Source organism: Enterococcus sp. C50 (assembly GCF_040887505.1).
Classification (GTDB): domain Bacteria; phylum Bacillota; class Bacilli; order Lactobacillales; family Enterococcaceae; genus Enterococcus_B; species Enterococcus_B thailandicus.
In genome coordinates, this window is record NZ_JBFOFW010000010.1 from 1 (window position 1) to 57671 (window position 57671).

Genomic DNA, 57671 nt, shown 5'->3' on the forward strand with positions numbered 1-57671 from the left:
CGTTTGCCCGTCCTTTTTTCTTTATGCTTTTATAAAACTTTTGCCAAAGAAGCTAGTAAATTAAATTGGAAACTTTTATAATTAAGATAGAAAATAATTTTATCGAGGTGAAGAACGTGGCATTTGAAAAAACAGCGACAGTTCTTGGTGCAGAAACTAGTTATCGTTTAGCGCCAAGCGCAAAACGATATACACTGAGAGATAATGGCTTTATTGAAACAAATGGGGGAAATTACCAATTGATCCGCCCTTTAGATGCAACTCCACAAAGTAAAGAAGGTTTTAAGTTAAAGGTAACCGTATCAAAGGATATCCAAACAGTAAAAATGTCGATTACCACAGCTAACGGTCTGAAAGCCGTGAATATTTTTAAAGATCCTAAGCAAAAAATGAGTCAAGATAAGTTTTACTTCTTGATGGATGGAATGATCAGCCGAGGATTATTTGAAAAAGTTGAAGACTAAGCAAAAAATAACTAACCTCTCAATCAGTTGAAGGGTTAGTTATTTCTTTTTTATAACAAAGATATCTATAATTAGATTATTCTATACTATTTACAAAGCTTGGACATTCAATGTTTATTGAAAAAAATAATTTACGCATTTTTGGTAAAAAAACACCCCAGTTTTTTGTAGTTTTTATGTTTTTCTTGACTACTGGATACGCTATCAGTATCATAAGTGGCAGATAGAAACAGCCAAATAAAAAAGGCACCTCAGCAAATGGTGGCAGCCAAATGCTGAGGCCTTGAATCAGTCAACCAAACGGACCAATCAAGTTTGCCATAGTCAACGCAATGCATCAACCTCGTTCATTGTAACGAATCTGGAAGTATAAATCTAGTTTTTTAGAGAAATTTTCTAGAGGATGTATTCGGTTTATTTGCTATGCTGAAAGGTATTGGACAGATTGTGTTCGATACCTTTTCTTTTGTCTTAAAATACGCGTAAGAGACAAAAACTACTAAAAAGTGGCATCGTTTGTGCTACATAATTGTAGGAGCGAAGATTTTTTGTGATTTTATTGCCTTTTTTCATCGTTTGAAATAAAGTCCGCGTATTAATTTATGAAGGCACATTTCAATGTGGCTGTTTCTGTCATAAAAAGGAGGCATGCAGGTGCAAGTGATTTTGATATTGAATCATAATGCAGTCGTTGCAAGATCAAAGAAGGGAGAGTGGGTACTCATTCGACGAGGAATTGGATTTGGTAAGAAGGTCGGTGATCTCGTCGAACCAAAGAATGTGGAATGTATGTACCAAAAGATATCAATAGGATAACTAGGGGAGTTACTGTCTGGCAGGCTTGACCCATTCCAATGTTTGGAATGAGTCAGGTCTATTTTTTTTAGGAGGATGATTGGTTGGAAGCACTTGATATTCAGGAAATTATTCATAAAGACTTACTTGTTGTAGATTCGAAAGCAACGACCAAAGGCCAGATTCTGAAAGAACTAGCCGATTTATTAGAACGCAAAGGGTACGTAGCAAGCTCAGAAATATTTTTAACAGATGTCTATCAGCGAGAATCAGAAGGCGCAACTGGTATCGGACAGGGAATTGCGATACCGCATGGTAAGTCCACTACCGTGAATCAAACCGTAATTCTCATCGCTACTTTAGCACAACCAATTCCTTGGGAAACGCTCGATGATCAAGATGTCAAAGTTGTTCTTTTATTTGCAGTAAAAGCGGAAGATGCCAATCTTAAACATCTGCGGCTATTACAAAAAATTGCAACTTTGCTTGCAGATAATGAATTTATTCATGAATTAAAAGAAGTAGATACAGTTGAAGCTTTATATCAATTAATGATTAACCAATAAAAAAGGAGTGTCGATTAATATGTTAGTAACAGGAAAAGAAATTTTAGCAGTGGCAAAAGAAAAAGGGTTCGCAGTACCAGCATTCAATGCAGGTTCAGGTCAGTTATTGAATGCAGTGATGGAGGCGTGTGAGGAAGCAAAAGCGCCAGTTATGATTGCGATTCACCCAGAGGAACTACGTTTTTTAACAGATAGTTTTGTTTCACAAGTTAAATATTTAGCAGAAAAAGTAACGATTCCCGTTTGTATTCATTTAGACCATGGAGCAAATTTTGAGCAGGTTATTCACGCGATCCAATTAGGGTTTACGTCTGTAATGATTGATGCGTCTCATCATTCTTTTAAAGAAAATATCGCAATTTCTCAAAAAGTCGTAGAAGCAGCCCATGCAGTGGGCGTCTCGGTCGAAGCAGAGTTAGGAACGATTGGTGACACAGGGAACACAGTTGAAGGTGGCGTTAGCGAAATTATTTATACGGACCCAAAAGTTGCGCAGAAGTTTATTGAAGAAACGGGTGTCGATAGCTTAGCTGTGGCAATCGGAACAGCGCATGGGATTTATCCAAAAGATGTTGATCCAGAGTTGCGCTTAGATATTTTAGAAGAGATTGAATATCTGACTGATGTCCCATTGGTTTTGCATGGTGGCTCAAGCAATCCGGATGATGAAATTTCAAAAGCTGTAGTGATGGGTGTCAATAAAATCAATATTTCTAGCGATATCAAAATTGTTTTCGCAGAAAAACTACGTGAAGTCTTAAATGAAGGAAATCTGGAAATTCGTGAACCAAATGTGCTGTTCCCACCATGTATGGAAGCGACAAAAGAAGTTGCGTTACAAAAAATTCATTTATTTAAAGCTGACGATAAGGCAAAATACTACACTACATCGAAATAGGAGGAGATCAATCCATGAAGATTGTTGGAATTGCTGCATGTACAGCGGGAATTGCGCATACTTACATCGCCCAAGAAAAACTACTTCAAGCTGCTAAGGCACGCGGACATGAGATCCATGTGGAAACACAAGGCCTAGCTGGTACGCAAGATGCTTTATTATCCAGCGATATTCAAGCTGCTGATATGGTATTGATTGCTGCGGATATCAAAGTTAGCGGGCGTAGTCGATTTACGGGAAAACGTATCGTGGACGTGCCTACAAGCTTGGTTGTTAAATCACCAAATAAATTGATGGAAAAGCTAGAAGAAATGCTCAAATAAATTTCAGGAGGACAAAATGGATAAAATCAAGACTTTAGGCATCAAAAAACATTTGATGACTGCAATTTCATTCTTTTTACCAATCGTTGTTGCTTCAGGTTTTTTATTAGCAATTGGAAACATGTTAGATGGTGTTGCAATTGAGACTTTTTCTGAGGGATTCGCATTTGCAGATACGTTGACTTCAATGGGAAATTATGGATTAGGTTTGTTGCCAATGATTGTTTCTTGTGCGATTTCTTACTCCATTGCCGACAAGCCGGGGATTGCTCCTGGTTTAATTATTGGGATGGTTGCAAAAGGAATTGGCGCAGGGTTTCTAGGGGGAATGCTTGGTGGGTACGTTTCGGGGATCATCGTGGTTCTCTTAACAGCTGGAATCAAAGTACCTAAATGGATGGAAGGTTTGATGCCGACTCTGGTTTTACCGTTTCTTAGTTCATTGATTGCCGGGCTGGTCATGTACTATGTAATTGGGACGCCAATCAATTGGTTTACAAACTTGATTACGAACTATTTGACTGGATTGGATACTTCTTCACTCTTTTTATACGGTGCAGTAATTGGTGTGCTTTCTGCGATTGATTACGGGGGAGCAATCAATAAAGTTGTCTTTGCTTTTGTCTTTGCTTTATTCTCAGAGGGAATCTATGAACCGGTCACTGTACTGATTTTGGCATCAATGGTAACGCCTTTTGGTTTGACGATGGCATTTTTCCTAGGAAAGATCATTCAAAAAGAAATTTTTAATCGTCAAGAAATCGAAACGCTAAAAACTGCGTTTCCGATGGGCATTTGTCAAATCACCGAAGGCTGTTTTCCTATTGTATTGAATGACTTGGTCCGCAATGTTATTGCTACTGGTGTTGGCGGTGGAATTGGCGGCGGACTAAGTATGTTGTGGGGAGCAGACAGCCATATTCCTGCTTCAGGGATGTTTGCTGTTGCTACGATGACCAGACCTTGGGCATTCATAGGTGCATTAATGATTGGTTCGTTTGCAACGGCTGTAACGATTTTAGTTTTGAAGAAACGTGTAGATCCAAATGCAGAAGTTGTTGTGGTCGAAAAAGCAGAAGAAGAAATTTCTTGGGATGATCTAACAATCAATTGAGGAGAACAGTCATGGACTATCAAACAAAAGTAAAACAGCTATTTTTGGATTCAGGAATGATTTTTACAGATGAAGAACTAGAGACCATTGAATTTGTTGATTTTGGCTTAGGTGCTATCGAGGTCGAAGGACTGAACTTATTTGTATATGAAAACAATGAACGCTATTGTGGAAAAGAACTAGCTTTGCTACCCTATCAAACATGTCCTGAACATCGACACCCACCAAGAAAAAATGATCTTGGTAAAAGAGAAACGTTTCGGTGTCGAAAAGGAATCGTCTATTTGTATGTTGAAGGAGAGGAACCTGAAGTCCTATCATGCGAATTACCTGAAAATAATCAAGCAACTTATACAGTGAGGAAAGAGATTGTTTTACGACCAGGTGATCAGTATACGATTGAACCAAATATCAAACATTGGTTTCAAGCAGGGGAGACTGGCGCCGTGGTGACAGAATTTTCTTCTAGTAGTGATGATGCGAGTGATATTTTTACTAATCCGATGATCCAACGATAGTAAAAAGCAAAATAAAAATGGATTTGAAAAAAAAGAATGTGTAGTTCATTTTGCGAAGAAAAGATGAAAGAGGTCTGGAAAATTTTCCAACCTCTTTTTTGTGTTTCGCGAAACATTCTTACTTAGTGAAACATAACAAATAAAAAAATTTTTGGAAAAAATGAAGAAAATGTTTGAACCAAGTTGAAGAAGCGAATGAACAAACGGTTGAAAAAAATGTGTTATTCTTTCACATAAGATAATAAATAAGCCAATGGGAAAGAAAGTCATTTCAATTATTTAGGTATCTGTTATTTTTCTTGATTTTTCATGAAAAAATAAGAAATAAAAGTTTTAGGGGTAAATCACTATATATAGTGTTTTTTTATTGTATACCACTAAAAATGCACAAAATCTAGTCTTTTCTTTTAAAAAAACACGAGTAGAATGAAGATAGATTTTAAAGTGAGGAAGTGTTTTTTTGAAATTAACTGTTTTTTGCGGTTCCCGTTTTGGCGAAAAAGAAAGCTACAAATTTATTGCCCAAACGTTAGGAAAATATATAGCACAAGAAGAAATAGAGCTCGTTTATGGTGGTTCAAATGCTGGAATCATGGGGATCATCAGCCAAACTGTGCTCGAAAATGAAGGAAAAGTTACTGGAATCTATCCAACTGGTTTATTTGAAGCAGAAACGCCAGCTGAAGAAGTAACGACGTTCATTGCAACAGAAACAATTGATGAGCGTAAAGAATTATTATTTAGTGAAGGCGATGCTGTCTTAGTGTTTCCAGGAGGTTTGGGTACATTAGAAGAGTTTTCTCAGCTACTTTCATGGATTGCGATCGGATTAGTGCCAGAAAAACCAATTGGGATTCTGGATATTGGTGGGTATTATACAGGACTGGAGCAGTTGTTGAAGAATTTTGCCAAAGAAGGGTTTATGGATGAGAAATGGCTTGATCAAGTTGTTTTTTCAAATAACCCATTAAAATTAGTTGATTTATTAAAAGGGACGCATCAAGAAAATCGTCCTTTAGTGAAGGAGATTTATTGATGAGCCAAATTTATTTAGCAGGACCATTTTTTTCAGAGGAACAAGTTGAACGTATTCAACGAATCGAGCAAGCATTAGAAGACAATACTACCGTTTCGACTTTCTATTCGCCACGACATCACCAAGAGAGCGATTATGAAATGTTTAGCGCAGGCTGGGCACAAGAAGTGTATCAACGAGATATGACGGAAGTAACCGATGCGCAAGCTGTAGTAGCTATTTTGGATTTTGAAAATCAAACGATTGATCCTGGCACCGCATATGAGCTAGGTGTTGCGACAATGTTGAACAAACCAATAATTATTTTCCAAGAAGAGACAGTACCAGTGAATTTGATGGTTACAGAAAGTCTTCATGCTTATTTAAAAAATGATAGAGAAATTCAGCAATATGATTTTGAAAAAATGCCGAAACATGCATATATTGGTGAGTATTTATAGAAAAGGAAGGGTTGTATGTCAGTGATTTTAATTTCAGGAACGATTGGCGCAGGAAAGAGTAGCTTAACAGATATGCTTGCAACAGAGATCCGTTCAAAACCATTTTATGAAAGTGTAGAGGATAATGAAGTATTACCACTTTTTTATTCAAATCCAGAACAGTATGCATTTTTATTACAAATCTTCTTTTTGAACAAACGATTTTTAGCGATGAAAAACGCATTGATCAATGATGATAATGTTCTTGATCGTTCAATTTATGAAGATAGTTTATTGTTTCATCTAAATGCAGATCTTGGTCGTGTGACGGATATCGAAGTACAGCAGTATGATAATTTATTAGATACGATGTTAAATGAGTTAGATGATGTGGCGCCTAAAAAACGTCCTGATCTAATGGTTCATATCAAAGTTTCTTTAGACACGATGCTAAGCCGAATCAAAAAACGTGGTCGTGATTATGAACAATTAGAAAGCGATGAAACATTGTACAATTATTATCAACAATTGAATGAACGTTATGATCAATGGTATGAAAACTTTGATGTTTGTCCAAAAATCCAAATTGATGGGGATCAATTTGACTTTGTCGAAGAACCAGATCATGCGAAAGAAGTAATTGAACAAATTAAGCAAAAATTAGTTGAATTAGAAAAAGCGCCTGCTGGAAGTTATTACACAGATAACAACTTAGCAAAAGGGCAAGAATTAGGATAAATAAAAAAGGCGTCGTGAGAAAATCACGGCGCCTTTTAATGCAATTAATGTGGCTTACTGCTCACTGCTTGAATGTTATCTGTAACATAAGCATCAAAGGATTTAAACGAATCTTGAATCAGTTTATGGCAGTTATCACAAATGCTTAAACTTCCTTGATCGCTAAATTCCGTATGGATGTTTTTATTGCTGGTGCATGTACAATAGTCATGACTATCAAATATATTCATTTTTTTCTCCTTAGTAACCAATCTAACTTTCCCAATATAACAGAAAAAAAGAAAATAGGGAGAAAAATTAAGAGAATTTAACGTGTTCTGAGTCTTTTTGTTTATTACATAAAAAAAGGACTGGGGCAAAAGGAGCTTAAATAGAAAAAAAGCCTAAAATTCGTTTTTGAAAACGTTGATTTTAGGCTTTTTTAAATTGAAAAACGTGTGAAGAACGACTGGATTTTTCGTTTTGTCCTAGTCTCAAATCATGTACTGGATCACAATTGTTTAAATACTATAAACGTTACCATCTTCATCTTTTATCTGATAGTTACCAATTTTAGTAAAGACAACGGAAACTTCTTTTTTGTCTGTCATTCCAGTAATTGTATAACTGTCACCTTTTGTGTCAATTTTAATGGAAGTTAAGGTAATGTTCTCACTGGTCTCAGAAGAAGTCGTACTGTCTTCGTTATAGGTACGCAACCATTCCATCTTATCATCGGTAAACGTAATTTTCCCACTAACTAAATTCATGTTCTTACGCATTTTCAAAGAATAAACACTATTTGAAATATCAGTTTTTTCTGCTTTAAGCGTAGAAGATTCGGTGGTTTCGTTTGTTGATTGGTTTGATCCACCCAGCATATTACAGCCAGTTAAGGTAAAAAGTACCAGTCCTAGAGTAAATATAGCTAATAGTTTCTTCAAAATCCTGCCTCCGTCTAATAGGATAAAGAAATTATACCATTTGAATGAACAACAGGAAACTAAGGATTGTAAAAATCTTTTTAAGGAAAACGCTTAAAAAGTAGTTGCAACTTGGAAAAGTGTTTGTTATATTATTTTTGAACCGGTTCAAAAATCGGTGAGCAACTAAAGATACTTCACTAAAAAAAGAGGTGAACAAGTTGAGTTCAATTCGTGAAGTAGCCAAATTAGCGGGCGTTTCTACAGGTAGCGTCTCAAGTTACCTGAATGGTCAAACACTAAAAGTAGCCAATATGGAAAAAATCGCTACGGCAATCAATCAACTGAATTACAAAGAAAATATTATTGCTAAAGGGTTAAAGAATAATCGAAGCTTTTCAGTCGGACTGTTAATGAATAATTTGTCGAGTCGACTAAGTGCGGATATCGTAGCAAGTATTGAAGCATTGATGGAAGCAAACGGGTATAGTTTATTTTTAAGTTGTTTTAATGGTGAAGCGCAATTAGTTTCGCAAAAAATCGACTATCTACTTTCGCACTCAATTGATGGACTGATTCTTTTTGAAGCAGATGAAACTTGGCCAGGAATGGAAAAATTAGTAGAGCTAACGATTCCGATCATTTCTTTAAATACGCCTAATCGGTTGGAAAATGTCGATTCGATTTTGGTTAATGATCGCAAAAGTGTCCGCGAAACGATTGAGCAGATGATTGCGATGGGACATCAGTCAATTGGTGTTATCGCAGCGCCACAAACAGAATATGTGGCTAGAGAGCGATTAGCCGGGGCATTGGAAGCCAAGAAATACAGCGAAAAAGAAATAATTATTGACGTTTACACGGGTGATTACTCACGATTGAGTGGCTTTTATGGTGCGAAAGAATTATTAGCCAAAAACATAACAGCTTTATTTGTTTGTAACTATAACATGTCTATTGGAGCACTAGAATATTTTAACAAAAGTGATCAACAAATTGATCAAGAGATTTATTTTGCGCACTACGACTACTTAGATGAGTTACAGACGGTACTTCCTGAACGAATCATCATTCAACAACCCGCTGTGACAATTGGTGAATTGTGTGGGAAACGTTTGATTGAAAGAATGGAAAACCAGCATACAAGTGGTCAAACGATTCTTTTAGAAAATAAAATTTATGGAATGAAACAAAATAACTAAAAAAGAGGACGAGAAGATGACAAAGTATCAATTTCCTGAAAATTTCTGGTGGGGTTCAGCAGCAAGCGGCCCACAAACAGAAGGACGCGTAGCAAATGATGGCAAAGGTGATAATATTTTTGATTATTGGTATGCACAAGAGCCAGAAAAATTTTTTGATGAAGTAGGTCCAGGTAAAACATCACAAGTTTATACCAAGTACAAAGAAGATGTACAGTTAATGAAACAAACTGGACATAATTCTTTCCGTACATCGATTCAATGGAGTCGTTTGTTACCAGATGAATCTGGTGAAGTAAATCAAAAAGCGGTTGATTTTTATAATAGTTATTTTGACGAATTAATCGAAAATGGTATCGAACCGTTTGTAAATTTGTATCACTTTGACATGCCAATGTACCTTCAAGAAAAAGGTGGCTGGTTAAATCGTGAAACAGTTGAAGCTTATGAACGCTATGCAACGATTTGCTTTGAACTATTTGGACAAAAAATCAAAAAATGGTTTACTCATAACGAACCAATCGTTCCTGTTGAAGCTGGTTACTTGTATCGTTGGCACTATCCAGAAGAAGCAAATATGAAACATGCTGTTCAAGTTGGATATCACGAAGCTTTGTCGTCTGCGCTTGCAATCAAAGCATATCATTCTCTAGACTTATCTGGAAAAATTGGGATTATTTTGAATTTAACACCTAGTTATCCACGTGATGAAAATAACCCGGAAGATGTCAAGGCAGCAAAATTAGCAGATGCGTTCTTTAATCGCTCATTCCTTGATCCAGCAGTTAAGGGCGAGTTTCCGAAAGAACTGATTGAGGTATTAAAAGGCTTAGATTTGTTACCTGAAATCAAAGAGGGTGACAAGGAAATCATCAAAGAAAATACGGTTGATATTTTAGGAATCAATTATTACCAACCACGTCGAATCAAAGCAAAGGAAACACCAATTGACAAAGCTCTTTCGCCAATGCCTGAAGACTTCTTTGATAACTATGAAATGCCTGGCAGAAAGATGAATCCTTACCGTGGATGGGAAATCTATGAAAAAGGGATTTATGATATCTTGATCAACGTTCGTGACAATTACGGAAATATTGACTGTTTCATCTCTGAAAACGGAATGGGTGTTGAAGATGAAGCAAGATTTATTCAAGAAGATGGGATGATTCACGATGACTATCGAATTGAATTTGTAACAGATCACTTGAAATATGTGCATCAAGCAATTCAAGAAGGAGCCAATTGTTTAGGGTATCATATGTGGACATGCATGGATAACTGGTCTTGGACGAACGCTTATAAAAATCGTTATGGTTTTATTTCAGTTAATTTAGCTAAAGATGGTGAGCGTACAATTAAAAAATCAGGTCATTGGTTCAAGCAAGTTTCTGACCAAAATGGATTTGATGCGTAATTAGCGCGAGCAAAATTTTTTAAATTTTACTCAGATCATCAAAAATAAAATAAAAACTGTGTTTAAATCACGTAAAGATTTAAGCACAGTTTTTTTTCGCTAGAAAAAAGTGTTATTGATTACTATGAAATTTTATAGTCAAGTTGTCTTTTCAACGATAGTTTGTTTATTAAAAAAAGCAGCTAGTTATTTATTGTTTTTTTACAGGTTTTTTACCTTTAGATTTCATTTTTTGTATATAATAGAACAGGTAAATTCAAATAGGAGTGGAAGAAGGTATGAGAAAGAAGCGTCCTGTTCTTCTCTTTTGGTTAATTGGTTTTTTCCTTTTGCTTATTCTATCTGTAACGATTTCTGGACGAATCACAACAGAAATAGTTCATACAAAAACGGAAAAAATCGTTGCAAGCAAAGAATCAGTAGATAAATTTAGAAAAGAATTCTCAACTTATTGGTGGGAGGACTATAAATTTGAAGCCGACTATGATCAAGGCGAATTAGTGATTTATTTACCAAAAGGAAAAGAAGACAACCAGTTTACAAATATCGACGATGTTTTAAGTGCGATTTCCTTGAGACAATATCAATTTAAAGATAAACGACTGACCGTTTTACTGTTATCAAATTCGGGAGAGAAGCTAGCCCGATTAAAAAATGGAAAAGTAACAAAAGGGTACTCTGACAAAGTAGATAAAAAAGTCGTGGCCAGTCGCTTAGCGGAATGGAAAAAGACAAATACGCCAACGAAAACAAGTGATTCCAGTCATCCGAAAAAAACAACTGGCTCAACGACTGTACCACCGGCAACAAATTCGTCTGAAAGTTCATCCACAAGTAGTCATCTTTCTGGGACGAGCCAGTGATCAAAAAATAGTGAAAAGAAAAGTTGTGACAACTGTCACAGCTTTTTTTTGGAAAAGAGGGAGAAAATGATTTCTTATCGTGCAACGAAAAAACTAACACAACAGCAATTATTAGGGTTATATGAAGACGCTGGCTGGACAGCCTATACGAAAGATATCGAGCAACTACAGCAAGCCGTTCAACATTCCTTATCCGTTATCACTGCGTGGAAAGAGGACGAACTAGTTGGGTTGATTCGTGTTGTGGGCGATGGGCTAACGATTATTTATATTCAAGATATCTTAGTCAAAAAAGTAGTTCAAAATCAAGGAATCGGGTTTGAACTGATGCAGCAAATTTTGTTGAAATATCAAGCAGTTCGTCAAAAAGTATTACTGACGGAAGAGGCGCCAGCTATACGTCATTTTTATGAAAAATGTGGCTTTATTTCGGCAGATAAAGGTGATACAGTCGCTTTTGTTAAACTATCTTAAAATATAAAAATTTATTAAAAAAAATAGTCTTTTAGCTTATTCTCATTTTTTAAGTTCAAAATGTACGACAAAAGCGAATAGAGAGAAGTGATAATCGTGACTCCAATCAAAACGTGGTGTCAAAATCGTTTGTTTATTGTTATTTTGGCAGGTGTATTTTTTTGGTTAAAAACTCTTTTAGCCTACTATATTGATTTTTCCTTGGGTGTCGAGGGAATCATCCAAACATTTATCTTATGGATTAATCCAGTTGCAACGACGCTGTTATTATTTGGACTATCTTTGTATGTAAAAAAAACAAAGCCAGCACTATTTCTACTATTGTTTTTAGATATTTTGAATACCGCTCTTTTATATTGCAATATTATTTTTTATCGAGAATTTACTGATTTTATTACAGTTAAATCAGTTTTAGGTTTTTCGAAAGTGTCACAAGGACTGTCAGGAAGTTCGTTTTCTTTAATGAAACCTCATGATATTTTATATTGGTTGGATATTCTGGTCTTTCTTGGTTTGCTAATTTGGGGAATTGTCAAAAATGTACCCATTAAAAGTCAACCAGTTAAGAAACCAATGGCGATTGCAATAAGTTGTTTGGCTGTGTTTATTTTTTCTGGAAACTTAGCGTTGAGTGAAGCGAACCGTCCTCAACTGTTACAAAGAACTTTCGATCGTTCTTATATTGTGAAGTATCTAGGGATTGATGCATATACGATTTACGATGGCATCAAAACGGGAATGACAAGCAGTGTTCGCGCGCATGCAAGTAGCAACGGAATCACTGAGGTCTTAGATTATACGAAAGAGCATTACGCAGAACCAGATAAAAGTATGTTTGGAATAGCAAAAGGGAAAAATGTTATTGTGCTCCATTTGGAAAGCTTTCAACAATTTTTGATCAATATGAAGGTTGATGGTCAAGAAGTGACACCTTTTCTTAATAGTATTTTTGATAATCAAGCAACAATTAGTTTTGATAATTTCTTTCATGAAGTAGGCCAAGGAAAAACGAGTGATGCTGAAAATATGCTAGAAACGGGCACATTTGGGTTACCACAAGGGTCGTTATTTACTGAACTAGGTTCTGATAATGTTTTTCAAGCTGCACCAGCTATTTTAAAGCAAAGCCAAGGCTACACAAGTGCCGTGTTCCACGGAAATGTTGCTAGTTTTTGGAATCGAGATCATGTGTACAAAAACTTGGGTTATGATAATTTCTTTGACCGTTCTTACTTTGAAGAAGCGGACGAAACTTTAGGCTATGGTATTTTAGACAAAAATTTATTCAGTGAATCAGTCGGCTATCTTGAACATTTGCAACAGCCGTTTTATACAAAATTCTTATCTGTAACCAATCACACGCCTTATTATACTGATGATAAGAATTTTGATTTTCCAGGTTTAAATACTGGTAACAGTACAGTTGATAATTATGTGCGAACAGCCCATTATCTTGACCAATCATTGGAACAATTTTTCACTTATTTGAAAGCCTCAGGTATTTATCAAAATTCAATGTTTGTTATTTATGGTGATCATTTTGGGATTTCAAATTCAGATAACAAAGATTTAGCTACAGTATTAGGCAAAGATGAGAAGACTTGGAGCGAATTCGATGATGCACAGATGCAACGAGTGCCATTGATGCTTCACATTCCTGGATACACAAACGGGAAAGTCAGTCACGCATATGGTGGCGAGATTGATGTTTTGCCAACGCTACTTCATTTGGTCGGTGTAGATGATAAAAATTATGTTCATTTTGGAACAGATTTATTGTCTGCTAAACATGACCAAGTAGTTGCTTTTAGAAATGGTAATTTTGTTACTCCAAATTACACTGTTTTGGGGAATAAAACGTATGATAATAAATCAGGGCAAATTCTAGATACTGAAGCTCTGGGTATTCAAAAAGAAATCACGAAAGATCAAGACAAAGTGAAGAAAGCTTTAAGCTTGTCAGATAAATTGAATCAAGAAAACTTATTACGTTTTTATGTGCCAGATGGATTTACAACAGTTGATCCACAAAAAATTGATTATCAAAAAGAAGCAGAAAAAAATGAAACAATTGAACAGCAAAAAGGAAAAGCTTCAACCAGTGTTTATTCAAAAAATGGAAATAAAACGACTAAGAACCTATATCCAAAAATTACAGATTCTACTGGGAATTGAATCAGCTACTTTAAACTTCTGAAAAACAAATTTTTGTTTTTCAGAAGTTTTTTTTATGTTTTGATATTTTTTTCCTTTTTTACGTATGTAAATAGTGAACCTAGTGATTTTTTCATTATACGCACTAGAAAAATTGCTAAACCTGTTGGTCATTCATTTAACCGACAGAATAATAATTTGAGGAGGAACAAAGCGATGCATGACGGGAGATTGATTAGGAGCCTTCGGATCAGTAAAAAATTAACTCAAGCTGAGTTAGCGGAGGGGATTTGTTCAAAGACATCATTAGTAGGTCTGGAAAAAGGAACAGTGAGAAAAATCGCATTTACGACATTACAAGCAATCTTGGTTCGCCTAAACGTTTCTTTGGCAGAGTATGAAGTGTTGCGACATAGATTGGAAGAACCAACAAAAAGCAAAAGAACCAGACGCCTGCTTAGTAAGGTACAAGAAGAAAATTTTGATCCGTACAAGGAAGTAGGGAACAATCGAAAACGGTTCAAGCAAACAGGAGATTTATATTACTTAGTTTTGAATATCCACATGTTTTTAAAAACAGATAGTCAACTCCAAAAAGAACTACAGTTTGAATTTTTACGCTATGAATGTAAAAAAATTGAGGATTACTTTATGCGAATACAAGAATACAGCCAATTTGAGATGACGATTCTAGCTGAATTACCCTTTTTATTTAGCGAGTCTTTCATCGAAAGTAATTATGTGAAAATCAAGAAAAGAATGCGGAATTTTTCTCTGACAAATAATCCTGATCAGTATATGGATTTGTTTTTGTTAAATTTGACTACGCATTACATTGCGAAAAAACGATTTAAAAAAGCGCGAAATGTCAATGATGATTTAGCAAGAAGCCTTGCAGCCAAAGCTAAGAACTTAATTATTTACGAAACATTAATGATGAATTATCAAAAACAACTGATTCTTGTTGGATTGGGTGAGTTGATTGATGAGGATGAATGCAATCAACTGTTTTCTGTTTTGGAGTATAGCTTGGGGAGAGAGCAACGTAGGCAGTTGGAAGAGCAATTTCGTGTGCTTTTGCCATAAAAAAGGTTGTGGCTCCAAGCGGTCAGCTTCAAGCAATAAGGATGCTTTTCTAAAAATAGTTTCTCATATTTTTATGAAAAGAGGACTTATTGCCGAAGGAGTTGCTAGGGAACACCGTGAATAGAGGTTGTGGCTTCAAGCGATCAGCTCAAAAAAATAATGAGCAACTGACAAAAATAGCTTTTCATGTTTTTGGACAGTTATGAATTATTTTGAGGACATCTAGAAGAAGGTTGTGATGCAAAATACTTAGCCCAGAGAAGATAGTGAACAGGCACTCAAAATTGTACTTTATATTTTACAATAGGTTCAAGTTATCAGAAGAACGAATGATCGACTAACTGTAGGAGGGCGCAATTATTTAAGAAAATGTTACTTACATAGATTATTTTGAGAAGTCATTTTAATGGATTTTTATTGGAGAAAAAGCATTGTTGAATGACGCCAATCAGCAGTTAGTTGTGGAAAAATAAAAAAAGCTAGAAGTAGAATATCCTAGCTTTTGATAGCGTGTTTTAAGATGGTAAACTGCTGCTTTCTAGCACAGCTTCCTGTTCATATTGATAATGTGTTGGTGGGAAGAATCGAGCAATCTCATTTTTTGAAGCATCACGAGAATCAGAAGCATGGATAATGTTTGCTGTTCCAGGAACTGCAAAATCTCCGCGAATCGTTCCGGGCAGTGCATCCACAGCCTTGGTTGCGCCAACCATTTTCCGGACGATATCAATGACATCATCGCCCTCTAGTACAAGATAAACAACAGGTCCAGAGATCATGTAGTCGATTAACTCTTGAAAAAAGCTACGACCAGCTAAGTGTTGATAGTGTTCTTTGGCAAGTTCTGGAGTCATTGTTGCTAGTTTCATGTCAACGATTGTTAACCCTTTTTCTTCAAATCGTTGAATAATGCGGCCAATTAGATGTCGACGGACACCATCTGGTTTGATAATCACAAGCGTGTGTTCCATAAAGATCACTCCTTTTGTCCATTACTATAATTTTATTATAGTAATGGAAAGCTTTTATGACAAATGAAATTCGAAAAAACATTTTTTTGTTAAATAAATTAAAAAATGAATACGCTTTATTTAGGGGGAAAGGAAAAATTTGAGAAATAGATTTGACATTTCTGTAAATCGTTGTTACAGTAACCACTGGAAAACTAAATAAGATTTGTTAGGTGAGGCTCCTATACAAACACAGGCTACTGCCCAAAAATGTCGAGAGACGCCAATGGGTAGAACAGGAATTGTCGATCTAAGGCTTTTCATAAGGTAGCTAAAGGCAGAGATATTTGCTTTTTACGTTGTATAGTGTCAAAACTCAACGATGAGATCGAAATAGCTTCTTTTTGCTGTGCTTATTTCAACCTTTCGCTGAGTTTTTGGTGGAAGGTTTTTTTGTTGCCAACCTAACAGTTTAAATTTTAGTAATCCGGCAAAGTAAGGGAGCTGATTTTTGTTGGGACATTGATGCGACAAGTACGAGTGAATTTTTGTAAGGAAAAAGAACAGATTTATGAAAGCATAAAGGAGATGAGAACAAATGGATGACAGTTTACCGAAACCGAGGGGATTAGAGAAAAGTAAAAGTTTGCTGAAACTATTATCTATCTGTTTTCAGCCCACTTATGTAAAAATGCTTCTCTCTTGACCCGAAAAATACGAAAAACAAAATTGTAAAAGTTTGTTTTTCTGATACAAGGGAGAGAATACAATGGAAAAAAAGAAAGATACGCAAAAATTATATGCAAATTTTGCACAAAAAAGCGAACGCGCATTATTTGACTTGTTCCATAGCAGTGAAAAAGGAATGAGCACAGAACAAATCGAACAATCAAAAGAAGTCTATGGAGATAACACGATTTCATATGGAAAGAAAACACCTTTTTTAATTGAAGTGTTGAAGGCTTATATTACACCATTTACCTTAGTATTGATTGCTTTAGGGATTATTTCGTTTATTACAGAATATTTACTACCAGCTCCAGGTGAGAAGGATCTATTCGGTGTAATTATTATTTTTAGTATGGTAATTGTGAGTGGCACAATGACTTTGATTCAATCAGTTCGTTCAAATCAAGCAGCTGAAAAATTAAAATCATTAGTAAAAGTGACCGCTGCAGTAAAACGTCAAGGCAAATACGAAGAGATTCCAATGGAAGAAATCGTCTGTGGTGACTTGGTTCGATTATCTGCAGGCGATATGATTCCGGCAGATATGCGATTGCTTTCTGCAAAAGATTTATTTATTTCTCAAGCAGCTTTGACAGGTGAAAGCTATCCTGTTGAAAAGAATGCCGTAGTTGCGATAGATGGGAATAAGAATGAAACAAGCTATGAAAACCTAGCGTTTATGGGAAGTAATGTAATTAGCGGAAGTGCCACAGGAATTATCGTAGCTGTGGGAAATCAAACTTTGTTTGGTCATGTAGCACAAACGTTATCTGAAAAACCAATTAAATCCAACTTTGAATTAGGTATCCATAAAACATCTATGTTATTGATCAAGTTCATGGCTTTGATGGCACCCACAGTGATTGTCATTAATGGATTAACTAAAGGAGATTGGCTAGAAGCTTTCTTATTTGGATTGTCTGTTGCAGTCGGTCTAACGCCAGAAATGTTACCAATGATTGTTACGACGAACTTGGTTAAAGGCGCTAGTGTGATGGCAAAAAAAGGGACAGTTATCAAAAATTTGAGTGCGATTCAAAACTTTGGCGCAATTGATGTTTTATGTACTGATAAAACAGGAACGTTAACTCAAGATAAAATTATCTTAGAATACCACATGAATTGTGAAGGCGCTGAAGACGATCGGGTATTACGCCATGCGTATTTAAACAGTTATTATCAAACAGGTTTGAAAAATTTACTTGATGTCGCGATTATTGACGAAGCTGAAGAAACCCTTGATACAACCAACACGCGTTACAGAAAAATAGATGAGATTCCATTTGATTTTGAACGTCGTCGCATGAGTGTCGTCGTAGAAGATGTGACAGGCAAGACACAAATGATTACCAAAGGCGCGATTGAAGAAATGTTGAGCATTTCTAAGTTTATTGACTTAGAAGGAGAAGTTACACCTTTAACGAAGGAAAGAAAACAGGAAGTTTTAGAAAAGGTAACAGCGCTTAATGAAGATGGATTACGTGTAATTGGTGTAGCCCAAAAAACAAATCCTAGTGTAGTTGAAGAATTCTCAGTCAAAGATGAATCAGACATGGTGTTGATTGGTTACTTAGCGTTCCTTGATCCACCAAAAGAAACAACGAAACAAGCATTGCAAGCATTGAAAGATCACGGAGTGGCTGTTAAAGTGTTGACTGGAGATAACGAATTAGTAACACGTTCTGTTTGTCGTCAAGTTGGCTTAGAAATCGATGAGCTAATCACCGGAGAAAAAATTGCTTCTATGGATGATCACCAACTTTCACAGGTTGTTGATGAAAATGATGTTTTTGTAAAACTAAATCCACAACAAAAAGCACGCCTAACAACAGCTCTTAGAAATAATGGACACACAGTTGGGTTCTTGGGAGATGGAATCAATGATGCTCCTGCGATGAAAGTGGCCGATATCGGTATTTCGGTTGATACAGCTGTCGATATTGCAAAAGAATCAGCAGATGTCATCTTATTAGAAAAAGATTTGATGATTTTAGAGCGTGGACTATTAGCAGGTCGGGAAACATTCGGAAATATCATGAAATATATCAAAGCGACAGCTAGTTCAAACTTTGGAAACATGTTTTCCGTTTTGATAGCCAGCACCTTTTTGCCATTCTTGCCAATGTTGCCTTTACAAATTTTATTCTTGAATTTGATTTATGATGTGTCTTGCATTTCCTTACCATGGGATAAAATGGATCCAGAATATTTAGTAAAACCTAAAAAATGGGAAGCTTCAAGTATTGGCAAGTTTATGGTGTATTTTGGTCCAACAAGTTCTGTCTTTGATATTACAACGTATTTATTGATGTACTTTGTTATTTGTCCAGCGGTTATTGGAGGAGATTTCCACACGTTGAATGGCACACAACAAGTAGCATTTATTGCGTTGTTCCATGCAGGTTGGTTTGTGGAATCACTTTGGTCACAAACGTTAGTATTACATGCGTTACGCACACCAAAATTACCATTTATCCAAAGCAACGCAACCTTTGCTATGACAGCAATTACTACGTTAGGCATTGCTGTTGGTTCTGTTTTACCATTCACAAGTTTTGGTGCAGAGCTAGGTTTGATGCCATTACCAGGTAGTTATTGGGTTTGGTTAATCGTAACAGTTTTAGCTTATTTAACACTGGTTACGGTAGTTAAAAAATATTATATCCACAAATTTGGTGAACTGTTGTAATTTAAAGGTTAAGAAAAGCACAAGCATGCGGAGTAATTTTCTCAAGAAAAGTCTTCTGCATTTGCTTGTGTTTTTTAGTTTCAATCAAGTTACAAAACATTACTGGAATGTGTCATTTTTAAATTTCCCTTAAGGCGGATATGTTTTTTTGTTAAAATAAAAGATAGGTGATACATACATCCAATAAAAAATATGAGGAATAAAGGAGAAAAAATGAAAAAAACGAATTTTTTACTTAGTGTGATGGTACTAGGCGGAATCGTTTCAACTGCTGCTCCTGTGAGTTTTGCAGATGAAGTTGGCACAGGCAATGAAGCAATTGCGCAATCAACAGTTAGCACATATGAGAATCAAATAGCTGGAACTGAAACACAAGAGAGTGCACTTGAGACACAAAATAGCTCGACTATTAGTACAACAGAGGCAACTGCTGTAGAATCAAGCGAAATAACAGAAGCAACTGGTTCAGCAGTGGAAGAAACAGCTCCTGAATCAGAGGAACAATCTACGGAAGCAACAGAAGCAACAAAGGCTACAGAAACAGTGGAGAATCAGTTGGATGACGGAGAGGTACTTGTTCACACAACGCAAACAGACCTTTCACAATTTGAAGCTTCTATTGCTTCACGCTTTGCACGTTCATCATCAAATACACAACAGCAATTCATTGACAGCGTGGCTCCCTCTGCAAGAACGCTAGCAAGCCAAAATGATTTGTATGCTTCTGTCATGATTGCTCAAGCGATTGTGGAAAGTGGTTGGGGAAAGAGTCAATTAGCTTCTGCACCAAATTATAATTTATTTGGAATTAAAGGTAGCTATAATGGACAATCGGTAACTTTTCCAACAGCGGAGTTTGTTAATGGTCAATGGATTACAGTAAATGCTGCGTTTAGAAAATATCCATCCTATAAACAATCTCTAGAAGATAATGTTCACATTTTAAAAACAACTTCATTCCAATCTGGCGTTTATTATTATTCGGGCGCATGGAAAAGTAACACAAAATCTTACAAAGATGCGACAGCCTGGTTAACGGGACGTTATGCGACAGCACCAAACTATGCAACAACTTTAAACAGTGTAATCGAAACCTATAATTTAACGCAGTATGACAGTCAACCTCAAGTACCTACATCACCAATGTATCGTTTATACAACCCAAATACTGGTGAACATTTGTATTCTCTAAATGAGGGTGAAAAAAATTCTTTACCAAAAATTGGTTGGAAATATGAAGGTGTGGCTTGGTTAGCACCAAACAGCGGAACAAAAGTGTATCGGATGTATAATCCAAACAGTGGCGACCATCATTATACGGCAGCCCAGTCAGAAATCAATTTCTTGAAAAAACTAGGCTGGCGTTATGAAGGACTAAGTTTTTACTCTGGCGGTTCAAAAGCGATCTTGCGTCTGTTCAATCCAAATGAACAAACAGGAACGCATCATTACACAATGAGTACAAAAGAAAGAGATTACTTAGTGAAATTAGGTTGGCGCTACGAAGGAATCGGTTTTTACGGCAACTAAGCGTTAGGTGTTCGAGCAGAAACTTCAAGAAGAACAAAGTTGCTTTGCAAACATCAAACAAGTAAAAAATGTCAGAAAATAACTACTTAGAGACAGAGTGCATAGGCGCTCTGTCTCTTTTTTGATTTGGAATGAAAAAAATAAAATAATTTTCGTGAAACTTCCATGCAGTCGATGATTTTATGACTGAATCATGCTAAACTAAGGATATTGTTTTTTGAAAGGAACCGTGGGGAAATGAAAGGCGCAATATTTGATTTAGATGGACTATTAGTTGATAGTGAAAGAGCTTATCGTGATGGTTGGGTCTGGAGCTTTGCACAATTTGGGATCGAGATTCCACAAGAAATCGTTAATACTTGGGGTGGAAAGAATTGGAAACAAAGTTTTGATATTTTAGTCCAATTAGCTGGCAGCCCAGAAAAAGTACAAGAAGTACGAGCAAAACGGGAAAAATTTTTTTATGAAAAACTAACGACCGGAGAAATCCAGCTTAAACCATATGCGAAAGAAGTACTGAGTTATTTAAAAGAACAGAATTTTAAACTTGGCTTAGCAACGACAACTGTTACTGAAAGAGCAACAGCCATTTTAAATCAGTTTGAATTAATGGACTATTTTGATACGTTTACTTTTGGGGATGAAGTATCTGAAAATAAGCCTTCACCGGTTCCTTATTTAACAGCATTAGAACGAACTGGATTAGTAGCAAACGAGGCTTTTGCAGTCGAAGATTCATTAGTGGGTGCAACTTCAGCTTCTCGCGCAGGCATGGGCGTATTTCTGATACCTGACTCAAGTTTTGAACGAAATTATTCGGAAAAAGACAAAGAAAACTTGCAAATTATCGAACAAGGAAAAGATTTGAAAATTGTTATTGATTTTGTGAATAAAAAAACAGCAAAAAATTCTTAGAAAAAAAGAATAAATTTTATGCTTGACTTTCATTTGTTCATCCTGTAAATTAATCGTCAACAACCAAATAATTTTTCGATGAAAAGGAAAGTAAACTTGGAGACTGCGTAGAGAGACTCTGGCTGGTGAAAAGAGTTCAGTATAAGAAAAGTTGAAAATGGCCTTGGAGAAAAATTTGTCGATAAGTAGGCAAATTCGGATTCGTTCGACCGTTAAAACGAACACCAATCTCTCATTACAGATGAGACGTTGGGCTGAGGGAAGGAAACTTCCGAATAAAGGTGGTAACACGATACGTCGTCCTTTTACTAGCATTTGCTAGTAAAAGGACTTTTTTTTATATATCTTTCGCGATGAAATGGTAAGTACATTGGTAAAGTCTTTAACAGAGAGCTTCGAAATGCTGAGAAGAAGTAAGATTAAACTTTTGGAAAATGGCCATTGAGCGATTCACCCCGAGCAATTTGTAAGGCGGTGACGGCTGCGTCCGATAGCACGCTAGAGTATGTTTGTACTTGAAGAGGAATTGTGCGTGAGTACAGTTCGAACATGAGGTGGTAACACGCAAAAAGGCGTCCTCAAGTAAATGACACTAGTCGTTTGCTTGAGGATGCTTTTTTTTTTTAGTATCGATAAGGGAGGAGAAAGAATGATTGATTTACGAAATATATCTGTCACCTTTCAACAAAAGGGGCAGGAGATTCGCGCAGTAGATTCTGTGAATCTAACGATTAATGAGGGAGATGTTTTTGGAATTGTTGGTTATTCTGGAGCCGGGAAAAGTACATTGGTTCGAGTAATTAATTTACTTCAACCACCAAGTGATGGTGAAGTTTGGATCAACGATGTGGAACTAACCAAGCTCTCACCAAAAAAGTTACGTGAAAAAAGAAGAAAGATCGGAATGATTTTTCAACATTTTAATTTGATGAACAGTCGGTCAATTTTTGATAACGTTGATTTTTCATTGAAATACACAGGGAAATCTAAACAGGAACGTCAACAAAAAGTGACTGAATTATTGGATTTGGTAGGTCTTTCAGATAAAGCTAATGCGTATCCAAATCAATTATCCGGCGGGCAAAAACAACGCGTGGCAATTGCCCGAGCTTTAGCCAATGATCCTGAAATTTTATTATGTGATGAGGCAACTAGCGCTTTGGATCCAAAAACGACGCTTCAAATTTTAGCTTTATTGAAACAACTAAATCAAAAATTAGGCTTGACCATCGTGCTGATTACTCATGAAATGCAAGTAGTCAAAGAAGTTTGTAACAAAGTAGCGGTGATGGAGGAGGGAAAAATTATTGAACAAGGAAGTAGTATTCAGATATTTAGTCGTCCGAAACAAGCCTTAACAAAAGATTTTATCCGAACAGCAACACATATCGATCAGGCGCTAGAAACAATTACTGCTTATCCGGATTTTGCTGAGCAAACCAATGATAAATGGCTAGTGGAACTGTCTTACGTTGGAGAGCAAACCAATGAGCCACTAATCGCCCAACTTTACAGTAAATATCAAGTAACGACCAACATTCTTTACGGAAACATTGAATTGCTTCAAGATGTCCCGCTGGGGAGTTTGATTGTGACTTTGGCGGGTGAATTAAATCAACGACAAAAAGCTTTAGACTTTTTATTTGAACAAGGTGTGACAGTTCAAGTATTGAAGAAGAGTGAACGTAATGAACAAATAAAAGTGATTGATGGGGGAAGATAACATGACCAAATTCCTAGAAACATATTTACCAAATGCTTCTGCGATTCCTGATGAATTTATTGAAGCAACGAAGCAGACGCTATATATGTCATTTTGGACGGCATTAATTTCTGGAATTATTGGAATTGCGCTTGGTGTGATTCTAGTTGTGACTCGCCCAAATGGATTATTAGCACATCGGTTATTCTATGAAATTTTAGATAAAGCAATCAATATTATTCGTTCGATACCGTTTATTATTTTATTGTCGCTTTTAGCACTTACTACTCGCTTTTTTGTTGGGACGACAATCGGTGCCAAAGCAGCATTAGTTCCACTGATTGTAGGCGTCGTACCATTTTTTGCTAGGCAAATTGAAAATGCATTGTTAGAAGTTGATCCTGGAGTAATCGAAGCAGCAGAATCAATGGGAACGAGCCCATTTGGAATTATCGTACGAGTTTATTTATTAGAAGGATTACCAGGAATTGTCAGAGTATCTGCTTTGACGATTATCAATGTAATTGGTTTGACCACGATGGCAGGCGCGGTCGGTGCCGGAGGATTAGGAAATTTAGCTATTTCTCGAGGATACAATCGATTCCAAACAGATGTCACGATTGTTGCGACCTTATTGATTTTACTTTTGGTATTTTTAAGTCAATTTATTAGTAATCAAATTATAAAAAAAATTAGTCATTAATTGGGGGAAAAAGAGATGAAAAAAATTATTCGTTTAGTAGCAGTTGCACTTATTGCCGTGGTTTGGTTAGCAGGATGTAGTAAAGGATCAGCTGAAACCACTGATAAATCAAAAGAAACAACCGTTAAACTAGGTGTGATTGGTGAAGATACAGATGTTTGGGATGACGTGAAAGATCGCTTGAAAAAAGAAAATATCAATTTGGAATATGTTAAATTTACCGACTACAACCAACCAAATGCGGCATTAGCAGATGGCTCAGTCGATTTGAATGCTTTTCAACATCAGTTCTTTTTAGATAACTACAATGAAGAACATGGAACAGATTTAGTTTCCATTGGAAATACAGTGAATGCGCCATTAGGTATTTACTCAAATTCACTCAAAAAAATAACAGAGCTGAAAGATGGTGCAAAGGTTGCCATTCCTAATGATGTGACTAATGGTGGCCGTGCCTTATTGTTATTACAAACGGCTGGCTTAATCAAAGTAGATGACTCAAAAGGACCAGCACCAACTGTTTCGGATATTACTGAAAACAAGAAAAATCTAGTGATTTCTGAATTGGATGCTTCACAAACAGCACGTGCATTATCTGATGTAGATATTTCTGTCATTAATAGTGGTGTCGCAGTCGATGCAGGATTTAATCCAACGAGCGATGCAATTTTCTTAGAACCTGTCGATGAAAATGCTCGTCCTTATGTCAACATCATTGTTGCAAGAAAAGAAGATGAAAAAAATAAAACATATCAAAAAATTGTCGACGCATATCAAACAGAAGATACAGCTAAAGTAATCGAAAAAACATCAAAAGGTTCAAGCGTTCCTGCATGGGAAACATTTGGACGTAAATAAATCAGCCAAAACTAAGGGAGGAATTTTTTATGAGTACAACACAAACGACAACATCTGTAAAAGAATTTATTGCTGAAAGATTGCCAGAATATCAAGAGTTAGCATTAACGATCCACGATCATCCAGAAGTCAGTAACTATGAATTTTTCTCCTCAGAGGCATTGATTAAACAGCTGGAAAAAGAAGGGTTTACTGTTGAAAAAGAAGTTGCGGGTCATCGAACAGGTTTTGACGCTCGTTATGCTTCAGGAAAACCTGGTCCAACCCTCGTTTTTTTAGCCGAGTTTGACGCATTACCGGGCATTGGGCACGCATGTGGGCACAATTTATTTGGAACGTATTCAGTATTAGCGGCTAGCGCAGTGAAGGAATGGACCAATGAATTTGGTGGGGAGATTCGAGTCTATGGTACGCCTGGTGAAGAAGGTGGTGAAAATGGCTCAGCGAAGGGAAGTTTTGTTCGCGAAGGATTTTTTGAAGACGTGGATGCAGCTCTTTGCGTTCACCCAGCCTATCGTTATGGAAAAACCACAGAATCTTTAGCAAATGATCCAGTAGATATCAAATTTTATGGAGTTGCCTCCCATGCTGCAGGAGCACCGGAAAAAGGAATCAATGCACTTGAAGCATTAATTCAAGTGTTCAATGGGATTAACGGATTACGCTTGCATTTACCAAAGGATGTCAATATCCATGGTATTATTACCGACGGTGGAGTTGCTGCTAATGTCATCCCTGAATATGCGGCTGGACGTTTCTACTTGCGGGCAGCTAACCGTGAAACGTTGGACGAAGTATCTCAAAAAGTTGAAAACATTGTGAAAGGTGCGGCACTCAGTACAGGTACCTCTTATGAATTTGGGTTGTTCCAAAATGCAGTCGATGATGTGGTTGTCACCCCAGCGTTTGATGAACTCTTTTTTGAACATCTTCAAGAACTTGGTATTCCAGACGAAGAAATTGAAACTCAACAGCGTACAAGTCTAGGTTCATCTGATGTTGGAAATGTTAGTCAGGTAATCCCGACGATTCAACCAACTGTCTCCATCTCTGATACGTATATTGCAGGTCATTCGACTGAATTCAAAGCAGCAGCAAGAAGCGAAAAGGGACTAGCATCAATTGCGATTGCAGCAGAGCTTTTGGCAAAAACAGCACTTGATTTGCTTCAACAACCAGAAACATTAACCACAATCAAAAAAGAGCATCAAGAACAGCTTGCTAAGAAGAAAGAACAGGGATCTTCTTTCTAAAATGTTATCTTTTATTTTGAGCACAGAAAAATAAATCAGATTTTTTTGTTGACAAATATTTCTTGAGGATGTAAACTTCATGAAAGTCATCTTTTCAACAGTAGTAGCAGAGGTGTTTTGTTCAGAAAGTCGGTGGTTGCTGCGAACCGATCAAGCCATGCTAACGAATTACATGAAAAGTTCAAAAAATAAAATATGTTATTTAAAGTGAAAAACAGATCTGTTTTTAATTAAGGTGGTACCGCGGAGCAATTCGTCCTTAGTTGAAAATGGGTCTTTTTATTTTTAGCCAGAGGGGGAAGCCAAAATGAATTGTGGCGGGATGATTCGATATTATTTCTTTTTTAGTACCTAATATTTTTAACTAAAAAAGGAGAAATTATCATGGAGAAAAAAGCAAATCCGAGTTTTGTAGAAGCAACATTAGTATTAGCAGTCGTCGTATTGAGCATTGCAGTTGGGGTAGTGGGATTGAAAATCTCACCAAATATTGCTATTTTAGCAGCTATCGGGATGGTTATGGTTTACGCTGTTGTAAAGAAATACCCTTCTGAATGGTTGCATGAGGGAATTATTAATGGAATCAAACCAGGAATTATTCCAATTTTTATTTTTATTTTAGTTGGTTCATTGATCGCAGTTTGGATTCAAGCGGGAATTATCCCAACCTTGATGGTGATTGGGTTTGATTTGATTAGTGTCCAATGGTTTGTCCCATCTGTCTTTGTTGTTTGTGCGATTGTAGGGAGTGCAGTTGGTAGTGCTTTTACAGTTATGTCAACAATTGGTATTGCCTTTTTCGGTATCGGAACAACGTTAGGTTTAAGTCCAGCTTTGGTAGTGGGTGCCATTGTTTCTGGTTCTGTCTTTGGAGATAAGATGTCTCCGTTGTCAGAGTCAACGAACTTGGCAGCAGCGATTGTCGATGCAGATTTATTTAAACATATCAAACATATGATGTGGTCAACTGTTCCGGCATTCGTACTTTCGTTTTTCTTATTCATGTTCTTAGGCCACACGGATAAAGGTGCAAGTCTTTCAGCTATCCGTGAAGTCACAAATACGTTAGAAGCCAATTTTACAATTTCATTTTGGTCATTGATTCCACTTGTTTTGATGTTAGTATGTGCATGGAGAAAGGTACCAGCCATCTTAACTATTTTATTGAATATTGCTGTAGCAGTCGGAATGATTTTTATTCAAAACCCGCAGACGTCTGTGAACCAATTAGCTTCTGTAATTGAATCAGGATTTGTGGCAAATACTGGAAATGAACAAATTGATGCGTTACTAAGTCGTGGAGGAATCGAAAGTATGATGCCGACCGTTGCATTGATTATCTTGACTTTATCACTAGGTGGTTTGCTAATTGAGTTTGGGTTGATTTCAACTGTGATGGATGTTGTTTCTAAGCGGATGACCAGCACACCGAAGTTAATTTTTACAACATTGTTAACAAGTATCGGGGTCAACGTTTTCATTGGTGAACAATTCTTGTCAGTCATTTTGCCAGGAAATGCATTTAAAGACACGTTCAAAAAGGCTGGACTTGATCCAACTGTTCTAGGACGAACATTGGAAGATGGTGGTACAGTTATTAACTACTTAGTTCCTTGGGGGATTGCTGGTAGTTTCGTAGCAAGTACATTTGGTGTTCCAACATTAACGTACTTACCATTTGTTTTCTTTAGTTTGTTATCACCAGTCTTTTCAATGGTGAGTGCTTTCACTGGTTTAGGTATTTCAAAAATTGAATCAGAAGATGAATCAGAATTAGTTTCTGAATAATAGCGGCGTATTTAAAAACAGGAAAAATATGCTGTAAAAATAAGATTAGAGGGTAAAATCAAACATCATTGATTTTACCCTCTAATTGTCTAGTAAGGTTGTGGCGCAAAACGTTCAGCTCCGAAAAAATAATGAGCAACTGATAAAAATAGCATTTCATATTTTAGACAGTTGTAAGTTATTTCGAGGAGTTGCTTTGGGAACACTGTGGATAAGGTTGTGGCTCCAAGCGTTCAGCTCTGAAAAAATAAAGAATAACTGACAAAAATAGCTACTTATGTTTTTGGACAGTTATGAATTATTTCGAGGAGTTGCTTTGGGAACACCGTGGATAAGGTTGTGGCACAAAACGCCTAGTTCCGACAAGATAGCAATCATTAAAATAGTTTTCCATGTTTTGAAGTGGATGCAAGCTCTATTGAGGAATTGCTTCTTGAACACTCTTAATTAGAAAAAAGGAGGTGTGACAAAACTTTTGTCACACCTCCTTTTTGTTAGGCTTTATCAGATAAAGGAAATGGTTCCTTGGGTTTTCGATAACTAAAGAAGATAATTAGGTAAAGTAAAGCAGTCAATAAAGTAACACCAAGTATATTGGTCATTAAAATACCAATGAAAATTAAAGACAATGCAATTAGCGCAAATAGGTTGAGACTTTTATCGAACAAAGTACCTTTCTTTAGTGAAAGAACAAAAGCAGCAGAAACAATCATCAACCAAATAACTAATACGGTATAAGAAAGTGAACCTGCTAGATAACCAAATAACTCATCACCGACAAAGTAAGAAAGGATGACACCAAGGTAAAGAACACTGGTGCAAAAGAAAACTGAGCGTTGAGGTACTTGATGTTTATTTAGGACTGCAAAGGTTTTTGCAGCTCCTTTCTTATCTTTCAATCGGAAAAACAGCGTGCGCGAAGCAGCATAGACACCTGAATTGATGGAAGAAAACAAAGCTAGAACAATGACAAAATTGACAATATCCGCAGCAAATGGAATATTCATTTTTTCAAAAACCATTACGAAAGGACTCACGTTACTGTTAGCCAGTGTGTTCCAAGGGAAAATAATCAAAAGTAAAAACAAAGGAATAATATAGAAGGAAACGATTCGTCCCATCACACCTTTGACTGCTTTAGGAATAGCTTTTTTAGGATCATCTGCTTCACTAACTGTAATCGCAATCAGTTCAGAACCACCGTAAGAATAAATTACGACTAACAAAGAATTAATGATTCCTTTCATTCCATGCGGTGCAAAGCCACCATGATTTGTCATTTGTTGTAAGGTGGGAAAAACGCCATGGCCAAACATCTGTTGTCCAACTAAATAAAGACCAAAAAGAATAAGTGCAATAATTACACTGATTTTAGCAAAAGCTAACCAATATTCTGTCTCAGCAAAAAGTCTCACGGAATAGAGATTAATCAGTGTTGTGAGGACTGCTAAAATCAACACGAAGATCCACGCAGGGATATTAGGAAACCAAAGCTGTAAAAAAGATGCAGCTGCTACAGCTTCTGCAATAATGTTGATCATCCATAATGACCAGTAAACCCAATCAATAAAGTCAGCAGAGTGGTCACCAAGATAAGGGCGGATCAATCCAGAAAGGCCATGCTGGTTCTCACCATCTAAAACAAGTTTTCCTAATCCAGTCATAACAATAAATAAAACGATGCCACCAATAGCAAATGCTAATAAGACGGAGGGACCTGCGATGCTAATTGCTTCACCACTCCCTTTAAATAAACCTGCACCAATCGCGCCACCTAATGCTAGCATCGTAATGTGACGCGAACTCATTTGTTTTTTTAGTTTTGTATTTTCCATAAGCAACCTCTTTTCTGTACGTGTTTCATGAATAAAAAATAACGTTGCTTAATAATACCAAATATTCTGACAATTTCAACTATTCTAAAAAATTTTTTGGATACTTTAATCAAATCGTCATAAAATTGAAAGATAAAAACGAAAAGAATGGATAAAAAGAGAGACTAATTTTATTCATTCAGAGCATAATATTCGCTTTTCTGTTTCTATAAGAGCTATGATTAGGAAAATTCTTTATGGGAAAGTGAGGAGAATGAAATGGCTGATACTCATGAAATTTTACTCGTCGCAAAAGATAAAAACTTATATTTTTTTCCTTTCATCGACTCATTCGAAGTGATTTCTGGAAAAGACTTATTTGATGAACAGTTTTTACGAATGAATGCTGCAAAGTTTCGCCAATATCAACTGATTATTTTTTTGGATTTTGGATTTGAAGTGGCGATGGCTGCTCAAGTTCGTCCGTTGACTCAGGCAAAAATAGTTGTTTTCTTTTGGAATCACTTTAAAAAAGAACATTATGAATTATTGGAACAAGTACAAAAGGATTCAGCGATTGATGAAGTTTATCATTTTGATGCGTTGGAAGCACATGAGTTAGGTTTGAAGCACAATAGTTCCTTCTATTCTGCAAATGTCCAACTACCCAAGGAACAAATCACAACAGATTTATTTTTTGGCGCGACTGATAATGGACGAAAGAATCTTGCTGAACAGTACCGAGCAGATTTTTCAGCAAGAGGTGTAACGACTAATTATTTTATTTTACCATTGAGAGGTAACGAACAAGTTGGCTATTTAAGTTACTCGGAATATTTGAGATTAGTGGCAAAAAGCCGGGGGATTTTAGAGTTGCTTCGTGCAGGACAACAGGGCGTAACATTGCGGACATTTGAATCCATGTACTTCCAGAAGAAATTGGTGACTGGAAACGATGTGATTTTTGATTATCAATGTTACCATCCAGATAATATCTTTTTATTGTCGCAACGATCTTTGGATGAATTACCCGAATTTCTTAACCAGCCCTATCAGTCAGTTTCGCCAGAAATTCTTGATTTCTTTGATGCGCCAAACTGGGCTAAGCGCTTCTTGGCTACTGATGAACTACTTTTTGAGCGCTATGAGTACCGGGCAGATTTGCTGGAAAGATTGAAAAAGTGAGGACAACTACAAATAGCTGATACTTAGGGTGAAAATAAAAAGAAATTACGACTTAAATATATATAAGTCGTAATTTCTTTTTTTAAAGTTAGTAGAACTTGCTTTTTCATTCGGTAAGAGAACACTACAGGATAAAATCTTTTTTAGCTCCTTTTTAGAAACTTTATTAGTTATAAAATTAATTGGTTGCCTGAAAAAAATTTATAGCGACAGTTTAGTAATAAGACTGCTTTTATTGACTATTTTCTATTTTTCATTGCAAATGACGTGAAAGAGCAAATAAATTTGGGATAAGAAAATATCTATCTTGATGTATTGTAACTACAAGTTTTTATTACTAGTTGTATAGAGTATCAGTTTCACTAATTAATAAAAAGTGTTGTGGTTGATGAATAAAAAAAGGATGTCAATCTATTTTTATAGATTGAAAATAACTATTTTTAACAACTAACATAAGAAAAATTTTAAGAGTTATTGGTGCAAAAAGACACATAATAGCAGGATTATTTAAAAGTTGGTTTATTTTCATTAAAAAACATTAATGATGTTTTTTAATGAAAGGATAAGAGTTATTATATAAATATGGTAAGCGCTTGCTTTTTAGATTTATAATAACGATAACAATAGGAAGAAGGATGGTTATGAAATGGACTAAGTTTTTATTACTTTCCATATTTGCAAGTGTTGGATTATGTGTGAGTGTAAGTAAGGATGTTCATGCAGCTGAAAGAATTGGTAAACCATTATCGGGTCCTGTCACTCAAGAAGAAATCTATAATAGATATTCTGATGATGCAAGTATCCTACTGATACCTGATGGTGGATTTCTTCATGGAGAAATGATTGAAACTTCTGCTATCACAGGTGAAGTAGTTGCTTATTACAATAGTGAGACAGATTCCAGTGCTACTACATGGGGGAAATTAAAAGATAAAATGGACCAAGTGCTAGAATCAGATGATTCTGTTGCTCCCCTCAATCTTCAACCAAGAAGAGCTACCCCACCTTCAACAGTTAGAGGTCTTTCTTATGGAGCAAGTTACACATCAGATTACTTTTCAGGAAGTGGTTGGCGATTTGCAGGATATTTATTCAAAGCAATAAATTCTGCAGGACCATTATTACGTTGGGAATCTCATAATGATGGTGGAGTAATCGGAACTGAGACACAAGCTTGGAACACACTAGATTCAGGATTTGCTGAAGGAACATTAATAAACAAGAATGCTTATTTATACTTAAATGGCACACAGTGCTACTTTAATCATAATCCTCAAGACGGAACATATTATTGGGTTGGAAATGTTGATTAAATTCGGCAACTAAGCCACAATACGATTAAGCAATCTATGATAAATTTGTCATAGATTGTTTTTTTATTTGTGGAACTTTTAGCTACTTTATTTCCTCTAATAGAGTGTGTACATAAAGGGAAGGTGAATGTTAGTTGTTAAAGGAAACTTGGTTAGTAAAGAAAGCACAAAAAGGTGATGGAGAAGCATTTGTACAATTGGTTAAGCAATACGAAATAGTATTATATGGGGTTGCTAAACGTTACTTGAACATAGAAGATTCAGCAGATGCCTTACAAGAGACGATGCTCATTGCATTTAAAAAGATAAATGGGTTGCGACAGCCCAAATATTTTTATTCATGGATTACCAAAATTTTGATTAACGAATGCTATAAAATACTAAAGAAAAATAATGTATATTCGTTTCACGATCCAGATTATTCATATGAAAAATTTACGACAGAAAATACTGAAAATGATAAGTTGGGTGATTTAATTACAGAATTGAATCCAATTTATAAAACACCATTATTACTTTATTACTATAGCGGATTTTCTTATAAAGAAATCAGCACAATTATAGATGAGCCATTAGGAACTGTTAAATCACGTATTTATAGGGGAAAAGAGTTGCTAAAAAGAGAGTATTTGAAAGGAGAATAAAATCTAATGAGTCAGAAATTTGAAAAGAAATTGGAAAATTTGAAAAAAGAGGATATAGAAATTCCTTTTTTGGTAAGACATAAAGTAGATGTAGCTTATTCAAAAATCAAGCTTAGTAAAGGTATCAAACATAGATTTACCAAAAAGATTATGTTAAGTGTAGTTTTGCTAATCACCTTGTCAATAATTATTGGAATTTCTCCGATAACACAAGCCATAAATTACTTGAAATTTGGCTCATTCTCGTCCGAAAAATTGAGAGAAGAAAATTTTATTGTTGCTGACAACAGTCACTCGCAAAGTAAGGAAATAAAGATTAGTTTAGAAGAATCATATATGGATAAAAAGCAAATAGGTCTACATTTTAGTATTAGTTTTCCTAAAAATTCAAAGTTACTCTCACCTGAGATTAACTATTACAGTTTAGGATTTTCAGTCAAAGACAAGAGTAATATATTATTTTCCAATGACACGAATGACGGCTCTATGGTAGGGGCATACACTCAAAATCAATTTTTTGATAAAAAAAATAGGACTTTAGAAATTACTTATTTTTTAAATAATTATCAGACTGAATTTTTAGCTGCAGAGGATAAGCAGAAGATAGAAATTACTAAAATCACAGGAACGATTCAAGGAAATACTAAAAAAGTTAAGCAGGGATTTTCACATGTAGAAACTGTAACAACTGAAGGGAAATGGGAGTTACCGCTGAGCACAAGAAATGTAGAAAATTTTCCGGAAATAAGATATACGGGAACGATAGTAGAAAACGGTGAGTTAGTAAAAGGGCAAGCTTTTCCAACGATGTTTAGAGTAGAAATAGATCCTTTTGAGTTTGCTAAAAACACAACAGATATAAAACTTGTTTCAGTAAAAAAGGGAAAAGTGAACGAACACAAATTATTAAATAGCTCTTCAGAAAATGGTAAACTGATTTGGTATTTTGAGTATTCAGATTATGATGAACCGAATGAAGTAAGACTTCAAATAAATAATAACAATGTAGCTACTTTGAGTAAATCTAAAAGTTAGCTTATTCCAAAGTTTGTATAGATTTTTTATGAATAAAGTAAAAATAGAAAAGAGCTGCGACAAAATCAACTGATGTCACAGCTCTTTTTTCTATTTTGCCCCCAAAAGGCCTTCTTTTGCATGAACGAGTTGCGTTAAGAAAGCACAATAAGGTGTTTGAATACCATATTTTTGTCCTTTGCGCCAAACAGCACCATTTATATAATCAATTTCAGTCAAACGATGATTTTTGATTAAGTCTTGATACATTGAAGGGTAATGAAGACCGATATTTGCAGGATCATAAGTTGCTGCAATGTGCTCGTTGACTTCTGGTTGGTCAAGCTGAATCCCTTCTTCAGCAGCAACAGTAGCAAATTCTGCAACAATTGTTTCAACAATCTCATTTGCGACGGGTTGTTCCCCAAAGCCAGCGATGTTGCAATCTAAAATCGTACATAAGCCATTTAGTGTACCGTTGACACAAGCTTTACGCCAAATCGAATAACGAACATTTCGACTATAGACCGGATTTAGGTTTGCTTCGTCAAAAACACGAACGACTTCATGCGCAAAAGTTTCGCCCTCAGGTTCAAGATTTTCTAATTCGATTTCACCATTTCCCAATAAGGTTACTTTCCCTGGTCCATCCAAACCGGCAGTCCACATTGTGATACCAAATAAAATGTTTTTCTTAGGAACATATTTTTCTAACACATCTTCATGTCCTAAACCATTCAATAAACAAAGAACATGGGTCTTTTCAGTAATAATTGATTGGATTGCGTGGAACATGTCGTCTAATTGATTTGCTTTAGTTAATGCAACGATCAAATCAACTTGTGTTTGACTTTCAATCAATTCTTCAGGTGAATAAATAGGAATTTTGGCAACAACTTCTTCTCCATTGAAGTCTGCAACCAAGCCATGTTCTCGAATAGCTTCAATATGTTCGGGCCAACGATCAATCAAAATCACGTCATTCCCACTTTGATGAAGCATTAGTCCGATTCGGCTACCCATTGCGCCTGCACCAGCGATAGCAATTTTCATGTCAGTTCTCTCCTTTAAAATTCGTTTCTTAAAACCGTTCTATTCTAGTATATAGAAAAAAAGCAAAAATTAGGATTGTTTTGTTTGATAAAAACGAAGAAAAGTGTCTAACTGAAAGAAAGAGAATCTAAAAAAAGTATGTCAGGAGGCGAAGTAAATGAATATTTTGGTTGCAATTGATTCCTTTAAGGGAAGCGCGACTTCATTTGAATTAAATCAAGCGGTTGCTCGTGGCTGGCAAGCCGTTCATTCAACTGACCAGTTAATAAACGTCCCCATTGCAGATGGCGGAGAAGGGACAGCACAAGCTTTGTTCTATTCATTAGGTGGGAAATGGCAAAAATTTTCTGGGGGAGACTTGTTATTTAGAAAACATGAAAGTCGCTATTTGATTACCCAGTGGCAGGGGAAAAAAATCGCAGTGATTGAGTCTGCTGAAGTGATTGGTATTGATTTACTGGAACAAGCAACAGATCAAACAATTCGTTTAGCTTCTAGTTTTGCATTAGGAGAAATAATTAAGGATGCGTTAGCACAACGAGTGGATGAAATTATCGTTACACTAGGTGGCAGTGGTTGTTCGGATGGCGGGTTGGGCTTACTGCAATCTTTAGGTGCAAAGCTGGAAGGCGTAAAGGATGGCAACCCATTACTGACAACGGAAAAAGTCAATTTTCAGGCAAGTAAAGCCCACTTTTCTCATACAAAATTACGAATTGCTGCGGATGTAACTAGCCCGTATACTGGCGAAAAAGGAGCAGCAAAATTATTCGGTAAACAAAAAGGAGCATCACCTGAAACAATCGATTTTTTAGAGAAACAGGCAAAAAAACTAGCGAAACAATGGTCCAAAGAATATCAAATTGACCTTGAAAAAATTCCGGGAAGTGGAGCAGCTGGTGGCATAGGTGGTGCGTTATTTTTACTTGGGGCACAGATGATTAATGGCTTTGAATTGATTAGCCAAATGATCGAACTAGAAGCAAAAGTAAAACAAGCAGACTGGATTGTGACGGGTGAAGGGAAAATCGATCAGCAAACAATCCATGGAAAGGTTCCTTATGGTGTAGCCATGTTAGCGAAAAAATACGAGAAACCGATTATTGCTTTTTGCGGCAGTCGCCAGCCCGATTTAGGGGAATTAACCAACTATTTGCCAGCAGTTTTTAGTATTCAATTAGGACCAATTCGATTACGTGAGGCAATGGAGCATGAACGAACAATGGAAAATATTGCTATTTTGGCGGGAAATATTTGTCAACTTATCCGTCGTTAATTTTTTTGATTGACAAAAATTTTAAATCTGTGTTAACGTAATAGACAAATAAACCAAAGTGAGGGATCCGTGCATTGAAAAAATAAGTCAATTGATTGAAGCTGCATTCAGACTGTACCTTGATGAAACAAGGGAGCAGTGTGCAGATTTTCAGAATTGGCTAGTTTTTCAATGGAGGGGTCTTTTTTTGCGCCCGTACCTTTGTGACCAGTTCTGAAAATAGGACTGGTCTTTTTTTACGAGGTGAATTATTGATGTCTAAAATCGAAATAAAACAACTGACTTTTGGTTATGATAACCAAGAAACAACTATTTTTAATGAAGCAAACTTAAACTTTGATACACAATGGAAACTGGGATTGATTGGCCGAAATGGTCGTGGTAAAACAACACTCTTAACGATTTTACAAAACCAATTACCTTATCAAGGACAAATCGTCCATCAACAAGAATTTGTCTATTTTCCGCAAAAAACACAAGACACCAGTCGCTTGACTTATTATGTCTTGAATGATGTAACTGATTTTGAGATTTGGGAAATTGAACGCGAGTTGAACTTGATGGAAACAAATCCGGAGATCTTATGGCGTCCGTTTGATACTCTTTCTGGTGGCGAAAAAACAAAAGTTTTATTGGCATTGTTATTTGTGGACGAAGCCCATTTTCCTTTGATTGATGAGCCAACCAATCATTTAGACTTAGCTGGTCGGCAACAAGTAGCAAAATACTTGAAGAAGAAACAACAAGGATTTATTGTAGTTAGCCACGATCGGGCGTTTATCGATGAAGTGGTGGATCATGTATTAGCAATTGAAAAAACACAGTTAGAACTCTATCAAGGAAACTTTACTGTTTATGAAGAACAAAAACGTCTTCGTGATGAATTTGAACTAGCGCAGAATGAAAAAATCAAAAAAGAAGTTAGTCGGTTGAAGAAAACAGCTGCAGAAAAAGCAGAATGGTCTCGTTCGCGTGAAGGCGATAAAACGAAGAAACGTGTCGGATTTGTTGATACTGAAGATCGCCGAAAAAACCTCGGAGCAATTGGTGCAGACGCTGCTCGAACGATGAAACGCTCCAAGGCCATTGTTAATCGAATGGAAACCCAGATTGGGGAGAAAGAAAAATTGTTAAAGGATATTGAATATATTGATGCGTTGACAATGAATTATCAGCCTTCTTATCATAAACGCTTGTTGAGTGTAGAAGAGTTGCAATTGAGCTATGAGTCACCATTGTTTGAAAAAATTAATTTTACGGTTGAGCAAGGAGAACGAGTTGCATTAGCTGGTCAAAATGGTGCTGGAAAATCTTCAGTAATTTACTACTTGCTAAACCAATTTCAAGGAATAGCCGAAGGAAAAGTGGGCTATCCTCAGAATCTCCGAATTAGTTATGTTCGCCAAAATTATGAAGACAATCGTGGAACGCTTAGTGATTTTGCTGAAAAAAATCAAGTAGACTATCAAGCTTTCTTGAACAATTTGCGGAAACTGGGAATGGAACGTGAAGTTTTTCATAATAAAATTGAACAAATGAGTATGGGACAACGAAAAAAAGTTGAGCTAGCTAAATCATTAGCACAACCTGCTGAATTATATATTTGGGATGAACCATTGAATTATTTGGATGTATTCAATCAAAAGCAATTAGAACAACTATTGCTTACGGTCAAGCCAGCGATGCTTTTTGTTGAACATGATCAAACTTTCTTGAAGAAAGTCGCAAATCAAGTGATTACTTTAACGCCAGTCAACTAGTTCTTGCTTTCTTGAAAGGTGGACGTTGATGAAAGCTTTTGGTATGTTGTAGGTAGTTTATAAAAATCAAAGATGAAGAGCAAAGGGAGTTTTATGACATGTTATATGTAACTAGGCACGGAGAAACTACTTGGAATGTTCAAGGTCTTGTTTGCGGACGAGCAGATGTTCCTTTAACTGAGAAAGGTAGACAGCAAGCAGTCGCATTAGCAGAAAAAGTTGCGACACTCGAGGTACCAGTAACTAAAATTATTCATTCGCCATTACAACGAGCAAAAGATACTGCACAAGCTGTTGCAGATAAAGTGGAGTTACCGTTGACGGCTGACCCACGTTTGATGGAAATGGATTTTGGTGCATATGATGGCATGCCTAGCCATGAAACGATATTTCAAGAAGCACGTTTAGAATTTGGGGTACGATTTCCAGAAGGTGAGTCACTCTTTGACATGTATGCGCGTGTTGTGCCAGTTTTACAGGAATGTCTAGCAGATGAAGAAAATACTTATTTGTTGGTCTGCCACAATGCGTTGATTCGGGCAATCAATGCGTATTTTACGCCAATGCCAAACGAAACCTTTTTTGATTTTTTTGTAGAAAATACTGAACTATTATCTTATAACTAAATGATTGAAAATGGCGTGACCAGGTCAGAGTCACGCTATTTTTTTATCTATCTAAGAAATAAAATTTAATTATTTTTATAAATGTGTTGAAATTTCATTTCTTAAGCGTTATACTCTGTTCATAGAAATGAAGACGGATACATAAAGCGAGGGATGAACATGTTTGGGTTTTCAATATTCATGAATGAGCCATTAACTCCACAAAAAAAAGCGTATATTCATAAAATGGCAACTAGTGGTTTTATTGGCATCTTTACTTCGATGCATATTCCAGAAGATGATGTCAGTGCTTATCAAGGACGACTAAGAGAACTGGGCGAAGAAGCAAAAAAAAATCAGCTCGAATTAATGGTTGATATTTCAGGAGATGCGTTGAAACGAGCTGGGTTTTCGTTGACCGATTTAACGCCACTAAAAGAAATCGGCGTGACGGGCTTACGAATGGACTATGAATTGTCTAACAAACAGATTGCTGTTTGGTCACATCAGCTGAAAATTAGTTTAAATGCTAGCACGATTACATCGGAAGATATTAGTGAGTTGAAAAAATATCAAGCGGATTTTTCTAATCTTGAAGCGTGGCACAATTACTATCCACGTCCAGAAACTGGCTTAGCCAAGTCATGGTATCAAGAAAAAAATCAGTGGTTAGCGGATCAGGGCTTTACAATTCAAGGATTTGTTGCTGGTGACGCTGATTTAAGAGGCCCATTATATCAAGGGTTACCTACTTTAGAAAAACATCGTGGTGTCCATCCATTAGCAGCAGCGCTAGAGTTAGCCGAGTGTAAAACTGATTTGATTTACATTGGTGATGCAGGTTTGTCAGAAAGAGTACAGCAACAATTCGCAACCTATCAAAATAACCGAATGATTTCATTACAAGTAGAAGTACTTGATGAGGAATTGATTGAATTAGTCTTAGGCACGCATGTCAATCGCCAAGATGAGGCGAGAGATGTCATTCGAAGTGCTGATGCACGATTTAAAAAAATTCCACAAATTTCACCTAAGCAAACGATTGAACGAACGGTCGGGAGCATTACGATCGACAATGAAAACTATCTTCGTTATATGGGTGAGATTCAATTAACCAAAAGAAATTTACCAGCTGATGAAAAAGTGAATGTCGTGGCTCAAGTGGTTACAGAAGACTTACCATTGATTCACCAAATTCATGCAGGCGTCAACTATCAACTAATTCGTAAAGAGGGAAGAAAAGATGAGCAAAATTAATTTAGATAACTTAACAACGGAACGTAGAAATCAAGAAACATTTGGACTAGACGAGATGAGTGTAACACAAGCTGTTGAGCTGATGAATCGTGAAGACCAAAAAGTCGCAGAGGCAGTTGCAAAAGAACTAGGAAGTATTGAACCGGTAATTGCGCACACGATTGACTCATTTAAAAAAGGTGGACGTTTGATTTACATGGGCGCAGGCACAAGTGGTCGTTTGGGCGTATTAGATGCAGCAGAGTGTGTACCAACATTTGGCGTTGAGCCAGAAATGGTGATTGGCTTAATCGCAGGTGGCGAGGCAGCAATGACTGTAGCTGTTGAAGGTGCGGAAGATTCATTCGAGCTCGGAGAAGAAGACTTGATTCATTTAAATTTAACAAAAAATGACATGGTCATCGGAATTGCCGCAAGCGGACGTACACCATATGTTATTGGTGGCTTAGATTATGCTCGCTCAATTGGTGCAGTGACCGCAACGATTTCTTGCAATAAAAATGCTGAAATCAGTAAACATGCTGATTTCCCAATCGAAGTTGATGCAGGCCCAGAATTTTTGACTGGTTCAACTCGCCTGAAGTCTGGTACAGCTCAAAAATTGATTTTGAATATGATTTCAACAATCAGCATGATTGGTATTGGAAAGGTCTTTAATAATTTGATGGTCGATGTTAAACCAACCAACGAAAAATTAGTGGAACGTTCAAAACGAATCATCATGCAAGCAACAGAGGTTGACTATGAAACAGCTGAGCGATACTTTAATGAAGCAGAGCAAAATGTGAAATTAGCAATTGTTATGATTTTAACAAATAGTGATAAAGAAACTGCACAGGATAAATTGGTTGAAGCAAATGGTTTTGTAAAAGGAACCTTATAAGGGGGAGCGACTGATGGCTAAAAATGAATTGACTTTAGAAGAATTAGCAAAACGCATTTATGAAGAAGCTGGTGGGATGGACAATGTTGAGAGCATTGTCCACTGCATGACACGCGTACGAATGAAAATCAAAAATGACGAACTAGTTGACACAGAAAAATTAAAAGCGATTCCAGGTGTCCTGGGTGTTGTTGAAGATGAACAACTACAAGTGATTATCGGCCCGGGGAAAGTAAACAAAGTTGCACAGCAAATGGTTGATCTTGCGGGTGTAAAACTAGGCGAAAAATTACCGGAACATGGGACAGCAGAACACTCAGCCAATTCTGGTAAGGATTTGGTAAATGAACGAGCACAAGCAATGAAAGCAGCTCAAAAATCAAAACAAAAACCATCAAAAATCAAATCAATCTTAAAAGATATTTCTAATATCTTTGTTCCGATGATTCCAGCTTTTGTTGGTACAGGGATTGTTGCGGGGATTGCCGCTGTATTAGCTAACTTAGTCACAGCAGGAAATCTTGATGCAGCAACTTGGCAACAATATATCGATGTAATGAATATCCTGAAAAACGGAATGTTCAGTTACTTAGTTATCTATACAGGGATTAACGCAGCACAAGTTTTCGGTGCTACACCAACTCTTGGTGGGGTAATTGGTGCCGTTGTGATGCTAACGGGAATGAATCCAGAAGCACCATTGAAAAATTTATTTACTGGTGAAGCTTTGGCAGCTGGTCAAGGTGGGATTCTTGGCGTAATCTTTGCTGTTTGGTTACTTTCAATAGTAGAAAAGAAATTGCACAAAGTGATACCGGATTCAATTGATATTATCGTGACACCAACGTTATCTCTAATTGCAATTGGTTTAGTGGAAATCTTCTTGATTATGCCATTAGCTGGCTTTATTTCAGACGGCATGGTTGGCGGAATCGATTGGGTGCTAAATGTCGGCGGAGCATTTGCAGGGTTTGTTTTAGGAACATTATTTTTGCCAATGGTTATGTTTGGATTGCACCAAATTTTGACACCTATTCATGTTCAAATGATTGATGAAACAGGTCGCACACTATTGCTTCCGATTCTTGCGATGGCAGGTGCAGGGCAAGTTGGTGCAGCGCTAGCTTTATGGATTCGTTGCAAAAAAGATAAAGAATTGACAGAAATGATTAAGGGCGCTTTACCAGTTGGTATTTTAGGAATTGGTGAACCATTGATTTATGGTGTGACATTACCTCTTGGCCGTCCATTTATCACCGCATGTATTGGTGGTGGTATCGGTGGGGCAGTGATCGGAATGATTGGTAATGTTGGTGCGATTGCTATTGGTCCTTCAGGTGCGGCATTGATTCCATTAATTTCAGATGGTAAATGGTGGGGCTATGTTCTAGGTTTACTTGCAGCTTACGCAGGTGGATTTGTGGCAACATTCTTCTTCGGAATTCCGAAAGAACAATTAGAAAAAGAAGCGTTAGCAGACGAAACAAGTGACAATGTAGCAACAACCAATGAAGTTGTCTTAACAGCTGTTGCTGATGGAACAGTAATGTCATTAGAAGAAGCAAGTGATCCTGTATTTGCGCAAAAAATGATGGGTGAAGGATTTTTCGTTGAACCAACAAACGGACAAATTTATTCTCCAGTTGCTGGTACAGTTCAATCTGTCTTTCCAACAAAACATGCAATTGGTATCACGACACAAAATGGTATCGAAGTATTACTTCATATGGGGATTAATACTGTTGATCTTGGCGGTGCGCCCTTTGACGTGAAGGTGACAGAGGGACAAAAAGTTACGACTGATACATTGGTAGCAAATGCAGATCTTGATGCAATCAAGGCTGCTGGAAAAGAAACGTCAATGATGGTTCTTTTAACTAATATGGATCATGTAGAAAATTTTGTTTTGGAAAAAACAGGCGAAATGAAGGCTAAGACGGCTGTGATGGATGTGAAAACTGTGTAAAAAAGGTTGTGGCGCAAAGCAATCAGCTTCAAGTAATAAAAAATGTTTTTCTAAAAATAGTTTTCCATATTTTAAGAAAAGAGGACTTATTGCCGAAGTAGTTGCTTTGGGAACACCGTATATAAAGTTGTGAAAGAAATACTCAGCTCCAATAAATAAGAATAAATTACCAGGAATTACTTCTTAAATTTTTGAGTCATTTAGGCTTCACTCGATTCCTGATTAGAGGACATCAAGGAGTAAAAATGAGTTAGGCTGGAATATCAAGAAATACAACAAAAAGAAGAACTTAGATTCCCACTCGCTTAAAATAGCTAACCAAAAACACGTTGCCAAAATCTTAAGAAAGATTTTGGCAACGTGTTTTTCATTTTTTGAAATAGCAATTCCCCAATAAAGGAATTTTTTAATTGCTTCTGGAATTTCTTTATCAGTTGACTCGCGATTATCAATTTTTCCTAATGCAATCATGTCGCTGTAAACATGACAAAATTCTGGACTATTAAAGCTAAAATTGATTGAAAGCTATCCGTATCCTTATTTTTAGATAACCATTGCATTTTTTGTATAAAATGGACAAGTCATGGCGTATTCACAATTATGCTCAAAAATAAATTTTTTTAGATTGTTTTAAATAGCACAAAGTTTTTGAGATATAATTAAAAATGATACGGAAGGTTTTTTTAGAAGTGCAAGAATAAGAAAAAAATAGATCCTTTACCTGCATTACGAGGAGTAAAAAAACTCCTTTTTTTTCTATGAATCAAGAAAGGTAGCGGGCTATGAAAGGGGAATAATGACAATACTATTCAAAATCGAGAATCATAAATTATGGGAAAGAAAATACTCTGTATTTCTGACTGTATTCAGTTTTTTAATCATGCTGATATTTTCCAAATCTTCTCCGCTCTACTTCATAAATGACTGGGTAGATGCCAATGCTTTTTTCTCAGTCGGTAAAGGAATCGCTCATGGGCAAGTGCCGTATAAAGATCTATTTGAACAAAAAGGGATACTCTTATATTTCATTCATACGATGGCTTACAAGTTGAGTACAACTTCTTTTTTCGGTGTTTATCTATTAGAAAGTATTTCGTTTGCCATTTCGATGATTTTATTGTTTAAAATTTGTAATTATTATTTCTCAGAGAAAATAGCCTTTGCAGTTACTTGTTTATCACCAATAATCTTGCTAAATAAGGATTATTTTCGTGCAGGAGATAGTGCAGAAGAGTTTGCTTTTCCTTTTGTGCTAGGGCTTTTATATTTAATCATATCTATCTCTAATACGGATGAAAGAATAAAAGGGAAGCAATATTTCATTCAAGGCTTACTGATGGGATGTGTATTTTGGATAAAATATACTATGATCAGTCCGTGGATTGCCTTTTTTCTCTTTTTTGGAATCTATTATCTAGTAAGGAAAGATTATCAGCAGTTACTTAAAGCAGTGATTTGTAGCTTGCTGGGATTTTTGTTAGTCAGCATTCCAATTATCATCTATTTTTTAGTCAACCATGCGTTACATGAAATGTATTTTGTTTATTTCAAATTCAATATGGTGTTGTATCCACAATTAGTTGACCAGGGAAATAATGTAAATATAGTTAGCCGCTTTTTTAATACATTAAAGATATTTTTTACTTTGATGTGGCCAAACAAAATTAGTTTAGCTGTCTTGATGATTGGGTCTGTCTACCTTTTATTTACAAAGGCAATCTTTAAGCAAACTCGTTTTAAAGTGTTGTGGCTGTTTATGTTTTTATGCACTAACTTTTTTGTTTTTTATGGTGGAATTCCATTGAACTATTATCTCTTGTTGGACTTAACCATATTATTAGTAGGATTTTTGGGTTTTTGTTTATTGTTGAAAAATTTAGTAATTCGATATAAATTGCAACGGCCTGAAGTAAGTAAATTTTTAATACCAGGGGGCATTATTTTTGCAATCCTATTGATGGTTATTTCAAATGATACTTTTAGAGATATGCGCTTTTTTACTAATCGACCAAGCATTCAAATAAAAAATGCTGCAAATACAAATCCAAATGCAAAAGTACCAGCGCAGTTAGAATTTGCTAAATACTTAAAAGGCAAGGAAGATGTGACTCTGCTAAACTATCGCTTTGTTGATTATGGATTTTCTGTAATCCCCAATATTGTTCCGAGCGTCAAGTATTTTATGAATGTCAATATCCCTTACGAAGTTTATCAAGAAAGTATGGATCAACAAAATAAATATGTAGAAGAAAAGAAGACCGACTACGTTGTTGCTGGTCTTGATTTGAATGATGATGTGAATAATTTTGGTACGCCTTGGCTTCACGAGAACTATCATCCGATTGCTGTCCATGTCCAGGAGCGTGAGGAAAATATCTTGAAATATGTGCTTTATGAAAAAAATAAAAAATGAATTGATTAAAAAAGAAAAGAGGATTACTTATGGAATTGAAACCAGAAATGCTACCGATTTACAGAGAAATAACGAAAATTGTAATGAACACTATTCCCAAAGAAAAAAAGAAGTAGAGAATCAGGATTTAGTGATAAGAACTTTATATTTTGACCTAGTTACTAAAGCTGAAACAATTAGTTTTCTATATGAAAATAAAAAAAGCGATGATATTGGTATGATTTTTCGATCTTTTATAGAGTTATATATGTATCTAAAATATATACTTGAAAAAAATACCGTAAATAAAGCTAGGGCTTGTTTTTATTGGCAAAAACACCAGAACATAAAAATACTAAATAATAATTTGGAATTGATGGATTCTGAAGAAAAACAGTTAGCTTTGAAGGAAATTGATGACAGTCTACGAAATAGTAATAATTCCTACTATGATGATTTGTCTACATACAAGGATTATATTGAGGCACAAATAAATTCTTGTTACACAAATAATATTTCCCTCGGAAAAAGGCGAAATTGGTAGAATGAGTCAGGTGATCAAAAAAGTATCAAATCATTGTTTGAAAATCTCAGCGAATTACAAGTTTATGTTGTAATTTATGCTAAATATCCTGCTTCTTCATACGGATTAAGTGTTCTTGGAAATATGGATGTGACTAAAAATAGCATAGAGATAACAAAACCGTCAGATAAAGATACAGGGCTTACTATTATAAATGGATATCTCTTTGATATGACGCAAATTATTGTTGACTATCATGATATTAGGCAAGAAGTTCCGCCCTCAATATTAGAAATAAAAAATATATTTGGCCAACAGAATTAAAATGAAAATCTAAGTCCAACAGAGTATGCTTGGATAATCAAAAGACAAATTTAGTGTAGATTATTAATTGTACGAGGACATTTAAGTTGAGCATTTAAATTATTGATGCTATAATGTGATTGCGAAATGAGATAAGCTATACACGAATAGCACAAAAGCCAACCCTATTGCGAGTAGGGTTGGCTTTCTTTATGTTCGTTGCGACTCCGAACATGTGGGTTAGAGACAACTTGCTTTAGTTATCGTCTTTCTCGTCTAACCAGTGAGAAACTAGTTCGATGACCAGTCCAACAAAAATTGGTGCGATAACCAATGAGATAAGCTCTTTCACGAAAAACACCCCCAATCAGGGGCAAGTTGCCAAAAAAATTATACCATTAAAAAAGCATAGTACAAAAAAACTCAGCGAATTACTTTTAAATTACACTTATGCTCTAGATCGATTAAAATTTGTGATCAATAAATTATATGGAACTTAAAAAAATAATGCAGATAAAAAAGTTCAATAGGGTATACTCTGTTTCCCTTTAACTTAATCTGAGATTTAAACGAATTGCGGGGCGGTCTTTTGACCTAGGTATTAAAAGGAGAATAGTTGTTAGCAAAGTAATGCACTTATGTTTATAAAATAACTTTTTATGAACATAAATGTACACAAAACTTATTATGATAATTTATATGTGTAAATACATATATTACAAATAAATAAAAAGAAGATCTTAATGATGAATAACTCACTTAACGAAAGTAATCGCTATAAAAATGTGTGGCTTTGGTATTTGTTACTAATGATAGGTACATTGGTCTTATTGTTTTATCCTACAATGATAGCAAAAGCAGATGTTCAAGAATTTCTTACGTTAGATACAACAATATTAAATAAAGAAGATTTACCCTCTGATGTTCCTATAGAAAAAACATTGGAAAATATAACTAAACAAAATAGTAGGACTGTAGAAACAGGTATTTTAGAGTCTCAAAACGATGATCGATCATTAAGAGGAACAACGGTTGTTGGAGCCAACATTATTCGTATGAGTGGCACAACTTGCCAATTATATATTTCTTGGGCTGGAACAGATTCAATCGGTACTTGGCGTGCGAATAATATAAAAGCGACGAATTTGAATTTGATTAGTCCAGTAACATATCTAAATATAAATAACTATAGTAGGGAAACAACTGCTAGTCCAGTGGGAACTTGCTATGTAGGAATCATGTCCATTCCTACTGGAGAAACGAAAGCCAAAGTTTCTGCAACAAACTTACAAGCTTATTACCTTAGTTATGGATGGAGATCAGGTATAATTAATAATGGAACTGTAGTTATTAATTAGTGAGAGGAGAAAGCTTTGAGAAATTTTTCCGAGTTACTGAAAAAGTACCAAGATGCATTTATATATACTGACAAGCGAGAAAAAACAAGTGATATTTTGAAAAAAATTGTTGACGTAGAAGAAAAAAAATTGACTTTCTTTCGCAAAAACGGATTAAGTTATTAGAAGAAAATATAGTAAATTCGATATATTTTGATGAATCGAATGAGCCTTCAGTAAAGTTGCTGTTTGTGATTAACAATGAAAGGAGTAAAAAATATTATCAACATCCATACTTTATTCAAAGTGTCACAGATCCATTATTGAAAGACGAGCGAATATATGTTTTTTATGATGAATCGGTGGGCATTCTTGAAACGAATAGTAGTCTTTTAGCTTTAGATGTTAGAATACTTACGGGTATTTCCAAAAAGAATGTTGAAAAAGAAGATATAATTTTTAAAGATTACATTTCTGCTTTTGAGCGGAAATTTGATTTAACTTAATTCATATTGATAGTTTTTTTATTATTTTTAATAAAAATCAAGTTAAAAATTCAGTGTGGTATAGATAACTATTAAATTACAATATCCTGTTTTATTCGATAAACTGTCTGTCTAGTAACATTGTAATTTTTCGCAATCTTTGAAATAGCGATACCCTCATTTAAATCCTTAACGATGTTTTCATAAACTAAACGTCGTTGAGGATTTTTTGTGTCTGCGCTATAAAGTTTTGGACGTCCCTTGTAGACACTATTCGCTTTGGCAATTTTTATTCCTTGTGCCTGACGTCGTTTAGATTCAGTACGTTATTGGTACTCTAGAAAAAAATATTCAATGAGATCCAGTTTTGGTTATATGAAAAAGATATATACATTACTGATAAATTTACATAAATAACTGAGTAAGATTCGAAGTATCTTTGATAAAGAATTATCCTGGTTAATCAACGGCAACTAGCTCGTGAATGTTTACACGATATAGAATGTAGTTAAGGAGAAACGAAATAATGAAAAATAAATATTTTAGTTGGGGGATATTAGTGTTAGTAGTCGTAGTCGCTGGTATTTTAGCTTTATTTAAAGCCGAAGAAGGTTGGCTTGGATTTTGGGATGGAATAATAGAATCTACTATAATCTGAAAAATATTATGATAGGTTACGCTTACTTTAGATTAATCCATAGAGTAGTAACAACGCTGCTATTACTCCAACTTTCATTTTTCAATCTCCTTTTCTGATTCTATTTCTCGGATCGCTTGCTTGATGATATCCATAAGCTTCTGATATTCTAAAATTTGATCTTCTATTTTGGATCGCTCGGCAAGCATTTCTCAATAGCCAGCTGAAAGCTGGGTAGAATACCTTTTAATAACACTTGCATGATTAGCTACATCAACTACAGGCTCAACACCTACTCCCAATACTAAGTCGCCGCCCTGAATTTCTCCAACAAACCCCTCATGAGGATTTCCGCGAAGACCATTGTTGTCAATAACAGGAACATAATTTAGGAATTTAACCAGATTATTTTTGTTTGATATCCATAATACTTTATCAGCATATCTGCTTTCACATTATAACAAGTACGGTAAAGAAAAAACTAAAAAAAAATCAAATCAACCCCAACTGCAAGAATAACCAATATATTTAAAACAGAAAGGAATACTCCTAAATATAAAAAACTGTGATATATTTTCAATTTTAGCCTCTTTTTAAACTCCAAAGTTAAATATATCAAAATAAATGCTGCTAATGGAGTAAAGAAAGAAGCAATTGCTACCAACAATAGAAAATAAAAATTTTGATTGTTTATGGCACCGTTCTCTTCCGGAGTAGATTGAAGCATCTCAACGGAATCATCTATAAAATAACTAATTGGAACTTCATAGAATTTACTAATTATCTTTAAGTTTTCTGTATCTGGAATAGAGTAACCTCTTTCCCAATTAGAAATGGTTTGTCTCGAGACATTAATTTTGGTAGCTAGTCCTTCTTGCGTATAGCCGGCTGCTTTCCTTAAATTCCTCAGTTTTTCTTCCATAAATTGCCCTCCAATATTAAATTTCAAAGGTTTGCAAAGTGATTTTGACAGATTATTTCCCGATATTACGCAATACTTATTGAGTAATCCCAATTACTTTATAAAAAACGCATAAGGAGCGATACAGATGAAAAAATCAATTTTTTTAAAAACGAGCATTGTTTTAACCACTATTTTAACACTAAGCACCAGCCTAACACCATTGACAACTTTCGCTGCAGAAAATCACAGCATAGACGAACAGACAGTACCAGCGTCAACCAGTTCAGATTTAAAAGAACAATTTGGTCTCACAGAAAAGGAGTTGAATTCTATTGATAAAACACAAAATTTTACACCAACCGCAGATCAATTAAAACAAATTGACAATTTATTAAACCGTAACCATAATGCCCGTATATTCGGACTTGATGATGTGTTAGAATTAATTGCAATTGTAGGAGTTGGTTATGCAGCTGGTCACTGGGCAGCAAGCGAGGCGCATAAACGCTTTGGCCTATCAGCTGCAAGCTATAAATCAAATAGATGGTGGTGGAGAGCAGGAATCGCTGCTGCTGCAGGAGTTCCAGCTGCGGTAGGATTCGATGATTATTTCTATGGAATCTAAAAGAAATACGAAAGCAAGAGTAAAACGTCTTCAATATCTTTTCGTTATATTGATGATCGTAGCTTTAATTAGAGAAGTATACTTTTTAGCATTTAGCTTTGGAATTACATCAAGTATATTTTATCTATTCCAAAAGAACTACAAAGAGAATAATACATAGGTTGAGTTATCTCGCTTCTACGTATAACAAAAAGAGCTTGGGACGTAAGTTCTAACAAAAATCCAGATGCCAGTCAAACTGATTGGCATCTGGATTATTTGTATTAAAATAAAAACACCATTGCTAAAATAAAAGTGACTAAACAAATAAAAAAGCGAGGCGTTCTTATGTTTAAAATTATACCACAAATCAAGTCGTTCCTCCTCTAGATTTTAGTTTTCAGTTAGAAAAAAATGATATTGCGTTCGCTATTGATGAGTTAATTGAAAGTATTCCTGAAGAGCGTTTCATTCCTTTTCATCCTCAAATGGGGCCGTCTTCCTATCATCAAAAAATGATGATGAAGATGATTTTATGTGCCTACGCACAATCCGTGTTTTCTGGTCGAAAGATTGAAGCATTGACGAAAGACAGTATTCGCATGATGCGGCTTACGCAAAGTTATCAGCCTAGTTATCGAACAATTAATCGGTTCCGTGTGAATCCTTTGGTGAACACACTCCTTCGAGCGTACTTCGTTCAGTTCCGTAGCCAATTGGTCAAGGAACAACTGATTGATGAAAAAGTCATTTTTATCGATGGGACAAAGATTGAAGCCACTGCCGATAAATACACCTTTGTTTGGAGAAAATCAATTGATAACTTTGAGAAAAGGCTTACTGAAAAATCAGCTTTTCTTTATGATGAATTGGTAAAAAATCAAGTTATTCCTGAAATTGAGCGCGAGTCCACAAAGGAATTCAACTGATTAAGTCAGATTGAGGAACACCTTACTCCTGTTGTCGATAAATTGACAGAAAAAATCGAACAAGAAGATGGCGTGACTCGAAAACAGTTGCGTTCGAAACGAAAAATCCCCAAAAAAATCAGAAAACTATTTCATGATTTCAAAGAAAACTTGCCTATCAAAGACATAGACAAATTCTAGGAAACCGAAATAGTTATTCTAGAACCGACCTAGATGCTACGTTTACGCGCATGAAGGAGGATCACATGAAAAATGGTCAGTTGAAAGCTGGCTACAATCTTCAAATCGCCACAAACAGTCAGTATATTTTAGGCTATGAGCTTTTCTCAAATCCAACAGATACACGAACACTGCGTCCTTTTTTAACTACTTTAAAAGAGCGTTTCTTTGAACTACCAACCTACATTGTCGCAGATGCCGGTTACGGAGGAGAAGAAAACTATCAAGCCATTTTAGAAGCCCATGGGCGGACACCACTCATTACCTATTTGATGTATCATAAAGAACAAAAGAAAAAATTCAAACAAGACCCATTTCTTCCTGCAAACTGGTCGTATCAAGAATTAGATGATACGTTTCTTTGTCCTAATGGATGAAAAAGGAGGTTTCGCAATTACTCTATTCGTACAGATAAAGATGACTTTAAACGATAGTTAAAACAGTATGAATGTGAAGACTGTTCGAATTGTCTTCTTCAAAGCCAGTGTAAAAAGCAAAGAGTGACAAGAAGCGTAAGATTAAAAAGAACATGAACTGGGAATACTTTAAAGCAAAGATTCAACAGCTACTTTCAGAAGAAAAAACTGGTAAAATCTATCGTCAACGAAAAATTGACGTTGAACCAGCTTTCGGACATTTGAAGGCTTGTTTAGGTTTTACTCGGTTCTCTGTTCGAGGAAAACAGCAGACAAACAATGAAATTGGCTTTGCGTTAATGGCAGTAAATTTAAGAAAATATAGATTGAACATGCCCACAATCAAGGAAGATTCTTCCAATAATTTCAAAAACAGACGGCTGAAAATCCTTTTTACGATTTTCGGTCGTCTGTTTGATGGTTCTTAGGACTTATGTCCCAAGCTCAACGTGTTTTTGATTTTGGTAGGCCATTTACTGGTTTTGTCCCAGGCCCCGATTCATTTTTATCGTTAATTGGTTAAGATTTTTATATTAACCAATGTTTTTGTTTATTGATTGTCGTTAAACACTTGAGTCAATGTTTGATAAATTTGTGCCACATCAGTTGGCGTACCACGTAATTCATAATCAGCTAAGAAAGGAAAACCAAATTGTTGCGCATATTGTTTAGCAGTTAAGCAATACTGGTTGTTGAAATTTTTATTGCCACTACCAACAACACCTAAACAAAATTGATAATTATTTTGAAAATCCAGATATTCACGCATGGTTTCAGTCAGAATTTCAGTATCACCATTATCAATTCCGTTGCCACCTTCCAAATAAGTCGGAACAAATGTGAAGAAGGGTTCAGTTTCTTGTTCAAAATCACTATTTTCATGGATTTCTTTTAGCGTGATTTCAGGTAAAGTGTTATCTGCTTGATGCTGTTCTTGGGCGTATTCCATCAGATGATGAGCAAAAGCACGCGTGTTACCAGAGATTGATATATATAAAATGTTCATTTGAGTTCCTCCTATTCGTCTGTTTAGTATAGCATGTTTTTAAGGAAACGACAGAAGGAAAAAGGCGAATGTTTATATGGTGTTTTGTGAATAATTAGAAAAAAATGTATAAAATAATAATTTTGTGAGAGTTTTAGTGAAAAGGGTAAAAGCAACAGTGGTTTGTTATAATTTGATAAAAGCGGTTTTTTATTTGGAGGATACTTGCATGAATGAGATAGAGCGACAGAAAAAAGGGATTGGGCTAATTCCACTAGCAGCCATGGTCATTGGTTCAGCTATTGGAGGTGGCGTTTTCGGTATCATGACAGACATCTCTGGTTCAGCAGGAGGTGCAGCGCTCTTTAGTTGGTTACTTGTCGGCTCGGCAATGTTGATGTTATCTTTGTCTATTAACAATTTAAACAAAAAACGTCCGGATTTAGAGGGCGGAATCTTTAGTTATGCTGAAGCGGGATTTGGTCGATTTGCAGGATTTATCAGTGGTTGGGGCTATTGGCTGACTTGTTGGTTAGGAAATGTTGCTTTTGCAACGTTGCTGATGAGTGCATTGGGGTATTTTTTCCCAGTGTTTGCTGGTGGTCAAAATATTCCTTCTGTGATAATGAGTACTCTTTTACTTTGGGGATATGCTTGGTTAGTCAATCGCGGAGTAGAAAATGCAAGTATTGTGAATGCAATCGTGACGATTTGTAAATTAGTACCACTTTTTTTATTCATTGTGGTAGCAATCAGCACATTCTCGATTCAACAATTTATTGCAAACTTTTCAAGTGATATTATTTTAACAGCCAATGGACAAGTTGTTCCATTTTCGAGTCAAATTTTAAGTTGTATTATGGTGATGCTCTGGGTATTTGTTGGAATTGAAGGTGCATCAGTTGTTGGTTCGCGTGCAAAGAAAAAATCAGATGTTGGAAAAGCAACGATTTTAGGGATTCTTGGCTTGATTTTGATTTACGTGTTAGTTTCTATGCTTCCGTATGGAACGATGCCAATGAAAGAACTTCAATCGATTCAGACACAACCGGCTATGGGGTATGTATTTGAAAAAATGGTTGGTAAATGGGGCGCAGTAGTAATTAACGGAGGTTTGATTATTTCGTTATTTGGTGTGTGGCTTTCATGGACGATTTTACCAGTAGAAACGATGCGCAATATGGCACAAGATGGTTTGTTACCAAAAAGTTGGAGTAAGGTGAATGCACAAGGCGCACCAACCTTCGCGATTATTTTAACAACGTTGTGTACAAATGTGTTCTTGTTATCACTTTTATTTACAGACAGTGCGTATAACTTTGCGTATACTTTGGGAACGGCAGCGATTTTCTTTACGTGGTTATTTCTCGGATTGTATCAAATGAAATTATCCTATCAACGTCGTGAATGGGGACAGTTTTTGATTGGCCTGTTAGCCAGTGCCTTCCAAGTTTGGGCAATGTTTGTGGTTGCCTTTAACGAAGTAATGCTTGTCTTGGTTCTTTTCTTGCCAGGTATTTACTTCTATCTGCAAGCTAGAAAAGAGCAGGAACAGCCAGTCGATCATGTGAAAATCGATCGCTTCTTATTGATTTTGGTCACTTTAGTAGGAGTCGTAGCTTTAATCCTATTTGGAACAGGAAAACTGCATGTGTAGTTGATTGCAAGTTCTTTAAAGTAAATAAAATAGTTATTAGTAAAAAAGATAGCTTTAATTTCCAAACCTTCGGAAATTGAAGCTATCTTTTTATGTATATCAAGGTCCCTATTTATAATAAATTGGCACCAACAGCCTATCAAGGTCAACTAGAAGGAACAATGGTTCATTTTTGTGCTTGATAAAATAAGCCACTAATTTTATAGCCAAGCTTTTTGTACATTTCTTTTGGTGTATCGGAATAGTCAGCAACAACAACGATAGTCGTATCTTGACAAAAATTCGCTACATATTGTTGTAATGATTTAGCAACTGTTTGATTTCTAAAGTCTGGCGCAGTATAAATATCATAAATTTCAATATTTGTTGGATGCTTAATGACCGTCGCAAAGCCAATCACCGCTTGATTTGTTGAAGCAATAAATAGATCTAAGATGTCCTCTTTAAATAAAGTTAGGAGAAAGTGTTGATTGATTTTTGCAAATTCTTCACCGTAGATAAGGTCTTGCGTAAATTTGCTATTTAAAAATTCAGTGAGTGTAGCTGTATGTACCTTTGAAATCTCAAATTTGGGGAAGCTTGTTGAGGCTAACTGATTACTTGGAATAGTAAAAATCAACATTTTTTCTGTAGAGAATCCTTGCGTCTCTAAATGAGCTAAAAAAGAATCAGAAGGGGGGAAGTTAAATTTAAACATAGGTGCATCGTTCATCCAGTTTTCCATAAAGTTCTCTTCAATAGCAGCTAATTCATCAATAGAAGGTTCTTTTTTTAACCAAATAAAATTCTGGTCATATAGGTAATTGGAATACGCACTAAAATGTTTCTGAAATAAGTCTGTTTCATAAGAAATCTTAGATCCAGTAAAAAATTGTTTATTCATAAGCTGGTGCTCTCCTTTTAGTTGATAATATTTTTTAATAGTTGTTCTGTTTTCTTTTTAAAAAAGCCGATTTGCTCGTACATCTATTAACAGCGTAATCCAAATCAGTGAAAATGACAGCTATTTTTTGACGTAACATACGCAAATCGACCCAATTCATTTTTCATTCTTGTTTAATGGCCACTTGTCATTTTGATACCAACGATGCTAATCAACAAAAGCCCGACAAAAAGCCAAGTTGCTGTATTCAGTTTGTCATGGAATAAGACAACTCCAATGATAACGGAACCTAGGGCACCAATCCCTGTCCAGATAGGGTAAGATAAACTCATTGGTAAGTGTTTGATCGCTTTTGATAAAAAATAGAAACTGGCAATCATACCAATAATCGTATAAATCGAATAATTAACTTTTGAAAAGCCATCACTCCATTTCATCATTGTTGACCAAAATACTTCTAGAACTCCTGCTACAATTAATTCTAACCATGCCATAGCCAAATGCTCCTTTCTAAAATTTTGAACACAAAAAAGAGGAGAACCATTCCTTCAAAGACCTAACGGAATGATTATCCTCATATGCTACCCGGTGGCAGCTTTGTATTCGATTAATAGAGTCAGTATAGCACATTTTAAATAGGTTGGCATTTCTAAAGATAAAAAAACACTATCCAACAAAATTGTAAGAGGAATAGTTGCTCTTAAAATGGTTTTGTTTCTTGCGAATTAGTATACTAAAGAAATGTTATTAAATAATGAAAAAGTTGAGGGTTTAAGAGTGAATTTTAAAGGAATAAATAGTTTTCAATTAAAGTGGTTAGCGATTGCTTTTATGGTTGTGGATCATGTGAATAGTTATTTTGGGTCACAGCTAGGTTTTCCTTCATGGGTAGCATGGTTAGGGAGATTTGTTGCACCTTTATTTGTTTTTTTATTAGTAGAAGGATTTAGACACACGCGAAGTCGAGCAAAATATGCAAAGCGTTTGGGGTTGGCTGCATTCGTTACGGCAATCGGTAATGTGGTTTACCAGTTGCTGACGGGAGCCTATATCAATCCTTTGACACATCAGCCTGATTACTTTTTATTTTTAGGCCCGCACAATATTTTTCTTACGCTATTTCTTTTATTTTGTATGATGTGGGTGCTAGCTACGATGAAACAAAGTAGTGTGGGACAAAAAATTATGTTGATCCTGACATTTTTGATTTTATTGGTGCTTACAGCAGCATCAGAAGGAGGCATCTATCTGATTCCAATGATGTTGCTGATGTTTGTTTTCAAAGAAGAGGGACAAAGAAACAAATTGTTAATTGGGATTTTTGTTTATACCATGATTTTACTTGCCCTAGCTATTTCTAGTTACATGCAGACGCCAGTGAATCAAAGTTTCTATGATTATTTAACTTTTGATAACGAGTTTATGATGGTGACAGTTATTCCATTAATTGCATTATACAATGGTCAATTAGGTGGGACTAATAGCAAGTGGAACAAATATTTCTTCTATCTTTTTTATCCTATTCACCTCTGGATCATTTATGTTATCTTCTATTTTGTACGTTAACGCTGTCGTAAAAAATACTGTAATCGCTGGGTGACTGATTACAGTGTTTTTTTATTTTGTCGATTAATTGACAGAATTTTCGCACATTGATGTCTTTTCATTCGATTTCAACTATATTTTCATTCAAATTTGTTTTATAATTAAAAAATATCTTGTCATTTGGGGGAGGAAAACAAATGGAGAATTATCTAAGCCTTTTAGGCGTTTTAATTGTTATTATTGGTTTTGCACTAAAATTAGATTCAATTTTGATTGTGATGGTTGCTTTAGTCGTAACTGCTTTAACAGGTGGGCTAGGGATTAATGGCATGCTTGAGTTATTGGGTACCAGCTTTGTAAATAATCGAGGCATGGCTATCTTTATTATTATCATGTTAGCAACAGGAACGTTAGAAAGAAATGGATTGAAAGAGTCTGCTGCGACTTTGATTCAACGATTCAAAAAAGTTTCAGCTGGCATGATTATCGATATCTATGGAGTTTTCCGGATGATTTTTGCTGCGTTTAATGTGAGCTTTGGGGGCGTTGCAGGATTTGTTCGTCCAATTATTTTACCAATGGCATTAGGCACAGTTGAATCAAAAGGACTGAAAGTTCATCCAGAACATGAGGAAGAGCTTAAAGGAATGGCATCTGCTATGGAAAATATTTGTTGGTTCTTTGGACAAGTTTTATTTATCGGTGGTGCGGGCGCCTTGCTAGTACAGTCAACATTGAAAGACTTAGGTTATGAAGTGACCTTAGGACAGTTAGCGCTGGTTGAAGTACCAGTGGCACTGACTGCATTAGTTGTTTCTAGTATTTATTTCTATTTAAAAGAAAAGAAATTAGCAAAGAAATATTATTCTCAAGAAAAGGAGCAATAAGATGAATTTTTTTACGAATCCTGATATTTTATTAAGTGATAAATTACTTGAAATTTTATATATCATCATGGGTCTAGTCTTAGTTTATACAGGGCTACGAAATCTACTTGAT

At 35.7% G+C, this 57671-nt stretch carries 55 protein-coding genes, 2 pseudogenes, 1 riboswitch and 2 other annotated features (1 of these 60 running past the window's edge); of the genes and pseudogenes, 46 read left to right on the top strand and 11 right to left on the bottom strand.

Translation table 11 applies throughout. The features are described from left to right. Positions 1–116 precede the first annotated feature (116 nt). The 10 genes from AB3I20_RS11365 to AB3I20_RS11410 all read left to right on the top strand — a co-directional run bounded on the left by AB3I20_RS11365 (position 117) and on the right by AB3I20_RS11410 (position 6871). Positions 117–464, top strand: a complete 348-nt coding sequence (locus AB3I20_RS11365; protein ID WP_067485296.1) for a DUF1831 domain-containing protein — start codon at positions 117–119, stop codon at positions 462–464. A 648-nt stretch (positions 465–1112) separates the two neighbouring features. Continuing rightward, the gene (locus AB3I20_RS11370) at positions 1113–1280 is read left to right on the top strand and encodes a CAT RNA binding domain-containing protein (protein WP_231885469.1); all 168 of its coding nucleotides are present in this window, start codon (positions 1113–1115) and stop codon (positions 1278–1280) included. Between the two features lie 83 nt (positions 1281–1363). Beyond that, on the top strand, positions 1364–1825 hold the full coding sequence (locus AB3I20_RS11375; RefSeq protein ID WP_231885468.1) for a PTS sugar transporter subunit IIA: 462 nt from the start codon (positions 1364–1366) through the stop codon (positions 1823–1825). A 19-nt stretch (positions 1826–1844) separates the two neighbouring features. Next, a complete protein-coding gene (locus AB3I20_RS11380; protein ID WP_218658083.1) occupies positions 1845–2723 on the top strand; it encodes a ketose-bisphosphate aldolase in 879 nt (292 codons plus the stop codon). A gap of 14 nt (positions 2724–2737) precedes the next feature. Then, positions 2738–3046 (top strand): PTS fructose transporter subunit IIB, encoded by a 309-nt coding sequence (locus tag AB3I20_RS11385; protein ID WP_067485290.1) that lies wholly within the window; start codon positions 2738–2740, stop codon positions 3044–3046. A gap of 16 nt (positions 3047–3062) precedes the next feature. After that, positions 3063–4160 carry a PTS fructose transporter subunit IIC gene (locus AB3I20_RS11390; protein WP_067485287.1) on the top strand — a complete coding sequence of 366 codons (1098 nt, stop codon included), beginning with the start codon at positions 3063–3065 and terminating at the stop codon, positions 4158–4160. A gap of 11 nt (positions 4161–4171) precedes the next feature. Continuing rightward, positions 4172–4678: a D-lyxose/D-mannose family sugar isomerase gene (locus AB3I20_RS11395; protein WP_067485285.1), complete on the top strand. Its 507-nt coding sequence runs from the start codon at positions 4172–4174 to the stop codon at positions 4676–4678. A gap of 460 nt (positions 4679–5138) precedes the next feature. After that, a complete protein-coding gene (locus AB3I20_RS11400; protein ID WP_071868780.1) occupies positions 5139–5714 on the top strand; it encodes a TIGR00730 family Rossman fold protein in 576 nt (191 codons plus the stop codon). Then, the gene (locus tag AB3I20_RS11405; protein ID WP_071868781.1) at positions 5714–6154 is read left to right on the top strand and encodes a nucleoside 2-deoxyribosyltransferase; all 441 of its coding nucleotides are present in this window, start codon (positions 5714–5716) and stop codon (positions 6152–6154) included. Before AB3I20_RS11400 ends, AB3I20_RS11405 begins: the two co-directional genes overlap by 1 nt. A 15-nt stretch (positions 6155–6169) precedes the next feature. Next, positions 6170–6871, top strand: a complete 702-nt coding sequence (locus AB3I20_RS11410; protein WP_067485276.1) for a deoxynucleoside kinase — start codon at positions 6170–6172, stop codon at positions 6869–6871. Positions 6872–6915: 44 nt separating this feature from the next. Here the strand turns inward: AB3I20_RS11410 and AB3I20_RS11415 are convergent, their stop codons facing one another. Then, positions 6916–7095 carry a hypothetical protein gene (locus tag AB3I20_RS11415; protein ID WP_172843738.1) on the bottom strand — a complete coding sequence of 60 codons (180 nt, stop codon included), beginning with the start codon at positions 7093–7095 and terminating at the stop codon, positions 6916–6918. A gap of 276 nt (positions 7096–7371) precedes the next feature. Beyond that, positions 7372–7794, bottom strand: a complete 423-nt coding sequence (locus AB3I20_RS11420; RefSeq protein WP_368027384.1) for a hypothetical protein — start codon at positions 7792–7794, stop codon at positions 7372–7374. 200 nt (positions 7795–7994) lie between these two features. Between AB3I20_RS11420 and AB3I20_RS11425 the strand changes: the two genes are divergently transcribed. From AB3I20_RS11425 to AB3I20_RS11450, 6 genes are all read left to right on the top strand, one after another. After that, a complete protein-coding gene (locus AB3I20_RS11425; RefSeq protein ID WP_368027385.1) occupies positions 7995–8975 on the top strand; it encodes a LacI family DNA-binding transcriptional regulator in 981 nt (326 codons plus the stop codon). 16 nt (positions 8976–8991) lie between these two features. Further along, on the top strand, positions 8992–10389 hold the full coding sequence (locus AB3I20_RS11430; RefSeq protein ID WP_270346341.1) for a glycoside hydrolase family 1 protein: 1398 nt from the start codon (positions 8992–8994) through the stop codon (positions 10387–10389). A 278-nt stretch (positions 10390–10667) separates the two neighbouring features. Next, the gene (locus AB3I20_RS11435; RefSeq protein ID WP_270492795.1) at positions 10668–11252 is read left to right on the top strand and encodes a hypothetical protein; all 585 of its coding nucleotides are present in this window, start codon (positions 10668–10670) and stop codon (positions 11250–11252) included. Positions 11253–11318: 66 nt separating this feature from the next. Then, positions 11319–11726: a GNAT family N-acetyltransferase gene (locus tag AB3I20_RS11440; RefSeq protein ID WP_071868787.1), complete on the top strand. Its 408-nt coding sequence runs from the start codon at positions 11319–11321 to the stop codon at positions 11724–11726. A gap of 96 nt (positions 11727–11822) precedes the next feature. Next, positions 11823–13901 (top strand): LTA synthase family protein, encoded by a 2079-nt coding sequence (locus AB3I20_RS11445; RefSeq protein WP_368027386.1) that lies wholly within the window; start codon positions 11823–11825, stop codon positions 13899–13901. Between the two features lie 195 nt (positions 13902–14096). Continuing rightward, positions 14097–14966 carry a helix-turn-helix domain-containing protein gene (locus tag AB3I20_RS11450; RefSeq protein WP_368027387.1) on the top strand — a complete coding sequence of 290 codons (870 nt, stop codon included), beginning with the start codon at positions 14097–14099 and terminating at the stop codon, positions 14964–14966. A gap of 515 nt (positions 14967–15481) precedes the next feature. Here AB3I20_RS11450 and ndk read toward each other — a convergent pair. After that, positions 15482–15937: a nucleoside-diphosphate kinase gene (gene ndk / locus AB3I20_RS11455; RefSeq protein ID WP_067485251.1), complete on the bottom strand. Its 456-nt coding sequence runs from the start codon at positions 15935–15937 to the stop codon at positions 15482–15484. Between the two features lie 197 nt (positions 15938–16134). After that, a riboswitch (M-box (ykoK) riboswitch) is annotated at positions 16135–16311 on the top strand. Positions 16312–16685: 374 nt separating this feature from the next. Between ndk and mgtA the strand changes: the two genes are divergently transcribed. From mgtA to nhaC, 8 genes are all read left to right on the top strand, one after another. After that, complete coding sequence (gene mgtA / locus AB3I20_RS11460) at positions 16686–19334, top strand: magnesium-translocating P-type ATPase (protein ID WP_368027388.1); 2649 nt, start codon at positions 16686–16688, stop codon at positions 19332–19334. A gap of 213 nt (positions 19335–19547) precedes the next feature. Next, a complete protein-coding gene (locus tag AB3I20_RS11465) occupies positions 19548–20864 on the top strand; it encodes a glycoside hydrolase family 73 protein (protein ID WP_368027389.1) in 1317 nt (438 codons plus the stop codon). 237 nt (positions 20865–21101) lie between these two features. Continuing rightward, entirely contained in the window at positions 21102–21779 is a 678-nt protein-coding gene (locus AB3I20_RS11470) for an HAD family hydrolase (RefSeq protein ID WP_368027390.1), read from the top strand. A 69-nt stretch (positions 21780–21848) separates the two neighbouring features. Next, positions 21849–22087: a binding site (T-box leader), on the top strand. 36 nt (positions 22088–22123) lie between these two features. Beyond that, positions 22124–22362, top strand: a binding site (T-box leader). 66 nt (positions 22363–22428) lie between these two features. After that, on the top strand, positions 22429–23502 hold the full coding sequence (locus tag AB3I20_RS11475; RefSeq protein ID WP_368027391.1) for a methionine ABC transporter ATP-binding protein: 1074 nt from the start codon (positions 22429–22431) through the stop codon (positions 23500–23502). Between the two features lies 1 nt (position 23503). Then, entirely contained in the window at positions 23504–24184 is a 681-nt protein-coding gene (locus AB3I20_RS11480; protein ID WP_067485236.1) for a methionine ABC transporter permease, read from the top strand. 15 nt (positions 24185–24199) lie between these two features. Then, positions 24200–25042, top strand: coding sequence for a MetQ/NlpA family ABC transporter substrate-binding protein (locus AB3I20_RS11485; protein WP_075491877.1), 843 nt, complete (start codon positions 24200–24202; stop codon positions 25040–25042). 29 nt (positions 25043–25071) lie between these two features. After that, on the top strand, positions 25072–26295 hold the full coding sequence (locus AB3I20_RS11490; RefSeq protein WP_067485229.1) for a M20 family metallopeptidase: 1224 nt from the start codon (positions 25072–25074) through the stop codon (positions 26293–26295). 384 nt (positions 26296–26679) lie between these two features. Further along, positions 26680–28083 carry a Na+/H+ antiporter NhaC gene (gene nhaC, locus AB3I20_RS11495; protein ID WP_067485226.1) on the top strand — a complete coding sequence of 468 codons (1404 nt, stop codon included), beginning with the start codon at positions 26680–26682 and terminating at the stop codon, positions 28081–28083. A 494-nt stretch (positions 28084–28577) separates the two neighbouring features. On the opposite strand, the gene AB3I20_RS11500 is transcribed toward nhaC, so the two are convergent. Beyond that, positions 28578–29918, bottom strand: a complete 1341-nt coding sequence (locus AB3I20_RS11500; protein ID WP_067485223.1) for an amino acid permease — start codon at positions 29916–29918, stop codon at positions 28578–28580. 258 nt (positions 29919–30176) lie between these two features. Between AB3I20_RS11500 and AB3I20_RS11505 the strand changes: the two genes are divergently transcribed. The 4 genes from AB3I20_RS11505 to AB3I20_RS11520 all read left to right on the top strand — a co-directional run bounded on the left by AB3I20_RS11505 (position 30177) and on the right by AB3I20_RS11520 (position 34074). Further along, a complete protein-coding gene (locus tag AB3I20_RS11505; protein ID WP_368027392.1) occupies positions 30177–31082 on the top strand; it encodes an oligosaccharide biosynthesis protein Alg14 in 906 nt (301 codons plus the stop codon). Between the two features lie 641 nt (positions 31083–31723). Beyond that, positions 31724–32395 carry a hypothetical protein gene (locus AB3I20_RS11510; RefSeq protein ID WP_270346331.1) on the top strand — a complete coding sequence of 224 codons (672 nt, stop codon included), beginning with the start codon at positions 31724–31726 and terminating at the stop codon, positions 32393–32395. A 134-nt stretch (positions 32396–32529) separates the two neighbouring features. Next, the gene (locus tag AB3I20_RS11515; RefSeq protein WP_270346328.1) at positions 32530–33039 is read left to right on the top strand and encodes an RNA polymerase sigma factor; all 510 of its coding nucleotides are present in this window, start codon (positions 32530–32532) and stop codon (positions 33037–33039) included. A 6-nt stretch (positions 33040–33045) separates the two neighbouring features. Continuing rightward, the gene (locus tag AB3I20_RS11520) at positions 33046–34074 is read left to right on the top strand and encodes a hypothetical protein (protein WP_270346327.1); all 1029 of its coding nucleotides are present in this window, start codon (positions 33046–33048) and stop codon (positions 34072–34074) included. Positions 34075–34164: 90 nt separating this feature from the next. Here the strand turns inward: AB3I20_RS11520 and AB3I20_RS11525 are convergent, their stop codons facing one another. Beyond that, positions 34165–35106 carry a 2-dehydropantoate 2-reductase gene (locus AB3I20_RS11525; protein ID WP_067485218.1) on the bottom strand — a complete coding sequence of 314 codons (942 nt, stop codon included), beginning with the start codon at positions 35104–35106 and terminating at the stop codon, positions 34165–34167. 157 nt (positions 35107–35263) lie between these two features. Here AB3I20_RS11525 and AB3I20_RS11530 point away from each other — a divergent pair, with 157 nt between their 5' ends. The 9 genes from AB3I20_RS11530 (at position 35264) to AB3I20_RS11570 (ending at position 46092) form a co-directional block, all read left to right on the top strand. Then, positions 35264–36382, top strand: a complete 1119-nt coding sequence (locus AB3I20_RS11530; protein ID WP_271027338.1) for a glycerate kinase — start codon at positions 35264–35266, stop codon at positions 36380–36382. A 254-nt stretch (positions 36383–36636) separates the two neighbouring features. Next, complete coding sequence (locus AB3I20_RS11535) at positions 36637–38142, top strand: Lsa family ABC-F type ribosomal protection protein (RefSeq protein ID WP_285701603.1); 1506 nt, start codon at positions 36637–36639, stop codon at positions 38140–38142. A gap of 98 nt (positions 38143–38240) precedes the next feature. After that, on the top strand, positions 38241–38768 hold the full coding sequence (locus tag AB3I20_RS11540; RefSeq protein ID WP_067485209.1) for a histidine phosphatase family protein: 528 nt from the start codon (positions 38241–38243) through the stop codon (positions 38766–38768). Between the two features lie 159 nt (positions 38769–38927). Then, positions 38928–40004: a DUF871 domain-containing protein gene (locus AB3I20_RS11545; protein ID WP_270346321.1), complete on the top strand. Its 1077-nt coding sequence runs from the start codon at positions 38928–38930 to the stop codon at positions 40002–40004. Next, positions 39991–40887 carry an N-acetylmuramic acid 6-phosphate etherase gene (gene murQ / locus AB3I20_RS11550; RefSeq protein ID WP_067485204.1) on the top strand — a complete coding sequence of 299 codons (897 nt, stop codon included), beginning with the start codon at positions 39991–39993 and terminating at the stop codon, positions 40885–40887. Before AB3I20_RS11545 ends, murQ begins: the two co-directional genes overlap by 14 nt. Positions 40888–40900: 13 nt before the next feature. After that, entirely contained in the window at positions 40901–42853 is a 1953-nt protein-coding gene (locus tag AB3I20_RS11555; protein WP_067485201.1) for a glucose PTS transporter subunit IIA, read from the top strand. Positions 42854–43649: 796 nt separating this feature from the next. Further along, entirely contained in the window at positions 43650–45266 is a 1617-nt protein-coding gene (locus tag AB3I20_RS11560) for a glycosyltransferase family 39 protein (protein WP_368027393.1), read from the top strand. Continuing rightward, positions 45247–45789 carry a DUF5677 domain-containing protein gene (locus AB3I20_RS11565; RefSeq protein WP_244897467.1) on the top strand — a complete coding sequence of 181 codons (543 nt, stop codon included), beginning with the start codon at positions 45247–45249 and terminating at the stop codon, positions 45787–45789. The genes AB3I20_RS11560 and AB3I20_RS11565 overlap by 20 nt, the downstream gene beginning before the upstream one ends. Before the next feature lie 33 nt (positions 45790–45822). After that, a complete protein-coding gene (locus tag AB3I20_RS11570) occupies positions 45823–46092 on the top strand; it encodes a hypothetical protein (protein WP_244897468.1) in 270 nt (89 codons plus the stop codon). A gap of 235 nt (positions 46093–46327) precedes the next feature. On the opposite strand, the gene AB3I20_RS11575 is transcribed toward AB3I20_RS11570, so the two are convergent. Then, a complete protein-coding gene (locus tag AB3I20_RS11575; protein ID WP_140444174.1) occupies positions 46328–46423 on the bottom strand; it encodes a type I toxin-antitoxin system Fst family toxin in 96 nt (31 codons plus the stop codon). Positions 46424–46817: 394 nt separating this feature from the next. On the opposite strand from AB3I20_RS11575, the gene AB3I20_RS11580 reads away from it, so the two are divergent. Both AB3I20_RS11580 and AB3I20_RS11585 read left to right on the top strand, forming a co-directional pair. After that, positions 46818–47429: a hypothetical protein gene (locus AB3I20_RS11580; protein WP_140444175.1), complete on the top strand. Its 612-nt coding sequence runs from the start codon at positions 46818–46820 to the stop codon at positions 47427–47429. Positions 47430–47659: 230 nt separating this feature from the next. Next, the gene (locus tag AB3I20_RS11585; protein WP_244897469.1) at positions 47660–47914 is read left to right on the top strand and encodes a hypothetical protein; all 255 of its coding nucleotides are present in this window, start codon (positions 47660–47662) and stop codon (positions 47912–47914) included. 71 nt (positions 47915–47985) lie between these two features. Here AB3I20_RS11585 and AB3I20_RS11590 read toward each other — a convergent pair. Next, a pseudogene (locus AB3I20_RS11590) lies at positions 47986–48219 on the bottom strand (helix-turn-helix domain-containing protein); the annotation flags it as partial. 200 nt (positions 48220–48419) lie between these two features. On the opposite strand from AB3I20_RS11590, the gene AB3I20_RS11595 reads away from it, so the two are divergent. After that, complete coding sequence (locus AB3I20_RS11595; protein WP_256869209.1) at positions 48420–48551, top strand: hypothetical protein; 132 nt, start codon at positions 48420–48422, stop codon at positions 48549–48551. A 460-nt stretch (positions 48552–49011) separates the two neighbouring features. Here AB3I20_RS11595 and AB3I20_RS11600 read toward each other — a convergent pair whose 3' ends face one another. Further along, positions 49012–49452: a helix-turn-helix domain-containing protein gene (locus AB3I20_RS11600; protein ID WP_095803431.1), complete on the bottom strand. Its 441-nt coding sequence runs from the start codon at positions 49450–49452 to the stop codon at positions 49012–49014. Between the two features lie 127 nt (positions 49453–49579). On the opposite strand from AB3I20_RS11600, the gene AB3I20_RS11605 reads away from it, so the two are divergent. After that, a complete protein-coding gene (locus AB3I20_RS11605; RefSeq protein ID WP_095803432.1) occupies positions 49580–50059 on the top strand; it encodes a hypothetical protein in 480 nt (159 codons plus the stop codon). A 347-nt stretch (positions 50060–50406) separates the two neighbouring features. Further along, positions 50407–51925, top strand: a pseudogene (locus tag AB3I20_RS11610) (IS1182 family transposase); the annotation flags it as partial. Between the two features lie 227 nt (positions 51926–52152). Here the strand turns inward: AB3I20_RS11610 and nrdI are convergent. Further along, complete coding sequence (gene nrdI, locus AB3I20_RS11615) at positions 52153–52608, bottom strand: class Ib ribonucleoside-diphosphate reductase assembly flavoprotein NrdI (RefSeq protein WP_071868803.1); 456 nt, start codon at positions 52606–52608, stop codon at positions 52153–52155. Positions 52609–52816: 208 nt separating this feature from the next. Between nrdI and AB3I20_RS11620 the strand changes: the two genes are divergently transcribed. Then, positions 52817–54244 carry a basic amino acid/polyamine antiporter gene (locus AB3I20_RS11620; protein WP_067485169.1) on the top strand — a complete coding sequence of 476 codons (1428 nt, stop codon included), beginning with the start codon at positions 52817–52819 and terminating at the stop codon, positions 54242–54244. Between the two features lie 166 nt (positions 54245–54410). On the opposite strand, the gene AB3I20_RS11625 is transcribed toward AB3I20_RS11620, so the two are convergent. After that, positions 54411–55127, bottom strand: coding sequence for a GNAT family N-acetyltransferase (locus AB3I20_RS11625; protein ID WP_368027394.1), 717 nt, complete (start codon positions 55125–55127; stop codon positions 54411–54413). A gap of 173 nt (positions 55128–55300) precedes the next feature. Then, a complete protein-coding gene (locus tag AB3I20_RS11630; protein ID WP_067485163.1) occupies positions 55301–55621 on the bottom strand; it encodes a multidrug efflux SMR transporter in 321 nt (106 codons plus the stop codon). 283 nt (positions 55622–55904) lie between these two features. Between AB3I20_RS11630 and AB3I20_RS11635 the strand changes: the two genes are divergently transcribed. The 3 genes from AB3I20_RS11635 to AB3I20_RS11645 form a co-directional block, all read left to right on the top strand. Next, on the top strand, positions 55905–56693 hold the full coding sequence (locus tag AB3I20_RS11635) for a TraX family protein (RefSeq protein ID WP_176694895.1): 789 nt from the start codon (positions 55905–55907) through the stop codon (positions 56691–56693). A 176-nt stretch (positions 56694–56869) separates the two neighbouring features. Beyond that, a complete protein-coding gene (locus AB3I20_RS11640) occupies positions 56870–57559 on the top strand; it encodes a DUF969 domain-containing protein (protein ID WP_067485156.1) in 690 nt (229 codons plus the stop codon). 1 nt (position 57560) lies between these two features. Next, a protein-coding gene (locus tag AB3I20_RS11645; RefSeq protein ID WP_067485154.1) for a DUF979 domain-containing protein crosses the window boundary here: on the top strand, positions 57561–57671 show its 5' portion. 834 nt of this gene lie beyond the right edge of the window; only the first 111 of its 945 coding nucleotides appear in the window; it begins with the start codon at positions 57561–57563; its stop codon lies off the right edge, out of view.

What these genes read in the sequence shown, in the direction of transcription:
- AB3I20_RS11370 (WP_231885469.1), top strand. Translation starts at nt 1,113, where the DNA reads ATGCAGGTGCAAGTGATTTTGATATTGAATCATAATGCAGTCGTTGCA.
- AB3I20_RS11380 (WP_218658083.1), top strand. Translation starts at nt 1,845, where the DNA reads ATGTTAGTAACAGGAAAAGAAATTTTAGCAGTGGCAAAAGAAAAAGGG.
- AB3I20_RS11385 (WP_067485290.1), top strand. Translation starts at nt 2,738, where the DNA reads ATGAAGATTGTTGGAATTGCTGCATGTACAGCGGGAATTGCGCATACT.
- AB3I20_RS11390 (WP_067485287.1), top strand. Translation starts at nt 3,063, where the DNA reads ATGGATAAAATCAAGACTTTAGGCATCAAAAAACATTTGATGACTGCA.
- AB3I20_RS11395 (WP_067485285.1), top strand. Translation starts at nt 4,172, where the DNA reads ATGGACTATCAAACAAAAGTAAAACAGCTATTTTTGGATTCAGGAATG.
- AB3I20_RS11405 (WP_071868781.1), top strand. Translation starts at nt 5,714, where the DNA reads ATGAGCCAAATTTATTTAGCAGGACCATTTTTTTCAGAGGAACAAGTT.
- AB3I20_RS11410 (WP_067485276.1), top strand. Translation starts at nt 6,170, where the DNA reads ATGTCAGTGATTTTAATTTCAGGAACGATTGGCGCAGGAAAGAGTAGC.
- AB3I20_RS11430 (WP_270346341.1), top strand. Translation starts at nt 8,992, where the DNA reads ATGACAAAGTATCAATTTCCTGAAAATTTCTGGTGGGGTTCAGCAGCA.
- AB3I20_RS11435 (WP_270492795.1), top strand. Translation starts at nt 10,668, where the DNA reads ATGAGAAAGAAGCGTCCTGTTCTTCTCTTTTGGTTAATTGGTTTTTTC.
- AB3I20_RS11440 (WP_071868787.1), top strand. Translation starts at nt 11,319, where the DNA reads ATGATTTCTTATCGTGCAACGAAAAAACTAACACAACAGCAATTATTA.
- AB3I20_RS11450 (WP_368027387.1), top strand. Translation starts at nt 14,097, where the DNA reads ATGCATGACGGGAGATTGATTAGGAGCCTTCGGATCAGTAAAAAATTA.
- ndk (WP_067485251.1), bottom strand. Translation starts at nt 15,937, where the DNA reads ATGGAACACACGCTTGTGATTATCAAACCAGATGGTGTCCGTCGACAT.
- mgtA (WP_368027388.1), top strand. Translation starts at nt 16,686, where the DNA reads ATGGAAAAAAAGAAAGATACGCAAAAATTATATGCAAATTTTGCACAA.
- AB3I20_RS11465 (WP_368027389.1), top strand. Translation starts at nt 19,548, where the DNA reads ATGAAAAAAACGAATTTTTTACTTAGTGTGATGGTACTAGGCGGAATC.
- AB3I20_RS11470 (WP_368027390.1), top strand. Translation starts at nt 21,102, where the DNA reads ATGAAAGGCGCAATATTTGATTTAGATGGACTATTAGTTGATAGTGAA.
- AB3I20_RS11475 (WP_368027391.1), top strand. Translation starts at nt 22,429, where the DNA reads ATGATTGATTTACGAAATATATCTGTCACCTTTCAACAAAAGGGGCAG.
- AB3I20_RS11480 (WP_067485236.1), top strand. Translation starts at nt 23,504, where the DNA reads ATGACCAAATTCCTAGAAACATATTTACCAAATGCTTCTGCGATTCCT.
- AB3I20_RS11485 (WP_075491877.1), top strand. Translation starts at nt 24,200, where the DNA reads ATGAAAAAAATTATTCGTTTAGTAGCAGTTGCACTTATTGCCGTGGTT.
- AB3I20_RS11490 (WP_067485229.1), top strand. Translation starts at nt 25,072, where the DNA reads ATGAGTACAACACAAACGACAACATCTGTAAAAGAATTTATTGCTGAA.
- nhaC (WP_067485226.1), top strand. Translation starts at nt 26,680, where the DNA reads ATGGAGAAAAAAGCAAATCCGAGTTTTGTAGAAGCAACATTAGTATTA.
- AB3I20_RS11500 (WP_067485223.1), bottom strand. Translation starts at nt 29,918, where the DNA reads ATGGAAAATACAAAACTAAAAAAACAAATGAGTTCGCGTCACATTACG.
- AB3I20_RS11505 (WP_368027392.1), top strand. Translation starts at nt 30,177, where the DNA reads ATGGCTGATACTCATGAAATTTTACTCGTCGCAAAAGATAAAAACTTA.
- AB3I20_RS11510 (WP_270346331.1), top strand. Translation starts at nt 31,724, where the DNA reads ATGAAATGGACTAAGTTTTTATTACTTTCCATATTTGCAAGTGTTGGA.
- AB3I20_RS11520 (WP_270346327.1), top strand. Translation starts at nt 33,046, where the DNA reads ATGAGTCAGAAATTTGAAAAGAAATTGGAAAATTTGAAAAAAGAGGAT.
- AB3I20_RS11525 (WP_067485218.1), bottom strand. Translation starts at nt 35,106, where the DNA reads ATGAAAATTGCTATCGCTGGTGCAGGCGCAATGGGTAGCCGAATCGGA.
- AB3I20_RS11530 (WP_271027338.1), top strand. Translation starts at nt 35,264, where the DNA reads ATGAATATTTTGGTTGCAATTGATTCCTTTAAGGGAAGCGCGACTTCA.
- AB3I20_RS11535 (WP_285701603.1), top strand. Translation starts at nt 36,637, where the DNA reads ATGTCTAAAATCGAAATAAAACAACTGACTTTTGGTTATGATAACCAA.
- AB3I20_RS11540 (WP_067485209.1), top strand. Translation starts at nt 38,241, where the DNA reads ATGTTATATGTAACTAGGCACGGAGAAACTACTTGGAATGTTCAAGGT.
- AB3I20_RS11545 (WP_270346321.1), top strand. Translation starts at nt 38,928, where the DNA reads ATGTTTGGGTTTTCAATATTCATGAATGAGCCATTAACTCCACAAAAA.
- murQ (WP_067485204.1), top strand. Translation starts at nt 39,991, where the DNA reads ATGAGCAAAATTAATTTAGATAACTTAACAACGGAACGTAGAAATCAA.
- AB3I20_RS11555 (WP_067485201.1), top strand. Translation starts at nt 40,901, where the DNA reads ATGGCTAAAAATGAATTGACTTTAGAAGAATTAGCAAAACGCATTTAT.
- AB3I20_RS11560 (WP_368027393.1), top strand. Translation starts at nt 43,650, where the DNA reads ATGACAATACTATTCAAAATCGAGAATCATAAATTATGGGAAAGAAAA.
- AB3I20_RS11565 (WP_244897467.1), top strand. Translation starts at nt 45,247, where the DNA reads ATGAAAAAAATAAAAAATGAATTGATTAAAAAAGAAAAGAGGATTACT.
- AB3I20_RS11580 (WP_140444175.1), top strand. Translation starts at nt 46,818, where the DNA reads ATGAATAACTCACTTAACGAAAGTAATCGCTATAAAAATGTGTGGCTT.
- AB3I20_RS11595 (WP_256869209.1), top strand. Translation starts at nt 48,420, where the DNA reads ATGAAAAATAAATATTTTAGTTGGGGGATATTAGTGTTAGTAGTCGTA.
- AB3I20_RS11600 (WP_095803431.1), bottom strand. Translation starts at nt 49,452, where the DNA reads ATGGAAGAAAAACTGAGGAATTTAAGGAAAGCAGCCGGCTATACGCAA.
- AB3I20_RS11605 (WP_095803432.1), top strand. Translation starts at nt 49,580, where the DNA reads ATGAAAAAATCAATTTTTTTAAAAACGAGCATTGTTTTAACCACTATT.
- nrdI (WP_071868803.1), bottom strand. Translation starts at nt 52,608, where the DNA reads ATGAACATTTTATATATATCAATCTCTGGTAACACGCGTGCTTTTGCT.
- AB3I20_RS11620 (WP_067485169.1), top strand. Translation starts at nt 52,817, where the DNA reads ATGAATGAGATAGAGCGACAGAAAAAAGGGATTGGGCTAATTCCACTA.
- AB3I20_RS11625 (WP_368027394.1), bottom strand. Translation starts at nt 55,127, where the DNA reads ATGAATAAACAATTTTTTACTGGATCTAAGATTTCTTATGAAACAGAC.
- AB3I20_RS11630 (WP_067485163.1), bottom strand. Translation starts at nt 55,621, where the DNA reads ATGGCATGGTTAGAATTAATTGTAGCAGGAGTTCTAGAAGTATTTTGG.
- AB3I20_RS11640 (WP_067485156.1), top strand. Translation starts at nt 56,870, where the DNA reads ATGGAGAATTATCTAAGCCTTTTAGGCGTTTTAATTGTTATTATTGGT.